This is a genomic window from Pedobacter nyackensis (assembly GCF_032678475.1).
GTDB classification, from domain to species: Bacteria; Bacteroidota; Bacteroidia; order Sphingobacteriales; family Sphingobacteriaceae; genus Pedobacter; species Pedobacter nyackensis_A.
In genome coordinates, this window is the sequence record NZ_JAVTSF010000001.1 from 1 (window position 1) to 57,671 (window position 57,671).

52 protein-coding genes (1 of these 52 running past the window's edge) are annotated in these 57,671 nt (G+C 38.5%); 34 read left to right on the top strand and 18 right to left on the bottom strand.

The window, feature by feature from the left end:
* Nucleotides 1–144: 144 nt before the first annotated feature.
* Nucleotides 145–336 carry an HNH endonuclease domain-containing protein gene (locus tag R2Q84_RS25230; RefSeq protein WP_410478407.1) on the bottom strand — a complete coding sequence of 64 codons (192 nt, stop codon included), beginning with the start codon at nt 334–336 and terminating at the stop codon, nt 145–147.
* A 651-nt stretch (nt 337–987) separates the two neighbouring features.
* On the opposite strand from R2Q84_RS25230, the gene R2Q84_RS00005 reads away from it, so the two are divergent.
* Genes R2Q84_RS00005 through R2Q84_RS00025 form a run of 5 tightly spaced genes read left to right on the top strand, consistent with a single transcriptional unit; the run spans nt 988 to nt 5,195 of the window.
* On the top strand, nt 988–1,314 hold the full coding sequence (locus tag R2Q84_RS00005) for a helix-turn-helix transcriptional regulator (protein ID WP_316814455.1): 327 nt from the start codon (nt 988–990) through the stop codon (nt 1,312–1,314).
* A gap of 5 nt (nt 1,315–1,319) precedes the next feature.
* A complete protein-coding gene (locus tag R2Q84_RS00010; RefSeq protein ID WP_316814456.1) occupies nt 1,320–2,606 on the top strand; it encodes a DNA (cytosine-5-)-methyltransferase in 1,287 nt (428 codons plus the stop codon).
* 1 nt (nt 2,607) lies between these two features.
* On the top strand, nt 2,608–3,930 hold the full coding sequence (locus R2Q84_RS00015) for a hypothetical protein (RefSeq protein WP_316814457.1): 1,323 nt from the start codon (nt 2,608–2,610) through the stop codon (nt 3,928–3,930).
* Entirely contained in the window at nt 3,923–4,495 is a 573-nt protein-coding gene (locus tag R2Q84_RS00020; RefSeq protein ID WP_316814458.1) for a hypothetical protein, read from the top strand. Before R2Q84_RS00015 ends, R2Q84_RS00020 begins: the two co-directional genes overlap by 8 nt.
* 19 nt (nt 4,496–4,514) lie before the next feature.
* Nucleotides 4,515–5,195 carry an FRG domain-containing protein gene (locus tag R2Q84_RS00025; protein WP_316814459.1) on the top strand — a complete coding sequence of 227 codons (681 nt, stop codon included), beginning with the start codon at nt 4,515–4,517 and terminating at the stop codon, nt 5,193–5,195.
* Nucleotides 5,196–5,706: 511 nt separating this feature from the next.
* Here the strand turns inward: R2Q84_RS00025 and R2Q84_RS25235 are convergent.
* Nucleotides 5,707–5,952, bottom strand: coding sequence for a helix-turn-helix domain-containing protein (locus tag R2Q84_RS25235; RefSeq protein WP_410478396.1), 246 nt, complete (start codon nt 5,950–5,952; stop codon nt 5,707–5,709).
* Between the two features lie 45 nt (nt 5,953–5,997).
* The gene (locus R2Q84_RS00030) at nt 5,998–6,249 is read right to left on the bottom strand and encodes a helix-turn-helix transcriptional regulator (protein WP_316814460.1); all 252 of its coding nucleotides are present in this window, start codon (nt 6,247–6,249) and stop codon (nt 5,998–6,000) included.
* Between the two features lie 540 nt (nt 6,250–6,789).
* On the opposite strand from R2Q84_RS00030, the gene R2Q84_RS00035 reads away from it, so the two are divergent.
* The 4 genes from R2Q84_RS00035 to R2Q84_RS00050 all read left to right on the top strand — a co-directional run bounded on the left by R2Q84_RS00035 (nt 6,790) and on the right by R2Q84_RS00050 (nt 12,898).
* Nucleotides 6,790–7,026: a helix-turn-helix transcriptional regulator gene (locus tag R2Q84_RS00035; protein WP_316814461.1), complete on the top strand. Its 237-nt coding sequence runs from the start codon at nt 6,790–6,792 to the stop codon at nt 7,024–7,026.
* A 139-nt stretch (nt 7,027–7,165) separates the two neighbouring features.
* Nucleotides 7,166–10,171: a SusC/RagA family TonB-linked outer membrane protein gene (locus R2Q84_RS00040; RefSeq protein ID WP_316814462.1), complete on the top strand. Its 3,006-nt coding sequence runs from the start codon at nt 7,166–7,168 to the stop codon at nt 10,169–10,171.
* 10 nt (nt 10,172–10,181) lie between these two features.
* On the top strand, nt 10,182–11,579 hold the full coding sequence (locus tag R2Q84_RS00045) for a RagB/SusD family nutrient uptake outer membrane protein (protein WP_316814463.1): 1,398 nt from the start codon (nt 10,182–10,184) through the stop codon (nt 11,577–11,579).
* A 5-nt stretch (nt 11,580–11,584) separates the two neighbouring features.
* Complete coding sequence (locus R2Q84_RS00050; RefSeq protein ID WP_316814464.1) at nt 11,585–12,898, top strand: redoxin domain-containing protein; 1,314 nt, start codon at nt 11,585–11,587, stop codon at nt 12,896–12,898.
* Between the two features lie 57 nt (nt 12,899–12,955).
* Here R2Q84_RS00050 and R2Q84_RS00055 read toward each other — a convergent pair whose 3' ends face one another.
* The 3 genes from R2Q84_RS00055 to R2Q84_RS00065 form a co-directional block, all read right to left on the bottom strand.
* Nucleotides 12,956–13,189 carry a hypothetical protein gene (locus tag R2Q84_RS00055; protein ID WP_316814465.1) on the bottom strand — a complete coding sequence of 78 codons (234 nt, stop codon included), beginning with the start codon at nt 13,187–13,189 and terminating at the stop codon, nt 12,956–12,958.
* 48 nt (nt 13,190–13,237) lie between these two features.
* Entirely contained in the window at nt 13,238–13,699 is a 462-nt protein-coding gene (locus R2Q84_RS00060) for a MauE/DoxX family redox-associated membrane protein (protein WP_316814466.1), read from the bottom strand.
* 110 nt (nt 13,700–13,809) lie between these two features.
* Nucleotides 13,810–14,412 carry a hypothetical protein gene (locus R2Q84_RS00065; RefSeq protein WP_316814467.1) on the bottom strand — a complete coding sequence of 201 codons (603 nt, stop codon included), beginning with the start codon at nt 14,410–14,412 and terminating at the stop codon, nt 13,810–13,812.
* A gap of 179 nt (nt 14,413–14,591) precedes the next feature.
* On the opposite strand from R2Q84_RS00065, the gene R2Q84_RS00070 reads away from it, so the two are divergent.
* The 10 genes from R2Q84_RS00070 (at nt 14,592) to R2Q84_RS00115 (ending at nt 21,523) form a co-directional block, all read left to right on the top strand.
* Nucleotides 14,592–16,070: a GntR family transcriptional regulator gene (locus tag R2Q84_RS00070; RefSeq protein WP_316814468.1), complete on the top strand. Its 1,479-nt coding sequence runs from the start codon at nt 14,592–14,594 to the stop codon at nt 16,068–16,070.
* Between the two features lie 34 nt (nt 16,071–16,104).
* Nucleotides 16,105–16,380 carry a helix-turn-helix domain-containing protein gene (locus R2Q84_RS00075; protein WP_316814469.1) on the top strand — a complete coding sequence of 92 codons (276 nt, stop codon included), beginning with the start codon at nt 16,105–16,107 and terminating at the stop codon, nt 16,378–16,380.
* 106 nt (nt 16,381–16,486) lie between these two features.
* Nucleotides 16,487–16,636, top strand: a complete 150-nt coding sequence (locus R2Q84_RS00080) for a hypothetical protein (protein WP_316814470.1) — start codon at nt 16,487–16,489, stop codon at nt 16,634–16,636.
* A gap of 146 nt (nt 16,637–16,782) precedes the next feature.
* Complete coding sequence (locus tag R2Q84_RS00085; RefSeq protein ID WP_316814471.1) at nt 16,783–17,427, top strand: DUF6266 family protein; 645 nt, start codon at nt 16,783–16,785, stop codon at nt 17,425–17,427.
* Nucleotides 17,424–18,584 (top strand): hypothetical protein, encoded by a 1,161-nt coding sequence (locus R2Q84_RS00090; protein WP_316814472.1) that lies wholly within the window; start codon nt 17,424–17,426, stop codon nt 18,582–18,584. The genes R2Q84_RS00085 and R2Q84_RS00090 overlap by 4 nt, the downstream gene beginning before the upstream one ends.
* Nucleotides 18,568–19,200, top strand: coding sequence for a hypothetical protein (locus R2Q84_RS00095; protein WP_316814473.1), 633 nt, complete (start codon nt 18,568–18,570; stop codon nt 19,198–19,200). Before R2Q84_RS00090 ends, R2Q84_RS00095 begins: the two co-directional genes overlap by 17 nt.
* Before the next feature lie 208 nt (nt 19,201–19,408).
* On the top strand, nt 19,409–20,056 hold the full coding sequence (locus tag R2Q84_RS00100; protein WP_316814474.1) for a DUF6266 family protein: 648 nt from the start codon (nt 19,409–19,411) through the stop codon (nt 20,054–20,056).
* 146 nt (nt 20,057–20,202) lie between these two features.
* A complete protein-coding gene (locus R2Q84_RS00105; RefSeq protein ID WP_316814475.1) occupies nt 20,203–20,610 on the top strand; it encodes a hypothetical protein in 408 nt (135 codons plus the stop codon).
* Nucleotides 20,529–21,095, top strand: a complete 567-nt coding sequence (locus R2Q84_RS00110) for a peptidoglycan-binding protein (protein WP_316814476.1) — start codon at nt 20,529–20,531, stop codon at nt 21,093–21,095. The genes R2Q84_RS00105 and R2Q84_RS00110 overlap by 82 nt, the downstream gene beginning before the upstream one ends.
* Nucleotides 21,096–21,124: 29 nt before the next feature.
* Nucleotides 21,125–21,523 (top strand): hypothetical protein, encoded by a 399-nt coding sequence (locus R2Q84_RS00115; RefSeq protein ID WP_316814477.1) that lies wholly within the window; start codon nt 21,125–21,127, stop codon nt 21,521–21,523.
* Nucleotides 21,524–21,812: 289 nt separating this feature from the next.
* On the opposite strand, the gene R2Q84_RS00120 is transcribed toward R2Q84_RS00115, so the two are convergent.
* The 5 genes from R2Q84_RS00120 to R2Q84_RS00140 all read right to left on the bottom strand — a co-directional run bounded on the left by R2Q84_RS00120 (nt 21,813) and on the right by R2Q84_RS00140 (nt 27,481).
* Nucleotides 21,813–22,673: a hypothetical protein gene (locus tag R2Q84_RS00120; RefSeq protein WP_316814478.1), complete on the bottom strand. Its 861-nt coding sequence runs from the start codon at nt 22,671–22,673 to the stop codon at nt 21,813–21,815.
* 12 nt (nt 22,674–22,685) lie between these two features.
* Complete coding sequence (locus R2Q84_RS00125) at nt 22,686–24,680, bottom strand: hypothetical protein (protein ID WP_316814479.1); 1,995 nt, start codon at nt 24,678–24,680, stop codon at nt 22,686–22,688.
* A gap of 410 nt (nt 24,681–25,090) precedes the next feature.
* Nucleotides 25,091–25,696: a hypothetical protein gene (locus R2Q84_RS00130; protein WP_316814480.1), complete on the bottom strand. Its 606-nt coding sequence runs from the start codon at nt 25,694–25,696 to the stop codon at nt 25,091–25,093.
* 1 nt (nt 25,697) lies between these two features.
* Entirely contained in the window at nt 25,698–26,564 is an 867-nt protein-coding gene (locus tag R2Q84_RS00135; RefSeq protein ID WP_316814481.1) for a hypothetical protein, read from the bottom strand.
* 149 nt (nt 26,565–26,713) lie between these two features.
* Nucleotides 26,714–27,481, bottom strand: a complete 768-nt coding sequence (locus R2Q84_RS00140) for a hypothetical protein (protein ID WP_316814482.1) — start codon at nt 27,479–27,481, stop codon at nt 26,714–26,716.
* Nucleotides 27,482–27,643: 162 nt separating this feature from the next.
* Here R2Q84_RS00140 and R2Q84_RS00145 point away from each other — a divergent pair, with 162 nt between their 5' ends.
* Nucleotides 27,644–28,084 carry a GNAT family N-acetyltransferase gene (locus R2Q84_RS00145; RefSeq protein ID WP_316814483.1) on the top strand — a complete coding sequence of 147 codons (441 nt, stop codon included), beginning with the start codon at nt 27,644–27,646 and terminating at the stop codon, nt 28,082–28,084.
* 59 nt (nt 28,085–28,143) lie between these two features.
* Here the strand turns inward: R2Q84_RS00145 and R2Q84_RS00150 are convergent, their stop codons facing one another.
* The 5 genes from R2Q84_RS00150 to R2Q84_RS00170 form a co-directional block, all read right to left on the bottom strand.
* Nucleotides 28,144–29,040 carry a metallophosphoesterase gene (locus R2Q84_RS00150; RefSeq protein ID WP_316814484.1) on the bottom strand — a complete coding sequence of 299 codons (897 nt, stop codon included), beginning with the start codon at nt 29,038–29,040 and terminating at the stop codon, nt 28,144–28,146.
* A 64-nt stretch (nt 29,041–29,104) separates the two neighbouring features.
* Nucleotides 29,105–30,883, bottom strand: a complete 1,779-nt coding sequence (locus tag R2Q84_RS00155) for a RagB/SusD family nutrient uptake outer membrane protein (protein ID WP_316814485.1) — start codon at nt 30,881–30,883, stop codon at nt 29,105–29,107.
* 18 nt (nt 30,884–30,901) lie between these two features.
* The gene (locus tag R2Q84_RS00160) at nt 30,902–34,315 is read right to left on the bottom strand and encodes a TonB-dependent receptor (RefSeq protein ID WP_316814486.1); all 3,414 of its coding nucleotides are present in this window, start codon (nt 34,313–34,315) and stop codon (nt 30,902–30,904) included.
* Between the two features lie 211 nt (nt 34,316–34,526).
* Entirely contained in the window at nt 34,527–35,663 is a 1,137-nt protein-coding gene (locus tag R2Q84_RS00165) for a FecR family protein (protein WP_316814487.1), read from the bottom strand.
* Nucleotides 35,664–35,812: 149 nt separating this feature from the next.
* Nucleotides 35,813–36,388, bottom strand: coding sequence for an RNA polymerase sigma factor (locus tag R2Q84_RS00170; protein WP_316814488.1), 576 nt, complete (start codon nt 36,386–36,388; stop codon nt 35,813–35,815).
* A gap of 189 nt (nt 36,389–36,577) precedes the next feature.
* Between R2Q84_RS00170 and R2Q84_RS00175 the strand changes: the two genes are divergently transcribed.
* Entirely contained in the window at nt 36,578–37,984 is a 1,407-nt protein-coding gene (locus R2Q84_RS00175) for a phage tail sheath family protein (RefSeq protein ID WP_316814489.1), read from the top strand.
* Nucleotides 37,985–38,102: 118 nt separating this feature from the next.
* Here R2Q84_RS00175 and ccsA read toward each other — a convergent pair whose 3' ends face one another.
* The gene (gene ccsA, locus R2Q84_RS00180) at nt 38,103–41,372 is read right to left on the bottom strand and encodes a cytochrome c biogenesis protein CcsA (protein ID WP_316814490.1); all 3,270 of its coding nucleotides are present in this window, start codon (nt 41,370–41,372) and stop codon (nt 38,103–38,105) included.
* A gap of 218 nt (nt 41,373–41,590) precedes the next feature.
* On the opposite strand from ccsA, the gene R2Q84_RS00185 reads away from it, so the two are divergent.
* The 8 genes from R2Q84_RS00185 to R2Q84_RS00220 all read left to right on the top strand — a co-directional run bounded on the left by R2Q84_RS00185 (nt 41,591) and on the right by R2Q84_RS00220 (nt 50,701).
* On the top strand, nt 41,591–42,148 hold the full coding sequence (locus R2Q84_RS00185; protein WP_316814491.1) for a GNAT family protein: 558 nt from the start codon (nt 41,591–41,593) through the stop codon (nt 42,146–42,148).
* A 9-nt stretch (nt 42,149–42,157) separates the two neighbouring features.
* Entirely contained in the window at nt 42,158–42,448 is a 291-nt protein-coding gene (locus R2Q84_RS00190; RefSeq protein WP_316814492.1) for a hypothetical protein, read from the top strand.
* 28 nt (nt 42,449–42,476) lie between these two features.
* Nucleotides 42,477–42,869, top strand: a complete 393-nt coding sequence (locus R2Q84_RS00195; protein WP_316814493.1) for a DUF1801 domain-containing protein — start codon at nt 42,477–42,479, stop codon at nt 42,867–42,869.
* Between the two features lie 159 nt (nt 42,870–43,028).
* Nucleotides 43,029–43,592 (top strand): RNA polymerase sigma-70 factor, encoded by a 564-nt coding sequence (locus tag R2Q84_RS00200; RefSeq protein ID WP_316814494.1) that lies wholly within the window; start codon nt 43,029–43,031, stop codon nt 43,590–43,592.
* A gap of 77 nt (nt 43,593–43,669) precedes the next feature.
* Nucleotides 43,670–44,833, top strand: coding sequence for a FecR family protein (locus R2Q84_RS00205; RefSeq protein ID WP_316814495.1), 1,164 nt, complete (start codon nt 43,670–43,672; stop codon nt 44,831–44,833).
* A gap of 302 nt (nt 44,834–45,135) precedes the next feature.
* Nucleotides 45,136–48,558, top strand: a complete 3,423-nt coding sequence (locus R2Q84_RS00210; protein WP_316814496.1) for a TonB-dependent receptor — start codon at nt 45,136–45,138, stop codon at nt 48,556–48,558.
* A gap of 28 nt (nt 48,559–48,586) precedes the next feature.
* Complete coding sequence (locus R2Q84_RS00215) at nt 48,587–50,350, top strand: RagB/SusD family nutrient uptake outer membrane protein (protein ID WP_316814497.1); 1,764 nt, start codon at nt 48,587–48,589, stop codon at nt 50,348–50,350.
* A 192-nt stretch (nt 50,351–50,542) separates the two neighbouring features.
* The gene (locus R2Q84_RS00220) at nt 50,543–50,701 is read left to right on the top strand and encodes a hypothetical protein (protein WP_316814498.1); all 159 of its coding nucleotides are present in this window, start codon (nt 50,543–50,545) and stop codon (nt 50,699–50,701) included.
* A gap of 65 nt (nt 50,702–50,766) precedes the next feature.
* Here the strand turns inward: R2Q84_RS00220 and R2Q84_RS00225 are convergent, their stop codons facing one another.
* Nucleotides 50,767–51,096 carry a multidrug efflux SMR transporter gene (locus R2Q84_RS00225; RefSeq protein WP_316814499.1) on the bottom strand — a complete coding sequence of 110 codons (330 nt, stop codon included), beginning with the start codon at nt 51,094–51,096 and terminating at the stop codon, nt 50,767–50,769.
* A gap of 217 nt (nt 51,097–51,313) precedes the next feature.
* On the opposite strand from R2Q84_RS00225, the gene R2Q84_RS00230 reads away from it, so the two are divergent.
* The 5 genes from R2Q84_RS00230 to R2Q84_RS00250 form a co-directional block, all read left to right on the top strand.
* The gene (locus tag R2Q84_RS00230; protein WP_316814500.1) at nt 51,314–52,531 is read left to right on the top strand and encodes a VCBS repeat-containing protein; all 1,218 of its coding nucleotides are present in this window, start codon (nt 51,314–51,316) and stop codon (nt 52,529–52,531) included.
* A gap of 132 nt (nt 52,532–52,663) precedes the next feature.
* Entirely contained in the window at nt 52,664–53,101 is a 438-nt protein-coding gene (locus tag R2Q84_RS00235; RefSeq protein WP_316814501.1) for a PleD family two-component system response regulator, read from the top strand.
* Between the two features lie 229 nt (nt 53,102–53,330).
* A complete protein-coding gene (locus R2Q84_RS00240) occupies nt 53,331–53,876 on the top strand; it encodes an RNA polymerase sigma-70 factor (RefSeq protein WP_316814502.1) in 546 nt (181 codons plus the stop codon).
* Between the two features lie 81 nt (nt 53,877–53,957).
* The gene (locus tag R2Q84_RS00245) at nt 53,958–55,091 is read left to right on the top strand and encodes a FecR family protein (protein ID WP_316814503.1); all 1,134 of its coding nucleotides are present in this window, start codon (nt 53,958–53,960) and stop codon (nt 55,089–55,091) included.
* Between the two features lie 148 nt (nt 55,092–55,239).
* On the top strand, nt 55,240–57,671 hold the 5' portion of the coding sequence (locus R2Q84_RS00250) for a TonB-dependent receptor (RefSeq protein WP_316814504.1). Its footprint extends 985 nt past the window's final position; only the first 2,432 of its 3,417 coding nucleotides appear in the window; it begins with the start codon at nt 55,240–55,242; its stop codon lies beyond the right edge, outside the window.

Consider the following 57,671-nt stretch of genomic DNA (forward strand, 5'->3'; position numbering starts at 1 on the left):
CTATATAACGGAATATCCAGAAAAACAATGTGATTCTCAATTTTACAGATATTAGCATAATGAGTATGATGTATTTTGTGATGATGTTTTCATTTGCGTATTATGGTTTGAGGAGGTTATTATTAGAGTTGTTTAGCGTGCTGATCACAAGATACTGAGGCAGGAGAACTTGTCACACTTACTGCTATTAAAACTTTTATCAGCAAGTATTAGCTTCCAGAGCGGATCATGAGATACAAAAGCGTAAGGGATAAAATGTTCTACCACATAATCACCTATACTAAACTGTTTATTTGTGTAGATGCAATCAACAGGCCCATTGCATTGGATTACAATATCCCAAAAGTCTTTGTACTATTTCTTAATGGAGCCTTAACAAGCTTGTTCGGGATATCAGGAACATTCGGATTACTCTTTTGAAGGTATAAAATGCATTGGTTATCATTCTTGCGAATAGATCCTGTTTTTTATATAATGCTCGCCGAGCTCAACTGCTTCAATAAGTGAAATAAACCAATAAAACTTGTAAGTTGCAGAGGTAATGTTAAAGCAAGAAGCCAAAAGATTTATAGGTAATGACGAATTGGATGGAAGCGGATTCATGAGTTTTCAAACTATAGTATAAAAATACTATAATTTGGACAATCCTTTTGAATTTAGAGTTTACCAAGTTATTTGAATTGTTTAACTCAGTACGAAAATGACTTTTGAAAATTGGTGAATCACAGATTTTTTGGAATCTTTAGGAATTCGCGAACACGTATGCGAAATTTTAGAAGACCGTGATTTTGGCGTTTACTAAAAGGGATGAACAGTATCGCATTTCCAATTAATGATTTTATATTTTACCCCAGCATCCTTTAACTAAATTATATATCTGATTTTGAGTGCTTAATTTTTTTTTAATATTTAATGCTAAAAAATTTGGCATTTCTTTTGTTTTTTTTATATTTTTGACAAAATTGTCAAGGCTAAAAAATCAAGAAAATGAAAGAAACATTTGGAGAATACATCCATAAGCTTCGGATGGAACATAATCTTACATTAACTAAGCTTGCTGCAGCTCTCGATATAGATCAGTCAACACTGTCAAAGATTGAAAACAATAAAAGATCGGTACCAGAAGATATTCTTCCAAAACTAGCAAGAATATTTAAACTCGATAAAAAATCTCTTGATAAGGAGTATTTAAGTGAAAAGATCGCATTTATCATCTATAACAAATCTAACTGCTCTGAGCTCTTTCAATTAGCAGAAGAAAAAGTAAAATATATTCGTCAAAAGTCTATTACTCAAGCTAAATTAAAACTATAATTATTATGTATAACACCTTCGAAAATGATATATTAGAAATACCAATGAATGAAGAATCGTTGCATGTGTCTCTTTATAGTAAAAAATATAAATCCGATCATTCAAAAAAAATATTTAAAGTTGTTTCTCTTTTTAGTGGCTGTGGTGGCTTAGATTTAGGGTTCTCTGGTGGTTTTAACTTTAAGAATCGTCATTTTGAGAAGAATCGATTTAATGTAAAGTTCGCTAATGATATTGATCCAGCGGCAGAATTGGTTTATAATGCTAACACTATTTTTTTTGGAGATCATCAGCTCATTAAAGATGATGTGAAAAATATTTCCAACTCCGATATCCCAGACTTTGATTTTCTAATAGCTGGGTTTCCATGTCAACCTTTTTCTAATGCAGGCTTAAGAAAAGGAATCAATGATGAAAGAGGTAATCTATTCGAAGAATGTGAGAATTTATTAAAACATGCACTCACACGAGAGAACCCACCAATTGGTTTTATTTTTGAAAATGTCAAGGGTATAATGTCATCAAAAATGGAAGATGGTACAAGTATTCCAGACGAAATAGTAAGACGTACGGAAAAACTTGGCTTCAAAACAAATTATAAGCTTCTTAAAACATGTGATTATGGTGTTCCCTCAAATAGGCAGAGGCTGATTATTGTAGGGATTAGAGAAGACTTAGGTTATTTCGATTATAATCTTCTTAATGATGTCGTAAAACTATATGATCTGCCAAATGAAAAAGAAAAACCTTATGAATTATATCTAGGCTCAATTCTTTGTGATATTCCAGAGGATGCTCCCCAAAAGAATGACTATTGGAAGTATTCTCCTGGGGGTCAATATATGGTTGATAAAATAGCACCGTGTTTGGATGGCAAAGAAGCATTGATTAAGTTTAAGAAGAATGTTCCTTTGCAAGATATATCAAATACAATTAGCAAAGGTAAATCTTGGAAGAGTATGGATCCCGCTGATATGTCAGAAAGATTTCTTAAAATATGGAATAATCCTAAAAAATACCATGCACCTAATTTTTATAGAAGATTTGCTCTCGGTGAAATTAATGGGACGATTACTGCTTCTGCACAACCAGAGAATTGTGGTATAACTCATCCTTTTGAAGACAGGAGATTTACAATTAGAGAAATTGCAAGGATCCAGTCATTTCCAGATGATTTCGTATTTCCTTTCAAAACTATTGCTCATGCCTACAAAGTTATCGGTAATGCCGTTCCACCCGTTTTTGGATGGGTTATTGCAAAAGCTCTAAGCAAACACATAGAAAATGCTTAGTATGAATCATATCAAAGCTTATTTACTTGGTCTACTAGTTGGCGGAGGGAAAATTGATGTTAGTACGTTTGTTATCGACTTGCCTTTTAAAAAGTGGGGGATGGATCCGAAGAGAATGAATATCATTGCAGCCGATATCTTGATTAAAATTTGCAGTAATTTCAATTCTACTTATAGTTTCAATGTTACTTATGAAATTGGCAATAACAAATGGTTAATTAAGCCAATTAATGGCGCAGATATCAGTCCTCTAATTGATGATTTAGTTGAATATAATTTACCAACTGGCGGTTTTCTTTTGAACTCTGTCGACTTAACAAAGATTAAAACTCAATTAACAGGCGTTAACGTTGAAAGTTTTTTGTCAGGAATTTTCGATACGCGGGCGAGCTTAACTTTATCACATCGAAGATTTAACGATGATGCGCCAGTTGTATCGGTAGAGATACCGGGGAGCACAAAGAACTTTAAATTTGTTGTTCAGTTATGTGCTTGGTTAACTGATTTGGGCTCTATAACTGATCAAATACTATACAATCATCCGAATCAACATTCTGGATCAGATCCTAATTATACAGGTTGGAAAAAAGGATTTAAGATTCGTTTTCTAATAAAATCTTTTTTGACTCAGCATTCGTTTGCTTTGCAGGCAAAATCGACTGACATTAATCAGATAAAAAAGAAGCAAGTTAAAGAAGAACAATTACCTTGTTATTTAAGGAAGTTGGGGGCCGTTAACCCGATTAGTATTCATAGTCAGCAGGGTTCTGCAGAACTTCCCCCTGAAGTCAGAAATAAGATATTTTTCCACTATCATCATTTCTGCGCGGTGTTGAATTGCCCTCATGCTCCATATTCTGAAATACAAAAATTGGTTAACAATAAAGAGAAATTAATAAATTTCTTCCCGCGACTTTCTAAAGGAGATTCCGATGAATTAGAGCAAGTTTTTTTAAATATGCTTAATTCTTCTTTTCCAAATAAGGAGATTTCATCTTCAAAATATAAAATAGGAACACTAATTGATTCGGAAGCTTTTATTTCGTTTTCAGGAATTGATCAAGGTCTAGCATATCTATTTTCCACTGAGTTAAATGGAAAACGTCATAAAGGTTCGATGGTTCTAATCATACAGGGGAACTTAGAGCAGATTGTTGATGTTATGAGTATAGATAAAGACCTTGATAGCCCCATTTTTGTGTCGAATCCAGTTAATGGAAGAGCGTTTATCTGTTCATCAGTTATTAACAGCTTGAATCAATCCTTGATTAAGAAAAGAGTTAACACATCGGGATTAACTGTTAAATTATTAGAAAATGAATGAGGTAAGTTTTTACGAGGAATTTTCCGAAAAATTTAGTAAATACCTTTCAACTTATCTGGATAAGAGATATAAGATATATTATGCTTGCAATAATACTTTAGATAATCTGATCGATCGTTTAGAGGCAAATAGTGAAATAAAGATTAAACCTGATAACGTTTATGTACCCAAACTCAAACTTGATATAGTATTTGCGATTTGTCAAGAACACAAGCCGGCAAGATTAATTTTGATCGAAGCCAAATTTCTACATCAACTAAGTTTAAAGGACTATTCACAATTAGTTGGATATCTACAAGTAGCTAAAAGTATCAACTTAGGTTTGCTTTTACTTATTCAAAAAGGTGGATCTATAAATAAGCTATCTAATGATTTTCAAGAAATTGTGAGACTTAAAAAATTGCCAATGAAGTGGTTTGTGGAGTTGGAACATTTTAGTGAGAAACATAATTTTAATACTGGTATAATTAGTTATGTTCCAAACAGTGGGATAGAATGGCTGGATACTACTGAAATTAAAGGAGTGTCCTCATTCGAAGAATTGGCTAGCCTATTATCTTTATAGATTTATATTTCGAATATATATGGAAATAAGTTCAATTGACAGCTTTTACGATTTCTTAAAATTATACACAGAAAACACGGGTAACCTAATATTTCGTGGCGTTCGTAACTCTGAACACAAACTGATTCCTTCTGTTGGAAGAATTAAAAGAAAGGATGGAAATAGATTAAAAGTGGAGGATGAGAAGTTTCTTCTAAATATTTTTAGAAATAAAGGCTATCCTTTTATTAAAGATTATAAGGATGATAATTTGGAGCTTTTAGCTATTGGTCAACATCATGGTTTACCAACTAGATTATTGGATTGGACAAAGAACCCATTAATTGCAATATATTTTGCGGTTGAAGAAAGTTTCGAAGATATTGATGTAACTGAATTTTCTAGGATCTACATTCATAAAGCACTGTCAAAGGTGAGACTCAATAGTGTTTTTGATCCATTTGAAATCAACACTGTTGAGCGGTTTGTTCCTAAACACTGGGATAATAGAATCATAGCACAAGGAGGTTTGTTTACGGTGCACAATAAACCATATGAACCATGGGAGCCGGAGGAACTAGATAGTGTCCTTATTCATAAAGATATTCGTAAGGCAATTAAAACAACGCTTAATAGATTTGGAATAAACGCAGGAACTGTTTATCCAGACCTGGATGGATTAACAAAACATATCAAGTGGTTAAGATCAAATATTCATTAATGAAACTTACTGTTGTTCTGTATTTTGAGTTATTTTAACAAACGTATTCCCGTATTTCTATAATTTCCATTTACAGCTTTTTTTTCAATCAATAGAGTAAATGGTATTCGTTCGTGAAAAATCGGAATATTCCTTTTTTAAAAATGGGTATATCACCCTTATTGTTAAACAATCGTTATACGTACATCCATTTTTGTATCACTTCTTTTATACCTTACAAAAAATAGGAGCAAAAAACAGGAATCTAAAATAGGTATTTCCTAAAAATTGATTTTCGTTTAAAATAACAAATTCTACATGTAATATCTTCATAAAGCGCAGAATTATTTAATGCTAGAAATTGTTTTAATTTATGAGAAGGCAATTCAACCATCTAATAGTTGACTAAAAGCCAGATTTTTGTGTGTAATTATACTTTTTTTTTGGATAAAGATATCTATTGAAATGTCTAGAAAATCATTTCTAAGTTTTGAATCCTCTATTTTAGAAAAAAAATCTATTGCCACCGAATTCAGGATTTAAAAAAATTAAGAAAAAACAAAAAGCTCTTCGATACTCCCCCCCCCGAACCGCTTGATAATTGTAATAAACTATATGCCATCGGATTTGATCCTTCAATTTCATATCTGTTAATTACTTGCTTATCTTTAAAACCCATTTTAGTAGCAAGTTCCTGTTGAGTTAGATTAGCCCTTATTCTAAGCGTTTTAATACGATAGCCCAATTTGATTTTAAATTCAGTAGTACTAATATTCATCAGGCAAGCTCACTATCTACATATAGATTTTAATAAAATACACAATTATTTCAGATCCTTACTAAAATCTATTCCAAAATCAATATCAAATAGTTCCTTTGGGTGGATTTTAAGAGCTTGAGCTAATTTAATTATAGTTGTAAGCTGTGGATCTCTTTGGCCAGATTCATATTTAAATATATTACTACTATCTAATTCTGATTGAGCATCAGTCTTTTTCAGTGATAGCTTCTTTTCTTCTCTAATAGCCTTTAGTCTAGCACCAAATAGTTGTTTAATACTTTCTTTGTCATCCATTTCCATCTTACTTATAGTAAAAAATCCTTTGCAAGAAAGATGAGATGATTTAAAGAAAATAAAATGGTCTAATTAGACCATAATTGAAAATAAATTTTTATCTTAGTATTATGAATTAACTAAAATTATTAATGTAATGCTATTTTTGTAATTCTTCTAAAAATATTGGAAGCATTACACTAGAGTCTTGATCTGGAAAACTGGTAATTTACAAGACCCAAGACAACGGTGAAGATGCTCACGCTAAATGGCGTGGGCTCTTTTTGTCGTGGTCAAGGTATACCAGTACCTCCAGAACGATGAATTGAGCTTCACGCCATTTTGCGTATCTTCTTTCTTAGACTCATATTAAATTGTAACTAACCAAATTTATATGAAACTGACCAAGCCATTTACTAACAAGATCTTTGTCCTCATTATCCGACCACCGGAATAAGGTTGTAATCTTGCCAATGGTAAGTTATTGATTACTGATCTATAACACACCTTATTAAACAGGCCATTTACATCCTACTAGCTTACTCAATACTGAATTAACTGATGAAGATCTCTCTGTTACGTACCATCAACCTTACGCCTGCACAAAAAATCGTTGAATTAAGACTTAAACACGATATATCAATATTAGAATTAGCTGCAAAGCTGAGGCTCACAGTTTCCACATATAAAGAATTGGAAAATGGGAATAGTTATCCTACAGAACGAATGATCCGGAAAATCGCTAAGCAATACGGCTTAACTTATGATGAATTTTTAGCAGTAGGAGAAAATAAATAGCTAACCAAACAGAGATCGAACAAAAATATCCACATGGCTTTTCTCACGGCCGTAATAGCAGTTGTGGGTGGTGTAAGCGCTTACACCATCACGCTGCTTAATCTAAACAACCTATCAGCTAACTAAACAACATACAACTATGTTTAAAACGATTCAAACCATCGTAATGGCCGCGCTTTGCCTAAATTTAACGGCCGCAGGGCAATTGCCATCCAAATTACCACTAAAAAATCAGGCCATATTGGGTAAGGTCATTTCTGCCTCAACTGGCGAAGCCTTACCTGGAGCATTGATTAAAACAAGTGCCAACAACCAAACTGTACTAAGTAATGATCGGGGAGAGTTTATGGTGAATCTTGCAAATGGCAGTTACAGCTTGTCTGTTTCTTATTTAAGCTACAAATCCAAAACCATCGATATTCAGGTTCCCTTAACAGATACTTTGATTATTAAATTGGAGGCAGATAATACCAATCTTAACGAGGTAGAGATCAATGCCGGATATTACACAGTAAAAGATAAAGAGCGTACCGGGTCAATCTCAAGAATAACTTCGGAAACGATAGCTAAGCAGCCCGTAACAAATTTACTACAAGCGCTACAAGGCACCATGTCTGGAATCCAGATTCAGCAAACATCTGGAGTTGCTGGTGCTAATATCAATGTCCAGATTCGGGGTAAAAGTAGTATTGATGCTGGTAATAATCCCTTCTATATTATAGATGGTGTTCCTTTCTCATCTCAATCACTCTCTTCCATTCAAACTTCCGATGCTTTGTTTGGATCAGCAGGTTCAAGTCCCTTTAATACTTTAAATCCTGCTGATATTGAAAGCATAGAAGTATTGAAAGATGCCGATGCAACAGCAATCTATGGCAGTCGTGGGGCAAATGGTGTTGTGTTGATCACAACCAAAAAGGGAAAGGCAGGAGCAACCCAGATTAGCGCCAATGTCAATACAGGCATAAGCAACGTGGGCAAGAAAGTAAAGCTGTTAAATACCGAAACCTATCAGGCAATGAGGAATGAAGCCTTTGCTAATGATAACCAGTCGCCAACCGCTACAGATTATGATGTGAACGGCACATGGGACAAGAATAGATATACAGATTGGCAAAAGGAATTAATTGGGGGTAATGCGCGCTATAACAATGCTCAACTTTCACTTACAGGTGGCAATAGCAATACTCAGTTTTTGTTAAGCGGTAATTATCTCCGTCAAACAACTGTTTTTCCGGGTGATTTCTACTACAAACGCTACGCTACACATTTCTCTGCCAACCATACCGGCAAAGATGGAAAGCTAAAAGCAAGTATTACATCAACCTATTCAACAGACGAAAACATGATTTTTTCGGATGATTTAACTTCATTAGCAATTATGCTCCCTCCAAATGCCCCCATGCTTTACAACACGGATGGAAGTCTGAATTGGGAGAATTCCACCTGGATAAATCCACTGCAAGCTCGGGAAAGAAATTTTAAAGCCCAAGGTAGCCTGTTAACAACCAATATGAACATCAGTTACGAACCGGTAAAAGGGTTGTTCCTGAAAACAAGCTTTGGCTTTAACGATAACCGATTAAATGACAGGAATATTACCCCCTCAAGCTACTACGATCCTGCAGAGCATAGAACATCCGCATCTACGGTGTCTAAATTCAACGTAACAAGTATGAAATCATGGATAGCAGAGCCACAAATTAATTGGACAAAAGCTATTGGCGCTGGTACATTTAATTTGATTGTTGGCGCCACTTTTCAAACGCAGAGCCGTGAGCAGCAAACCTTAACGGGAACAGGCTTTCCGGCCGATCATCTGGCTGACGATTTAAACTCCGCAGGCAAGCTAACTTTAACTGGGTTAAACAATTCCACATACAAGTACAGTGCTATCTTTAGCAGGCTTAATTACAACTTCAAAGAGAAGTATATTTTTAATCTAACCGGAAGGAGAGATGGCTCTAGCAGGTTTGGTCCCGGCAGGCAGTTTGCAAACTTTGGAGCACTTGGTGCAGCATGGCTATTTCAGGAGGAATCTTTATTTAAGTCGCTAACTTTTATAAGCTTTGGCAAGCTAAGATTAAGTTACGGATTAAGTGGGAACGACCAGATTGGCGATTATGAATATCTGGATACTTACAGATCTACCATTGGTTATGCTAATGTAAAAGGTTTAAGTCCGAATCGTTTGTTTAATCCCGACTTTGCATGGGAAAAGAATAGAAAATTCGAGATAGGACTTGATTTGGGCTTCTTCGCCAATAGAGTATATCTGACAGCAGGTTATTATCAGAACAAATCATCTAATCAGCTTTTAAAATATCCCCTGGCTTTAACAACGGGGTTTGCTAGTGTAAGAAACAACTTAAATGCAACTGTACTGAATAAAGGCTTTGAACTGGAATTAAGAACAACAAACCTAAGGAATAACGTATTTAACTGGTCATCTTCATTTAACATCACCATTCCCAAAAACAAACTGGTTTCTTTTCCAGGTTTGGCGGGATCAAGCTATGCCAGCAAATACGTTGTTGGGCGACCGTTAAACATTCGCAAACTATACAGCAGCAAGGGGATAAATAAAGAAACCGGGGTATGGGAGTTTCAAGATGTGAATGGTGACCAGTTGATCACAAGAAGTGCTGATCAAAAAGTATTTGAGGTAATGGGCCAACGGTTTTATGGTGGCCTTACCAACGAAGTTAACTATAAGAGTTTCCAATTCAGTTTTCTCTTGCAATTTGTGAAGCAGAAAAGTCTGGACTTTATTTCTTACTGGAATACAACATTCGGAAAAATGTATAATATGCCACAAAGCGCTTACGATGGGCGCTGGATAAACAATGATAGCAACGCCGAAGTACAAAGACTTACAACAGGCGCAAATGCAAAGGTTGCAAGTGCATACAACACCTTTATCGATAGTGATAGATCAATTACAGATGCTTCTTTTATAAGACTTAAGAACATCCAGTTAGCATACAGCCTTAATAAATTACCTGGCAACACTTCAGCCAGATTATATCTGCAGGGACAAAACATTTATACGTTAACCAAATACATTGGACTTGACCCGGAAATTATAGGCATGGGGTTGCCGCCGCTTAGAACGGTAACGATTGGCGCTCAATTCACATTTTAAATCTTAAATCATGAAAAAGTTATCTAATATCTATAAAGTACTTTTAGCTATCTGTGTCACATCGTTAATATCATGTGAAAAGTTTATTGAAGTAGATCCACCTAAAGGTCAAACAACCAAGTCAATTTTGTTTTCAAATGAAACAACAGCAATTTCAGCCATGTCTAATATTTATTTTCTGTGCGCCGGTAATAACTTTGCTTCAGGTGGTGCCAATAGCATTACCAGGGTGGCAGGAATGTTAGCTGATGAATTTGATACTTATAGCACTGCTCAGGATTTAAAGGATATCTACCAGAATACTATTTTGCCGCAAAACGTAATCGTAAATAATATTTGGCAGGAAGCATACCATGTAATTTATCAAAGTAATGCTATAATAGAAGGGTTGAAGCAAAGTACATCCTTAACAGAAAGTTTAAAGCAGCAACTAACAGGTGAAGCATTATTTATGAGAGCTTTTTCTAACTTCTATCTGGCAAATATTTATGGTGATGTCCCGTATATCAACTCCACAGATTACCGGGCGAACACAACTGCCAAAAGGATTGCGTATAGAACCGTACTTAATTATGTTATTGATGATCTAAAACAGGCCAAAGGCTTGCTGCATGAAGATTATCCAATTGATAAAACAGAAAGAATAAGACCTAACAAATGGGCTGCATCGGCATTACTGGCAAGGGTATATCTATATCAGCAAGATTGGGTAAATGCAGAGCTCCAGGCTAATGAGGTTTTAGCCAAAGATGGCATCTACAGACTTACACCACTTGCTGATGTTTTTCTAAAAAACAGTAAAGAGGCAATCTGGCAAATCAAACCTGTAAGTAATAATACTTTAAATACACATGAGGGAGTTAGTTTCATATTGATCGGCAGGCCAATTGCGGTGTATTTAAAAGAAGGGTTTTCAGCATTATTTGAAGTGGGCGATCAGCGTAAAGCGGCATGGGTAGGGAATTTTACCAATGCCGATGGAAGTTGGGATTTTCCCTATAAGTACAAAATTAGGACTGGCGGAGTGCCATTTAACGAATACAGTATGGTACTTAGGTTAGCAGAGCAATTTTTAATCAGGGCAGAAGCCAGAGCGAAGCAAAATAACTTAAGTGGAGCTATAGATGATTTAGACGAAATCAGGCATCGTGCAGGGCTCACTAAAATTAGTGTACTCAATCCAAATATCAGTAAGGATGATTTTTTATTAGTTCTCGAAAAGGAGCGGAGGATGGAACTGTTCTCTGAGTGGGGACATAGGTGGTTTGACTTAAAACGAACGGGGCGAATTGATGCCGTGTTGAAAGAAGTGAAGCCAGCTTGGGTATCAACAGCAGCACTTTTTCCAATCCCTGCTAATGAATGCCTCATAAATGTAAATATGGTTCAAAATCCAGGGTATAACTAATTGTTATGACTAGAGCTATATATTACCTAACACTTTTTATAATCACCTTAAGTATCTTTTATTCAACCACTTTAAGTGCTCAATCTGATTTTAATATTTATCCAAAAATAGGCTCATCCTGTCCGGATTTCACTTTAACTGGATTTATGGATTCAACTACGAAAAAAGTCTCATTGGCCGATTTTAAAGGCAAATGGCTGGTACTGGATTTCTGGACAAGGAGTTGTTCTTCATGTATTTCCTCATTTCCAAAAATGAACGCACTACAAAAAGAATTCAAAGACAGAATCGAGTTTGCACTCGTAGGGAATAATGAGCAACGGTACAATAAAGGGATTGAAGATTTGTACCGCGGCATTAGCAAAAGGCAAGGTCTGGAGCTTACAGCGGTATTTGATTCCGTCTTGTTTAAACGTTTTGGTGTAACCTCAACTCCGCACCTTATTTTAATAGACCCAAGTGGTGTAGTGCGCGCAATTACTTATTCTTCGGAATTGAATTCAAATAGTTTAAAATCCTTTCTTTCAGGTGCCGCCCCTGGTCTTTCGGTAAAACTGAATGTCCTGGAGCAGAAAGCTAAAGACGAGAGAAGAGTAGATCCCTTCGTGCTTTTTCGTAGTCAGTATCGCAATAATCAGCTATCTTCAATGCTTAGTAAATGGACAAGTGATCACCCTGTTTATAATATTGATCAGATTAAAGAAGGAGATAGCATTTATCGCACAACGGCAATGTCGTTAAGAAGATTGTATAATATTGCTTTTCTCGGAAAAACAGACTGGGGCATTAACGATTCGCTATATGGTAAACAATGGCCTGTTCCAGTACTTAAACTGAAAGACACTAGTTTGTTTATCACTAGCATGATAAAGGAACAAGGACTTTATAATTATGGGTTAATGGTTCCGGAAGATAAAACAGATCTGAAGTCCATTCGAAATGCAATGCAGGAAGATCTCAAAAAGCATTTCGGATACAATGTGACGACTGAAAAACAAAACATGCCTTGCTTTTTACTAACCTTAAACGAAGGTCAGCGAAGTGTTTTAACAACTAAAGGAGGTGAGCCAGTCTACCGCTTAGATAAGTTGAATATCGATCTAATAAATACTTCTGTGAATGCAGTAGTACAACTATTATGGGATGCCAGGCTGCATGGATGGCCCATAATTGACAAAACAGGCTTGAACAGCAATATAGATTTATCATTGCATGCAGATATGGGTAATTTTAAGGATCTAGTTGTAGAGCTTGAAAAAAAAGGCTTGTATTTGACTAAAGGAACAGTTGAAATGGATGTTTTAGTAATCAAAGATTAAGGTTAATAAAAGTGGTTGTTTTAACACAACCACTTTTATTGGGCCAAATTACAGGTTTTAGTCTCTTCTCAATTCAAGACAGCTAATACCATTGTCTGGCGTGTAATAATACTGTTTGGTTCCATCTTTACAGAGGGTAATTTCGCCCGGCGTACAGGGAGGTGTTGGTGTCGATGTACCTTCACACGGTACTCCGGCAGGAAAATACTCATTTGCGAAGGTCGTTGAAGCTGCGGCTCCGCCTACAGCCAATAAGACTGCTACTGCGGAAAATAAAAGTGTTCTTTTCATCTGAATGAAAATTTAGGTTAATTGCCTACTCTGTTTCAGGTTTTCGGCTTACCCTGTTCGTTCCAGCAAACGAATGTTTTTATGTAAAAGGAGACCTGTTAAGGCAATTCCTGAGTAAACCAGGTTAAAGACCAGGTGAGCATCCCAACCCATGCTATTGAGCACGCCGCCGCAGGCGCACGGAATGTAAGGGGCATAGTTGATCACATAAATGATGTAAGCGGTAAATACAAGCATCAAAACAAAAGACAGGCAAAAGCCCAGGCGTCTTAGCCGCAGTATAATTAACAGCGCGCAAATTCCTATCTCCGTAACCGGCACCAGCCAGGCCACTATACCGGCAAAGGATTCTAATAACGGGGAATGCTCCAGCTGCGAAACAAAGTCCTGATAAGTCATCAGCTTCATTAAAGCGGCATACAAAAACAATAGAATTAGGAGAGAAGAACATAGTTCTACCAGTATCTTTTTTGTCTTTAGCTTAAGTAAAAAATTAAAACTACACTTCATAATCTGGATGTTAATGATCCAAAATTATAGCAGAAAAGAATTGAAGTATATGTAACGATGCATAGATGTAACATGCATTGCTGCATAAGATTATCAGAATAGCGCTATAACTATTTCAATTTACTAAGCTGATTAAGATATCCCCGTAAACTGAGATTGGCATGCATAGCTTGCACAACCTGGCTGCTGCTATTGATGAACAGTTTGTTTTCCGTATGCAGCTGCTTAACCCTTTCAACAGGCGGCTTGTTCATCATCAGGTTTCTGTTATGGTAATAGCGCTCATTATTAACAGATACCAGTTTGATCTGATTTTCCAATTCAGTGTATTGATCTAAAAGTGCAAGCAACTGAGCATATTTGATGTAAATAACAATACCAGCTTCAAGTATCTCCAGGTAATCAGTACGCTGTTCTCTTTTTAGCAAACAGCTGCTAAAAAGAATAAACTCTCTTTTCGACCAGATCCGTGTGCCTTTTTTAACCAGCTTGTATGGGCAGTAGTAATAACTGTGCACAATAGCATCAATAGAAAACCATACACATCCATCTTCAAAATAGCCCGGCATCTCCAGCTGCTGGTATTTAACCGCATGAACTAAATAGCTGCTCGCAATCAATTGCTCAACAAAACCTTCATTAGTATGCAATACATTACCCAAAGCTGGTATCACGTATTTGATGATTAATGCTCTTTTTTGATGACTTTGCATGATTGGTTACCGCTTAATTTATTTGCCATATGCATTAGTAAAGATCGGTTACAGCGATGAAATAAAGTGGTGTCAATTTGCGCTATACCCCCTGTGGTCAGTTTAATTGACTCGTTTTTTTTTCTTTTAGGCAAAATTTTCTCCTAATTTACGATCTACCAAATATAAAATTTATTCATATGCATAGATTTAACGCCGAAACGTGGACTTTCCCTCAAAGTCCGGGCGCTCCACTCAACAGCGATCAGGTATACCAGATCATCGTAAAGTACATTGAAAACGGTACCATACTGCCGGGATCCAAATTGCCTCCATATCGGTCTGTAGCCGAGTTAAACGACATTTCAAGAACTACCATGTCCCGGATCTATAAACGACTGGAGAACAACGGATGGGTTGTTCCGGTTAAAGGTTCCGGAACTTATGTATCGCAGAGCTTTCCCGGCTACGCCTTTCTGTATCCACTGGATCGCAGTATAGAAAGACTTCCAATTAGGCTGGGTAATGCATCGGGTGCAGAAATGCACAACGATCATCCTCCTTCTGATTTTATCATGATAGGATTCGAGACCCCAAGTCCACATCATTTATCACAGTGGTTACACCATACACAAATTGCTAAGCACGCCCAGGCTTATGTTAATTTTAAACAGATGGACAGAATCAATGCAATGACAAATGTAGAATTTAATGCAGCCATATTGAATTATATGAATGTAAGCCGAAATTTTATGGTGAAAGGGGATTGTTTAGGCGTTGTGTTAGGCAGGATAGAGTCCTTACAGCAGATTTTTAAATTATTGTTAAACCCGCTTGACAAGGTGGTAAATACTTCGCCCAGGGATTTAATGTTAAGAAAGCTTTTAAAAGATTGTGCTGCAGTTTCTCACCATATCAGCTCTTCCAATCCCGGGTTCATCAAAGAACTAAAGAAATTATTGAGACATACAACGATAAAAGCACTGTATATAAAGCCACAATGTAGCCATTTGGAGAGTTACTCTATGTCGGAAAATGATTGCATAGAGCTGTTGGAACTGGCCAGAAAGCACCAGTTTTACATCATTGAAGAAGACGATTACCACGAGCTCTGGTATGAAATGAAACCTTTTAAACCATTAATTTGTAGAAACCATGCCGGACATGTGATTTATTGCGGGGCATTGAGCTTGCTGACCATCTATATGCAGCAAACACGAATTATTGTTGCCCCTGCCGAGTTTATTTCCATGATGCATCGTACCCGCATGTATCAAAGCCCTTTTGAATGTACAAGTACTAAACATGCAATTACTTTGATGTTAAACGACAATAGATTGCTGACTGACATTAAGAAAATGCAAAAGGAAAAAAAGCAACACATGTTTGAAGCAGGGATGCAACTGATAAATGCATTCGGAAAGGCTGTTAATGTGGTTAAACCTTCTGCCGGCCTATGCTACTGGCTTGAATTCCCGGATGCAAAATACCTTCGTGATGCGATCCTCCATCTGCAAAGTAATAATTTAAAAATACCCTTCCATCCTGGAATGAACAAGCCCACCTTTGAAGAACGATACGTATGTTTTGGTTTCGGAACCTGGGATGTTATGGAGGTTGAGCTACCTGCGAAACTAATGTTTGAAAAGTTGAGTTCAAAATACGGACTACTCCAATAACTAAACAATTTTACCGGTATAGCTTAACCTGCCTATGCTGTTACAAATCATCTCTTTATTAAAAGAAATTCTGGCTGTACTGATACAAATCAGAACGGACTTACCCAGATTATGTGCCGTACAGCCTCCCCTTGAAGAGGAACTGCTGGATAACAGCGACGCAAAGCGCATGTTCAAAATTTGCGATAAAACACTGTATCGCTGGCGCAAAAGGAATCTCATCACTTCGCTTATGGTGGGCAAAAAACACTATTATCGTAAGGCCGACCTCATTAAACTAGCCGAAAACACCGGACAAATACGGACTTAACAGGACAAATCCAGACACCCATCCTGGTTTACTAGGATTTCATTATCCCGGATTTTAGATTTGATCATACCATCAGGTATTTAATTCATCTTAAAATCAAATGATTATGAAATGTAAAACAGTTTTAACAACAAACAGAACAGTGTTGCACATGCAGCACCTGGCCCATAGGCGGGCGCTACATTGGCGCAGGCACGGTCTGGTACAAGCAGGTAGGTTGCAGGTACACCAGCCCTACATTGCAGGTACCTCGTAGGTGTAACCCTTTACAAGGTAGGGCTGATCTACGAATGATGTTGGCGCCACCTCCCTTAAATTATTAAATCAGTCTTTTTCTTTCGTGTTGTAGTTCACTGATTATTAAATAGTAACACGTGTTTAATTAATTTTTTATATCATATTATGGCTAGATTACCAAAAGGAATTTTTGGTCCCCTTTATGGGAAATTAGGACCTGTTGTAGGTGCTACGTGGAATGGAATACCTTATATCCGCTCCAAACCAAAAAAGAAAAAAAAGAAAAGAACAGTTAAAACTGAAGCGCAAATTGCTAATGAAGCGAGGTTTAAATTTGTTAACCGGTGGATGATTCCGTTTCATCCTTACATGATGATTGGTTTTGGGAACTTTCCGATAGATAAGCCTCCGGTGAGTATGGCCTTATCGCTAAATTATCGTCAGATAGTGATCGGGTCTTATCCTGATTTCAACATCGATTATTCGAAAGTGGTGCTTAGTGTAGGAGATTTACCAGGGTTAGCACAACCAGTTTGTGTATTTAGTACTCTGGATACATTGGAGTTAACCTGGGCTCAGTCACCAAATGCGAAAGTTGCTTTTGACGATCAGTTAATGCTGGTACTGTACAGCAGGGATTTAGAATTGGCAGACGGCTTTATCGGAGGCGTGAAAAGAGCAAGTGGAAAATGTAGTTTTCAGTTTGTTGAACAAATGATCGGCAAAGCGCTGGATGTGTACATCTCGGTTACTTCGCTGGACAGGAAAGGAATTGCGAACAGTATTTACCTGGGGAGGATAGCACCATGAAAACACATACCACAACTACGCTTCAAAAATTGGTATTGGAGCATATGTCGCCCGGCGGTCCCGGTATGAACAATGCAGAAATTGCTGACTGGATGGAGCGTATACCTAAGATTACCGATGATATGCTTAAAATTATGAGCAGCGCCGTTTTTAGTCTTTTCCCCAATAAACTAACCCACCGTCACTTAAACCAGATCCTTAAAGAATGTACGCTGTTGCTGGATGCCTTGCATGGTTATGGAGAAGATATGGGAAATATGCAAAAGCTGGCGCTAATGGTTCGGGATTGTTTGCTGGAGATTATTGAACTGCTATGGTTGCGCTACAGCAAATATCTGGATGCAGACGTGAAAATGCCGAAGCTGTTGTTTTGTGATGCTGCAAGACAAATAGAGCGTAATGCTGCCCTAATGGTAACAGCCATGACCCGATACCATGCCGACAAGCGCTTGCAGGCAGTGGTACTATGCAAAATGACGGGTTTATTAAAAGATGGGAGTGGCAGCTGGCACAAAATTGAATACCTTGAAAAGTTGCACCGGTGCATTATGGAGCTTTGTACGGGTAGCAATTGCAACATCACTTCTAAATTGCGACAGCTGCTGTTGCGGGCAAATTTTAATACTTCGGGTTTCATTGCTTACTGTAAAGCTGGTATAGATACTGAGCTGGCAGAAAACTATGAAGTAAAAGATCAGTTTCATTGTATGTACGTCTACCAGCGTGAGTTTAGTTGTCCTTCTTACATGCATAAATTCACGCGCTTTGCGCCCCGGGAACCAAAAGTGAAAGAGGTCTTGTTAGCTTATGTGAACTCGGAACTAACGATGATGGAGAAAAAGAACAGGCCGGCGGCAGTGAAAAAGGTCATTGAGCAGCCTGTGGCGGTAGAACGGTATAAGTTACCAATGTCAATTTCGGTTGATGCGATGGTTTATTTTTTCAGGTTACTGTTAACGGCAGGGGTAACCACTGCCACCAAAAATGAGTTGCTGCTTTTCCTATCCAAAAGCTTCCGCACAGTGGAGGCCGGTGATCAGGATATCTCACTGAAAAGCCTGAACAACAAGTGCCGGCAGGTGGTAAAAAACACCGCAATTACGGTGAAGTCGATTTTATTAAACATGTTAAAACAGGTAGATGGAGAATTTGGATAATATGGATAACGTAGAATATACGGAGGCCAGGATTAAGAAACTGGGATATGTTGTCCTGTCTGGGACGTTTTTGGAAGTGGTGATTTCTGCAAAACGGATTGCCCTGGTAAAAGAGCTGAAGTGCATAAAAATGCTGGTTAATCCAACCCATGTAGATGTGGACGTGGATTTAGAGCTGTTGCGGATCCTTGATGAACCGCATTTGAAAATAGCATCTAAGCTCGCAGATTCGATCTTTGAGTTAGTGGAAACTTATGGTTTGGTCCATCTTTTAAGTGCTGAGGAGGTAGAAAACGATAAATGGGCTACCGAGCACGGCTGGAGGTTCTTTTGGCGGCTAATGTTCTTTCGCCAGCATCATCGCAGACTCGACCGCTATGTTAATTTCACAAGGGTTTTACGTAGTGCCCAGCGGGTAATTTATGAATTGCTGAAACTGATGATAACGGGAGCAACCAGGATGGAGGACCGTACTTATCGTACAAACTATAGTCCCGGCAGGGTCAAAGCTTTACTACTCGGGATTACTGATCCGATGTTGTTGAGCCTGGCCGGATTGATAACGCAGGTCAGGGATTCCGAAGCAGAAAGCCGGGTACTGACAGCCAGGTTTTAATTTTTTTTCAGGAAAATGAGGAGGCACTGGCATAGGTTTAAACGCTGTTTTTGAGGGCTTATAGGTGGGGGAGTTCCCAACCCCCGGGAACTGGACAAGGCCTTGTTTTTTTATTCTCTTTGTGTTGTTGTTTGTGACGTTAGCACTGCAGGGCTACTGGGATCAGGCAACTAAAACACAATTTTTTAAACTATTAAATATTTAGATTATGGGAATTATCAGACAGGGAATCCTTGGCGGATTCAGAAACAAAACGGGTAGCGTTGTAGGCGCTGCCTGGCGAAACTTAGATGTGATCAGAGGATTACCGCGTAAAAGCAATAAGCCGGCAACTGAACTGCAAATTGAACAACGCACTAAGTTTGGCCTGGTGACCGAGTTCTTAACAGCAATGACCGAATTCATTGAGGAAGGTTACAAAAAGGGCTCTGGTTCTGCTTCTGCAATGAACGAAGCGGTTGCTTATCACCTGAAAAATGCGGTTACAGGAATTGCACCGAATTTTACGATAGACTACACCAAACTTCAGTTTAGTAAAGGTTCGTTGAGTGTGCCTTCAATATCTACTGTAGATACTGTTACTCCGGCCTCGGTAGACTTTAACTGGAGTCTGGATGGTCCGAATTCCAGGTACAAAGATGATACGGACGTGATTAACGTACTGGCTTTTAACCCGACAAAGAAGCAGTTTGTTGCTTTAAGGGCTGCTGCACCACGTTCGGCACTCAATTATTCTTTGATGCTTCCGTTGGACTTTGTAGGCGATTCGGTACACTGCTTCTTCAGTTTCACTTCTAAAAAGAAGAAAAAACTAAACTCTAAAAGCGTGTACATCGGGTTATTGCCTGTAGCCTAACCTAACCGGTTGTCCGGGACTTGTGTATCCCGTAATAAGGTGGACACCTGTGTGACGCGCTTACACCCACAGGTTCCGGACAACCTTTTAAACGGTCACCTGAAATATAGCTGACTGATCAATGTTGAATTATTAAAATAGATATCATGAATACATTAAAAATTTCAAAGGCAGGTCCTTTAAGGAAGGATACTGTAGGTATGGCGCCTTTTTTAAAAAGAAAGGCAAATTACAAGGGTTATTTGTTAACTGCAATTCTGTTGTTGCTTTGGCCGGTTGCACAGCGATTTGTAATGGATGTAGATCCGACCATAGGGTTTATTGATCCGAATATCTGGTTGTTGATTTTGCTGAGCTTCATTTCTTTTACAGTGCTTATTGGTTTGTGTTGGTGGATTTTACATGGGTTTTGGTTGAGTGTTGGTTTGCCTGGTTTAGGCAATATGGTTTTACAATTTAGAGGTTTATCATTATGGCAGCAGTTAGGTTTTTATTGGGCTTCCTTTGTTTCATTGTTACTGGCAGCTGTTGGGGTGCTGACCGCAATTCTATAAGTGATGGTCGTGCGTATCAGAACCAGATTTATGGAGGGATCGGCAAGGCCGAGCCGGGAAGAAAAAAGATCATCGATATTGCGGAAAAGGAGGTTGGTGTTCGGGAAAGTGGCGAAAATACTGGTCTGCGAGTGGATGAGTATAACGCGTATGTTGGATTCAAGAAAGTGGCTTGGTGTGCAAGTTTTGTGTCCTGGGTTTTTGGGCAAGCTGGGTATCCGCAACCGAGATCGGCTTGGAGTCCCGCAATTTTTCCCGCTCATCGGATTGCCAAAAATCCGGTCGCTGGGATGGTAATGGGGATCTATTTCCCGAAATTAAAACGAATTGCACATTGTGGGATTGTAACGCGTGTTAAAGGCGAACTAATATTTTCTATTGAAGGGAACACCAATTTTAACGGAAGCAGGGAAGGAGATGGTGTTTATCGCAGGATTAGACATGTGAGGAGTATATATCGCTTTGCAGATTGGTGGGAAAAATGAGTGATCTCTTCTTACTAAAAAATACAACTATGAAAAAAACATTCTTAATTATTCTGCTGGGCCTTATGGGCTGTACAGTATTCAGAAAAACAAGTAAAGAAAATAGAATAGCCACCCAATCAACAACTAACCAGCTGGAATCCGCCCAGCTGGTTTTAAAAAACGTTGATAAGGAAACACAGGTTTTTACCTATTGGAATGATAGCGGGTTTTACCAGTATCAACATATCAAAGAGCATATTGATCAAACTAAATTGCGTAAGGTGAAAGTCGAGGAAAAACAACAGGCAAAACACTCTAGTACAATCAAGAAAACCGAACAAGTTGCTACATGGATTTACGCAGCGATGTTGGTAGCATTGTTGGTTGGGTATTGTTTTTTTAGAAGCCCGGTATTCAGAGGTATATCCAATTGGTTGAGTAGGTAATTTGAAAAAGTTACCAGAGTTTGTTTTTGAAGACCTATTATGCGATGGATTTGATACCACTTATCTCCAGAACAGTACGCCTATTTATTCTTTTCGCGTTACAGGTTGTTATTTGATATTATGCAAAGTAATTTCTTATCTTGGGGTAGCTAGCTCACATAGTTGGAAATACAGGGTAATCTGGTGATGGATTAAGGAATAACTGAAACGGATAATTAAAGAAATGTATAATTCGGTAATTACCAAGCCTGAACATTTCTCTGACTTGGTAATATTTATATTAATTATTTTATTTCTTCTGAACTGTATGATTTAAATATTCGTTTTCGTTAACATCGAGCCATTTGTCAAAGGTTATGCTAGTGTCACCTTCTAACTCTTCTGAAATGGGTTGTTTTTTTGCTAGTCTGGCATAAATAACAGGATGTGAAACCTTAAAAGTATATTTTCCGCTTACATCTTTAGTAATAGCCAATGATAGAGAAGCATCGCTAAAAATTTTGCCAGCTACAGTGTTTGCAGGTATTTGTAGCTTACTCTCCAATGCAAGACTATCTTTTTTATCTACCTGAATAGCTACTGATAACCCGTCAATTACGCAATCTGCAACAATGATTACTAAATTGTTATTATCATATGCATTTTTCAAAGGTCCAGAGCTACTTTTAATATAATCTAATATTGGTTTCTTTCTGAGCATCCTAATATACCCTTTTCCGATAGTGACAGTAACTTGGGTTGTTTTATCATTCTTGATTTTACCCGAAAAGCCAATCATATCATATATTTTGGGTAGCAATATATTTAATGCAAACTTCCTCTGATCTTTTTCAGATAAATCTATAGATCCTCCACCACCAACTGCGGCAAATCCGTTCATGTCAAGCCAATTTTCCGACTTACTGTTAATATTATCTACCCCAATGCAATTCCACATATCGCAAATGAAATTTTCTGTCATAGCAGATTTATTGAATGACGTAATCAGACCATAGTTGTCTGTAGGGTAGCTAAAAGTCTGATAACCTTTTAGATCCGTCCCAATCGATTTTTTGATAGCTTTCCCCATGAGCTTATTGTAATTCTGGGCATTTGCCATTTCTCTTCCTTGAAGAAAAAAGCCTAGTAATAATAATAAAAGTTGACGCATTTTTTTTAGGGTTTAAGGATTTTTAAGTAATACTAATTGTTTGAAATTATTTTTGAAATCATTTTTGTCAACTATAGGAATTAACTTGTCATTGATCCATAGATTAATTTTAATCGAATCAATATCTATCGGTCTCCAACACAAAGTCTCCTCAGAAAAAGCATAAAACTTTGATCCTATAACCGTTATGCCGCAAATACCATTATACGGATTACCATTCTTTTCTCCATTCCTTCGTAAAGCAGTCTTTTCAACCCCGTTAAATTCGATAATGCCGGGTTCAAATTTTATTGGGATGATTTGACCATTTTTATCCTCTAAATACCCCGAGCTTATTTGAAGGAGTTTTTTCATGTTCACTATGCCTGCTGAGGCAAACTTCCCGATAAATAAACTATCTAGATCGCTGGAAAGAATCAATCTGATTCTTGATTCATAAGCCGTCATAGACATCCCCGAATGCCTCCAGAAAGCTTTAGCTATATAAAGTTTGGTAGCAACGTCAGGAGTAGCAAAACTCGTCCCAATCTCTTCTGGTTTTATCGTAGTTAAACTATCTCCCCACCCAACTCCCTGTCCCAAAACGGTTATTCTATTTCCGTTACGTGAATGCCAGCCTTTAAATTTACCTGGGCTGACCCGATTTCCAACAGTAATTACAGGAACAGTCGGATAGTTATTGATATAAGAATATAAGGGTTGTTTAGGGGCAATTCTTTCTTTAGTACCTTGTTCCAATTCTAATAAACTTTCGATCTCTCCAGGCTCATTTAGAACGGCTGTGAGTAGACTGGTGTTTGTTTTTCTAGAGTAAATAGGTGATATGTCCCTTTGCGCAGTTATGTAAAATGAGGATGAAATAATATCAGGTCTTAATCTGTAGAAATATTTAAACAAAACATCAAGATATCCTTCGGGAATACATTTTTCGCAATCCTTATATTGTTCTCTTTTAAACTGTTTTAGAAACTTAATTAAGCTAACACCTGGTAGATCCTCTATTGCTGGATTTGTATAAGTTGATTTTGAGATGTTATAATATCGTTCTATCAAGTTAATACTTGACTCAAAATTCTGGAAATAATTAATTGGTATTGGAATTATTCCCCGATTATTTGTGTCCAGTCCGTATTGTCTGAATCGTGTATTGATAACATCTAGAACTTTTTTTCCATGTCCTGTTTTTGAAGGAAAATAGTCAAATACATAATACTTACCAAAACAAGTATCACTTACCGATTTTAGAAGATCAACTATTGATTGGTCAATTTGCACTAGCTTATAATTATAATTGCTTGAATCTGTAGTTGAATTGATGTCATTGATATCGATGATTCCTGAAGGTTGGATTGTTGCAATGGCTTTATTGTTAAGTTTATGGTATAAGGAATCTGATATTAGTTTTACAAACTCTTCCAAATCATCCTTCGATAGTTTATATGCAAAAAATTTAGCTTGATCAAAGAAATCAATTCTCCTTTTATCTTTTGGATCAGTTGGCGTAAAAGTAGCTAATGAAATTGTTGACGATAAAAATGTTTTATTAGAATAAATATCGAAATACTGTGTAAACTCAGCTGTACTTTTTGAAACTGCTTGTACGGGCAATTTTGGTATTAGAAAATTATCCCCGGCCTTAATCATATAGTCAAGACCCAGATTATTCACGTCAGCCATTATATTTAGAATTGCTTCTGTTAAATGGTGCTTTACTTTGTCTTTGACGTTAAAACGGGCTTTGATGATGAGATTTAAATTGTCATTCGGCTTAATTTTATAATCAACTACTGCATTATTTCGATTGGCAAGCTTGCCTAAAGCAAGATATATTTGCGATTTATCTTTTAGTGAGATCTTATGTGGGTCAAAAAAAAGTATTACGGTATCAGAAGTTGTTGAATCTATTTTGCTTTTGATTTCAAAATTGTTTACTGGGAGGTTCAATGAAGTAGCACAACTTTGTCCATAGTGAATGAACATTGCAAGCAATAGAATACATATTTTCATGATGCGTTATTTAACTGTTTATTATATAGTCAATTATAGTAGATGGTGTAATAAATTTAATATTAAAAAACGAACATTCATCAATGATAAATCCATTAACATAACTAATTGTCAATATAAATGTCCAATATGTACAGGATTTGTAAAGTGCAATTTACATTTATCAATTATTAACAATATGTAGCTATATCTCGACCTGTGTTTCAGTCGTATACTACATGGCTTTGTTTAATTGAAGTGCTTATTTTGAAAATAGATTTAATGGCAGACCAGTTGATTATTTCTTTAATAGATTTCAATAAAATAAGGGTTTGTAATTTTATTTTTAATGATTACGATGTTTGCGCATAATTATTAAACGACTTAATTTATACCTAAAGCGCGTGTGTTTATAAGGCGTCTAACACCCGTTATTTAGTTTTAAACGGTTTTTCCTTTGAATTTAAAATAGCTTCAACAATATCTCCAACTTTATATACGAGAGTTCTACTTTTAAATAAACCGTTATGACTATAGCCGAGTAAGTGCATATATTCGTGTGCAAAATGTGCCGCAAGTGCTGCAGTATCATCGCTCATAGCCCATAATTCTAGTCTTTGCGGACATATAGCGAAAATACCATCACCAAGCCCATCAATACCAATAGTTCCAGCTGAACTATTTAATTCACATCTTTTTAACCAGACTTCATGATCCTCATCTTTATTTATGGTTCTTAAGCGAAGATCAACTATACCATCTTCTCCACCCGCGCCTTGTAGTTCATGAGATTGAATAATGGAATTATAAACCTGTTCATTACTAAGACCATTTTTCTTTGTGAATTTTCCGTCCAGTATTTCTGTTTTAAATTCCTCGGAGTTTAAAACAGAATCGAGAAGGGAAGCAGCTTTAGCGGCGAAAGGTTCGAACTGGTTATAACCTTTAATACTATGTATTTTGACTTTTATGCTTCTATTTTGAGAATTACCTATAAATGAATAGAAGGTTAATAGACCTAGCAAAACGTATTTCATATTATTTTTCTTTTATTTTCTCTATACAACCTAGAACCTTCCATGGACTGTTGTTGGAGATTTTATCTGTTCTCGACAATAAGCTAACTCTTGTTTCATTTAAAAGCTTGACAAAATGTTTTTCCACATGTGCCCATTTTTTTATTGTGTTATTAATATATGCACGATCGCAGTTTTTTACTAATTCAACTGAGTTTAAATAGGCTTCTGAATTGTTTTGAATCATTTTGTTTACGAGACGACTTAATGCTTGAGTGATTACAAAACCATAGTAATTTGCACGGACTTCATTTATCGATTGGTCTTCCTTACTCTGATTTAAGAAACGACCGGCATGGTCGTCAATAGAATGTCCAAATTCATGGGCCGAAATAAAATAGAACTTATGTATTAATGCTGTCTCTTTTACGCTAGCTCCGTATATCTTTTCGGCATTGCAAGCAGTTTTATACAGACTAATCTTTTTTAGCTTGTCATCATATTTTCCATGAAGGATATATTGCCCACTTGACATTCTTTCCGGACAGTAAGACCACTTAGTTGATTTGAAAACCATCAACATTTTTCGTTGTACAAAGTCAAGTTCTCTGAATGAACAAAGCGTGTCAATAGCTAGAAGGCTAACAGTTGAAGATATTTTAGAATACCATACAGAATCGGCTTTGCCTGGCTCAGGTATGTTTTTTAGATTGTCTTTAAATATCGAATCATTGTAAATGTCCTTACAAAATTCATACTGATTCTTAACAAAGAACATACTGAGAACTATGTCATCTGGAAGAGGGGCATCATAGCCAGTCGACTGAATTGTCTTGTCAAGACAATCACTAATATCGCCCTGGGCAAACTTTGGACAAATAGCTTCCATACTATTGACTTCTATAATAAGTAGATTGCTATCTATTAACCCTTTTTTCGCAGCTTTACTAACCGACCCAGAGTAACAGTTCCGATTACATCCATTATTTACTATGACGAATATAAATAGTAAACAATAAACAGCAAATCTAAAAAACATCATTTGAAGACACTGTAATCTAAAGCCAATCGAAACTGACCGTCGTTTAAAGTTGGAATATCTTTGCCGGAAACAGCTTTAAAATAAGACAGTTTTATATTTACCCTGTCCTTTACGAAACAGCCCATTTCAAATCTAATTCCTTGTGGAATATCATTTACCGCACTCCCAAAAAACTCTTGTAAGTCCTTTTTTGCCATTCCAAAGAGCGCATATTTTGCTTGTAACCAAAATATTCCTCCATCTTGGTAACCTGTCCCGGGATCCCATGCTCCGGTTTGAAAATAAACTCCTGGATCAGCAAAATAAACAGGTTTAATTAATGACGAATTATCTACACTGTTTCTGCCGGTCAGTAATTTTGCCCCGATTGTACTCGTTAGTTTCACACTCGTTATACTTGTTTCTGAACCCGTTAGTCGGACGTATCCGTTGCCATTTAAATTTAACAATCCACCTGAAGGATTTAAAAGGCTTAAAATTGCGCTTTTATTGAGCTCATCTTTACCAAAATCTCCAGTTGTAGCACCAACCAGTAGGTAAACAGGGATATAAAATTTGTTAGGTTCTCCAATGTGGATTTTAACAGCCTGTGTTGTCGCTTGAAATTGCCCCTCAAATCCATAGTCTAAGAGCCCCTTTCCAAATAGTTCAACATCTTTCTGTTGAGCCGCGCCAAGACGAGGGCTTCCATTGTACACTTCGACAATTTGTGCTTTTAAAGCAGTAGATAATAGTAAGAATGATAAGAGTATAGTTGTTCTCATATTTAAAATGATTAGGATGATTTCTTGTTTAGTAAAATATAGGGTTGTATAACTGGCATTACAGCAATTTCTAGCGTTAGATAAGATTTATAAATAAAAATAGTTAGTAATTAACTTATTAAAAATACCCATTTATAGGTATTTTTAATTTTCAATTATGCTATGATCTTTAGAACCGCTGAACTTTCAGATATTAAACAGATGCAGGTAGTGAGACACCTGGTGAAAGAAAATACCTTAAGCAATCCTGATCTTGTTCCTGACGAGGATGTAGCATATTACATCACCGAGAAAGGGAAGGGCTGGGTTTGCGAGCTAAACGGTAAAGTAGTAGGTTTTTCCATCATAGATCTGCAGGAAAGAAGTGTCTGGGCATTATTTGTAGATCCCGATTTTGCAGAAAAAGGTATTGGAAAGAAATTACACCAACTCATGATCGATTGGTATTTTCAACAAACTAAAGATAAAGTGGTTTTGGGAACAGGACCAAATACACGTGCAGAAAAATTCTATGCGTTTCAAGGCTGGACCCAGGTCGGTAGTTATGCCAACGGTGAGACTAAATTTGAGTTGAGTTACGAACGTTGGATTCATCGTACATGAGGTTGTAACTATCCACTTTATCTGTTTTTCTACAATAAGTTGCTTACTAATATCAATTGCTATTCAATTGGAAATTTGTATGACTTGGTACGCCCAACACCTTTAACTTCAAAACGATCAGCGTAAATCTCCAGGAAACCATAGGCATTTTGGTCTGATGTTTCCACCATTCCTTCTAAGGTGATGCAAGGAATGGATGAGTGATACCCAAAATCACCACTGTGATGGTGGCCTGCAAAAAGCGCTTTAATACAATTGTATTTAGCGATTACATGAAGGATTTCCTGACTGTTTAAGGCTGTAAAGCCTCTCGAAAAATCCAGTGGGTGGTGAGAAAATATCAGTACTTTTTGATGTTGCGACTGGGCTTTCGCCAGCAAACCGTCAAGCCAATTTAATTGCCGGCTACTGATCCCGCCGTTGTATTCTTCAGCATTCACACCTTTAGCCAGTTTAATACTATCTACCATTGTCGTTAATTCTTTCTCCTTCCATGTTCCTGCAACATTGGCATACGAGGCTACTTCATTGGTGTTTAACATGATAAAAAGCCAATCCTTCTGTTTAAATGAATAATATTCTGCTGGCATGTCGAGTTTTTTATATAGAAACTGATTATCCGTTATGCCATGGTAATCATGATTTCCTGTAGTCGTATAAATCGGCTTTTTTAGTCCTTTTAAAATGGATAGAACCGAATCCAGATCCTTCGGGTTTCTATCAATGATATCGCCCAGGTTAAGTGAGAATTGCACTTTTTGTTTATTTAGATCTTCCACGCAGTCCCTCAATTTTTTCAATGAGTTTCTATAATAACGTGTACCTCTTGATGCGACATCAGCATACTGAATATCCGCGATAAGCCCAACACGAAGAATAGGCTTTGATTGTTGAGCTTGAGCGATAAGGCTTCCGGTTAGCAATAATGCTGTGAAAAAATAAACTATTTTATTCATGATGTTAAGTTTTTGATGGTGAAATAGTGGTTAGGTAAGCCTTACCTAACCACATTTATTAGGATTACCAGCCTGGGTTTGGAGCCAGTTTTGGATTTAGTGTAATTTCATTTGTTGGGATACTTTCCAAATAATCACGGTTGGTTTTAAAGCCATATCCATTGGGCAATTGGGTTTGATAGGGGTCAAGAAAACCATCAGCATCAGTTTTATAGTTTATTTTTTTTCCTACCCATTCCGCCGCATCGTAAGGATAGCCTTTTGGCCTTTTATTTAACAAGAGCTTATGTGCACGCCACCTCATTAAATCTGTATAACGAAAGCCTTCGGCACCTAACTCTACAGTCCGTTCCCGGCGGATCTCCTGTAACTCGTCGGATATAGCGTACCCATAATCGGCGTAGGTATTACGTGATGGATCGGGTTGTACGGCGAAACCTGGCATGCCAACACGGTTACGAAGTAGATTTATAGATTTTCCATAGTCAACAGGTTCACCCAATTCATATTTAGCCTCTGCATAATTCAATAAGGCCTCCGAATAACGAAATACGATAGCGCCGGTTGTGCTGTTGGTGTTCCATGAAACGCCGCTTCCTGCTTGTGGATCTTTAGGATCATTGCCTTTTCTGATTTGAAAACCAGTATTGTTTAAAGTTTCACCAGATTGATCAAGGAAAGGCTTGCTGAATACACCTTTCCCAAATCCGTTATCCCACATCACAGCATTTGGCGTCCAGATGGTCTGCGCCAGTCGTGGATCACATTCCTGGCCTATTTTAGTTAAATATGCACTGCCCTTCACTGTCTTGCCGATATTTATAAAGTCGTAGGGGCTACCTGATTTTGATAGATAATGCTGCACCTGCTGAAGCGTAAGCATATTTCCTGCAGTGCGGTCAGATACATAGATTTGAAAAGAATGCCCCAGCTGCAAACCAACGTCATATTTTTTCCAGAGCAAAACTTCTTTGTTATTAGATTGATCGGTCAGAGAAAACAACTTGCAATAATCATCATTTGGCGCACCATTGGAATAGATACCAGTGCTGTATTGCGACTTCATTAATTCTTCTGCAGCATCTACTGCAGCCCTGAAATACTTATTTGGATCGGCTCCTGTAGTTCCGAAAACTGTTCCCATATGGTATTTTTGCCATGAACCTTCAAATAAAGCAACGCGGGATTTGAACAATAATGCAGCTTCTTTACTCAAACGGTTATTGCCTCCAACTGCTGATTTTATTGGATTTAAATATTCAATGGCCTTATCCAGATTCAACAAGATAGAGTCAACTACCACTGTTCTTGAATCGCGCCCTTTGTATAATTCCTCGGAGTTTGTTTTCAACGGATCGCCGAACCAGGGTACATCACCATACGCAACAACTTTTTCAAAATAGAACCATGCTTTAAAAAAATGGGCTTCGCCTAAATAATGTTTATAGGTACTAAAAGGCTCTTTACAGTTTTTGTAGTTCGCAAAAAACACGTTTACACTTTGAATATCTGACCACCACCAGGTAGCCGGTGTTGTTGTGGATGAAGCAGAAGTTGATACGGAACGTGAGCCGTTCCAGGTAGTACTTGGTACAGCGATGATCTGGGTGTCTGAACCACGGGTACCGTCCCATCCGATAAGGCCGGTATAGCTTCCTACAACGCCAAAAGATGGAAAACGGGCATAAAACTGAAGTACATATTTCTCCAGGTCACTGGCTGTTTTCCAGTAGGCATCATTCGACACATTGATTAAAGGTTCTCTGTCCAGATAATCTTTTTTACATGAACCAAGCAAGATCACACATAGCAATCCAACTTGCAAGAGTATATTTTTTTTCATTTCCTGTCTGGTTTATAATTAAAACGAAATATTCAGGCCCATTGCCCAAATGGCTTGTGAGAATATGGACTTCCCATTACCAAATTCACCCACGTTTGCGGTTTCGGGATCAAAGCCCACCGGAATCTTGCTCGATGTCCAGATATTCTCTCCTGAAAAATACAACCTTGCCCTGCTTAGGCCTATCTTGTTGATGACAGTTTTAGGCAAAGTATATCCAACCTGAAGGTTTTTTAGCCTTATATATGCACCATTCTGTAAATAACGGGTTTGAAACTGTTGGTTCTTGACATATGTAGCTGCAGTGCTATAGGGGCGTGGAAAATAGGCATCAGTATTTGGTCCTAAACCTGAATACTTACTCTCTTCCGCATCACGATAATAATCCAGATGATTTGGGAATAAGGAGGTTTGATTCCAGTTGTTGAATCCCCAGAACAGGTTCCCGCTTAACCATAGGTCGCGTTTTGCAGTACCCTGAAGGAAAACGGATATATCCAGGTTCTTGTAGTTTGCAGATAGGTTTAATCCGAACTGATATCGGGGAGTATTGTTTCCGATTACTTTAAGATCTCCGAAGTCATTAACAGTATTTTTTCCGTTATTAATGAAGCCGTCATTGTTCAGGTCTTTATATTCCACATCACCCGTACGCCATACCTGGGCATTGATAAAACTCTGCATTTTGCTTGAATTGATAAAATCTGCCCGTTCCTGCGTTTGGATTAGCCCGACAGTTTCATAACCCCATATTTCACCTACAGTTTTTCCTGAATAATCTGTAGTTAATATACCAGTTGGATTATTGTATTTGGTCACAACACTGGTATAGTCAAAGAGCATTCCTGTTACACTGTAATTAAAATCATCGCCAATCTTATCCCTCCAGGTCAGTGAGGCATCCCAGCCCCGGGTACGCAGTTCAGAATTGTTTTCTCTTGGGACGGTAGCTCCAAGAACAGCGGGTAGGGCCTGCGCTGGTCCAAGACGGTCAAATGTTAACCGCTGATAATAATCAAAAGTAAGCTGTAATTTGTTATTGAAAATAGCCATATCAATTCCAAAATCTACAGTTTTTGAAGATTCCCAGGTTAGGTCCGGGTTGATCAGGTTAGGTGCAGTAGTATAGGCTGGACGTTTAGAATTGAGAATCCAGGCTAAGTTTGTTTGCACGCCAAGCAGTGCCAGGTCCTGGTACGCAGCAACATCCTGGTTACCTAAACTGCCCCATGAGCCTCTTAATTTCAAGGTATTTATATGTTTTGAAATGCTGGCCCAGAATTTCTCGTTCGATACATTCCATCCAACAGAAAAAGAAGGGAACCAACCCCAGCGATGATGTTTTGCAAATTTAGAGGTACCGTCATACCGGGTGTTTACTTCAAGCAGATACTTGTCCTGATAATTGTAATTAAACCTTAGGAAATAACCTTTGGTTGCCCAATGGGTAAGCGTATCAATAACCTGCATTTCTCCCGTAGCCGTGGTTATAGACGGTACTCCAGGGGTGATCAATTCACGTTTAAGTCCCCTCATGTAATCATAATGATTGGATTCCTGCTGGTAACCTCCTAAAAAAGCAAAATGGTGCTGCTCCGCTACATCAAATTTGTAAGAAGAGAACACATTAAGGGACTTGTAGGTTGCATTTGATTTAGATTTTGTGATGTAGGAGGGAACAGTGGAGGCAATTGGTGTGAGAATTCCATCAACCTGATCTTCATAAGCTGTAAGATTTTCTCCTACAAACTGTCTGAATGGAAGGGAAACAGAATAATCTGCATTTATTGACCAGCCTTTTACCGGGGTGATTTCTGTTGCCAGCCTTTGTAAAAGCTCCCGCTTCGTGGTTTTTTCGTTACCTGTTCGCATCAAAGGCACTCGTGATAAAGCCGAATATTGCCCATTAGGGGATTTTAAATATTGGTTAGGGTGGGTACGTAATATATGATGGATCACCATGCCATAATTACCTTCGCCATTGTATACCGGATTTATCCTTTTTTCTTCTGTAATGCGGGTATTTGAAGTTAACTTCCACCAACTGTTCAGATTTAAGTCGATTTTGGAGTTTAGGTTAATGCGGTTATAGTTATCCTCCGCCATTTTTAAGATACCTTTTTCATAAGCATGTCCTGCCGAGATGAAATAGGCCGCATCCTTTCCACCACCTTTTACAGAAATGTTTTCCTGATTCCGGCGCCCGTTCCCAAAATGAATATCAACCCAGTCATTATTGCCGTTTGAAAGCTGGTAAGTGGCCCATTTAGTAGGGTTGCTTGGATCCGGAACAGTTTCTGGTAAGCTGGGATCGTTTTGTCTGGCAATAATCCTGTCTATTGTTCCTTCCGAAAACAACCGCGCCACCCCCTGGTTGTCATGAAATTCATTCATCGCTTTTACAAAGGTGTAGGAATCAACCATTTTTGGTTTATTGATGATCGATGTAATGCTGGAATTAGCTGAAGCTTCCACCTGAATTTTTTGATTCTGTTTTCCGGATTTGGTCGTTATAATTAGGACGCCGTATGGTGCCCGCGCACCATAAATTGCTGATGCAGCAGCATCTTTCAGCACGGATATATTGTCTATATCATTTGGGTCAACAGTATTGATATCGCCGGCCGTTCCGTCGATGATAACATATGGTTTTCCCTGTCCCCGTATTTGCATATTCGGACTTGAGCCGGGCTCAAATCCTCCGTTACCATAACTGAAGTTAACCCCCGATACTGTGCCCTGCAAAGCCTGCGTAACATTATTGGTTGGCCTGTTTTGAAGTTTTGAACCATCTACGACCTGCACCGATCCGGTAAGGTTTGATTTCCGCTGGGTACCGTAACCGACTACAACAACCTGATTAAGACCGGTAATATCCTGTTCCAGTTTCAGTTTCAAATAATCCTGGTTCTTTACAGCGACCAGCAATGTTTTATAGCCTATATAGCTAACCTCAATAATAGCGTTCTCTGCTACACCCTCTATAGAAAACTCACCTTTTTCGTTAGTGGTGGTAACTTTATTGGTTCCTTTTACCTTAACAGAAGCACTCGGGACGGCTTTACCGGTTTCATCCGTAACCTGCCCCTTAATATTGATATCCTTAAATTTCTCAATTGAAGTCTGAGTGACAAGTGTAGGCTTACGGATCAGTATGATCGACTTCTTCTTAATTTCGAAAGTCAGATTTTGATCTTTGAGGATAGCTTTCAAGGCTTCTGTTAGTGGTACTGCATGGAGATTAACATTTACAGTTGCTTTTTTTGTTACAATCTCCGATTTGTAAAGTACAATATATCCTGTTTGCTTCCTTATCTGGTCAAATGCTTGCCGTAAACTTATGTTATTTTCTTTAAGTGTTACCAGTTGAGCGGAAGTGGATGCACTCACTTGTATCAGAAAAGTAGTCATAATGACGATAATTAGCTTCATAATACGCAACATTGAACAATATAGGATATATGGAAAATTGCACCTTATTAGATGAATAAATTTCATAAATTTGTTTGTTTTGGTTGATTTGTGTAGGCCTGATGGTCGTCGAAAATTCTCAGGTATACACGTTATTAAACAGTTAAATCCTAAATAGGATAATGGATCAGAACATTCAGTCAGGTCTCGGCTCCACCCGGGATCTGATTATTTACTTCATCACGAATATCCTCCTTCCTTCAATCTTAAAGTGAATGTTTGTTGTTGATTCCAGCATCTCAAGAACAACAGATACGTTGTTGTAGCGGGATATCCCTCCACCAAGTAGCTGGTCTTTGTCTACTCCATCAGCATATACTACATCTACGTCGTACCATCTGGAAATCCTTCTCATTATACTCGCCAGTGTTTCGTCCTGAAAAAGAAAAATGCCTTCTTTCCACGATATCTCATCTTCGGCATTTACATTTTTAATACTTATGCCACGATCGGTTGAGCTTGATTGTTGGTTTGGATTAAGCACACTTACATGCTGATTATTAGACACTTTTACACTTCCTTCCACTAAAGTTGTTTTTGTATCTGGCTCATCTGCATAGCAATTGATGTTAAAATGGGTGCCTAAAACTTCTACCTGTTGATGATCGGTTTTAACAATAAATGGATGTGCTTTGTCCTTCGCTATTTCAAAATAACCCTCACCACTAAGTCGGACAATTCTTTTACCATTCTCTACCAGGGAGGTACTATAGGTAAGACTCGAAGCAGCATTTAAGTAAACCAACGATCCATCTGGCAAACGCACCTGATAGGTTTCTCCTTTCGCAGTAGATAAAGTGTTAATTTTATTGGGATGAGCATCTGAGCCCTTAATTTCATAAACCAATTTTCCGTCGGAGGATTTACTGATAGTTACGCCTGCTTCTTTTGCCAATTCGCCGTTTACTGCGTCGGACAATTTTATCTTTTTACCATTGGCAAGTGTTAGCGTAGCGCCAACATTTCCGGGAATAACATCCTGTACCGTTAAGTTAGTACCATTTGTACCTGTTTTGCTCTTATAGTTAAAGAAGTAAACACCGAGCGCAATAAAGGCAATTGCCGCCGCCATACCCGCAACACGAAACCACAATTGATTTAAACGTTGTTTTGCAGGTTTAGCGTCGTGTTGTTGCTCGATCACCGCCCACATTTTGTCACTTACTTCCTGCAATTTCTCGTCAGAGTGGTTAAGCACCTTGTTTTGATTAAGCTGAAAAAGCCAAAGCTTTGCAGCCTGCTCTTCTTTAGGACCGAATTTCCCCGTATCAACTTTCTCTAAAATATCTTGTATATTTTTCTTTGCCATATCAGTAAAGAGCTATTATTTCTTTTCAACTGATACTAAGGCGTAGAACGTCCTTTAAAAAATTACTCCGTATGAAGATATTTTTGACAATAAGCGAATATTTTCGTTAACTAATTGATAATTAGAGACAATAAAATTTATACTGATCACTAATTCAGAATGAATAATACATAAAACACTAATCCAAGCTTATTTTTAAGATGTTTTAGACTACGTTGTAAATGCACATTTACAGTATGTTCGGAAATATTCAGTTGTTCAGCAATTTGTGTTGTATCAAGACGTTGTTTATGTTTCAATTCATAAACTTCACGCATACGGGAGGGCATTGTCGCAATTTCCCTGTCTATCATATTTTTGATATCTCTTTCACGAATCAGATAGTCGGTTTCATTGCTGTCTACGTCAATAAAATAATCACCTTTGTCAATATATTTTCGGATGGTTTTTTGATGACGAAAAATATCGAAGACTTTATTCAGTACGGATTTGTACAAGTAACTCGAAAGGGAGGTCTTGAGCAAAATTTTATCTCTGTTATTTAGCATCCAAACAAATACATCCTGTACAACATCCATCGCCTCATTCTCTTCCTCCAGTTTCTTTGCAGCAAAAATATAAAGTAACTTGTTGTACCGGGTGTAGATTTCCTTAAACGCAGTATCATCTCCCGACCGAAATTGTTCGACCAGTTCTGAATCGCTGTATTTATTGTAGCCCGACATTGTTTTCTATGCCAATAAATTTATGAAATAATCGCAATGATAAATAATATTTAGCATATGTGAATACATCTCCATATTAACCTTTTGTAATCATAATACATTATTGTAAAATGGTCAATTAGTTATTCAAAATAATGATCGTTATATTGTATCTATCATTTGTCCTTTAAAACTTAAATAACATTCGTTATGCCAGACTATAAAACTCCGGGGGTTTATATTGAGGAAATTCCACATGTTCCCGCATCAATTGCATCTGTAGAAACAGCTATTCCTGCATTTATTGGTTATACCGAAAAAGCACAATGGAAAGAAAATGATGACCTGAAAAATGTACCATTGAAGATCACATCGATGCTGCAGTACGAACAGTATTTTGGCCATCCTGATCCGGAAAAGAAAAGTCTGTCTGTCGTTTATGAACCCGGTGCTGAGGTAAAGGCCATTGTAGATGAAACAAAAAGGTCTAAATTTTTAATGCATTACTCCTTACAAATGTATTTTGCAAATGGGGGCAGGGCTTGCTGGATCACCTCCGTGGGAAATTATTTGACCAGAGATGGTCGTGTTGAAGTCCAGGATCTTAAAGATGGTTTGACTGAAGTAGCTAAAGTAAATGAAGTGACACTTTTGGTCTTTCCTGATTCTGTTAATCTTGGCACCAAAGAGGAGTATTATGATGTTCATGTACAAGCTATCCGGCAATGCGCCTTTCTTCGCGATCGTTTTACAGTAATGGACGTATACCATACTGCTGCTAATTTATGGGCTGCCGACATAGCTGACTTGCGAACCTGTATAGACCTTACACCTGAGGCGTTGAAATATGCTGCAGTGTATTTCCCTAAATTATACACTGGAGTTGATTATTATTATAAGCTGGCCGAAGATCCTACTAAAGATAACGATGAACTGATCAACATTGCAGGCATACCAGGTGCTTCGAAACTTTCCGACTTAAATAGAGAAAACAACACACACTACTTAATGGCTAAAAATGCAATAACCAATGTACAAATGTTATTGCCGGTTTCGGCAGCAATAGTGGGAGTGTATGCGCAGGTTGATAGCGCAAATGGGGTGTGGAAAGCTCCTGCCAATATCAACATTGTAAATGTGATACGTCCTGAGTTTTTGATTGCCAGGAACGAACAAGATGACCTTAATATAGATGCTGCGACCGGAAAATCTATAAATGTAATCAGGAGTTTTGCCGGGCGGGGAGCTGCAGTTATTTGGGGTGCACGCACATTAGCTGGTAATGATAGTGAATGGCGTTATATACCCATAAGAAGGTTCTTTAGCATGGTAGAAGAATCGGTTAAAAATGCTACAGAACAATTTGTGTTTGAACCCAACGACCGCAACACCTGGACAAAGCTAAGATCTATGGTCGAGAACTATTTGATCCAGCTATGGAAAGCAGGGGCTTTGATGGGGACTTCACCTCAACAAGCTTTTTTTGTTCGTATTGGACTGGGAGAAACAATGACAGGACTCGACATACAGGAGGGAAGAATGATTGTGGAAATTGGTATGGCCGCAGTTCGTCCTGCAGAATTTATCATTCTAAGGTTTACACATAAAATGCAATAAAACAGGCTGTATCATTAATCCGGTCATCATCCTGAATTTATTTCAGGATGACGAAATGCATAAAAATAGCATAATACAGATCAATGATACAGCCTGTAGACCTGGTACAAATTATTAATTACTTACGGCGAAGTTTATATCTTCGGTAAGAGATGAAGGCCAATACAAAAACCACTCCTACGGTTACATACACCCAGGATGGAATCGGAACCGGATCGCCCTGCGCATAAGAATGTAATCCAGTCAGGTAATAATTCACACCAAAATATGTCATGATAATCGTTGAGAAACTCAACAGCGACAATAAGTTAAATAGATATTTAGTTCTTAAACCAGGAATCAGGCGAACGTGCAAAACGAAGGCATAAACAATTACGGAGATAAATGCCCAGGTTTCTTTCGGGTCCCAGCTCCAGTAACGTCCCCAGCTTTCGTTGGCCCAGATACCGCCCAGGAAAGTACCTACAGTAAGTAAAAACAAACCTACAGTTAAAGACATCTCGTTCACAATCGTTAATTCTGTAATGGAAGATTTTACTTTGGCGCTGATCTTATCGTTATCGATAATGTATAAAACTAAGACTACAGTTCCCATCAGCGCACTTAGTCCGAAGAAACCATAACTGGAAGTGATAATCGCTACGTGAATCATCAGCCAGTAAGATTTAAGCACAGGAACCAATGGCGTAATCTGAGGGTTCATCTGCGATCCGCCATGGGCAAAACCCATTAAAATTACAGCGATTAAACACCCTGCAGCAGGGATAAAAGCATTACTGTTTCTATACATTCCCAAACCTGAAAGTACCCCGATCCAACTGATAAACAGTACAGCTTCGTAACCATTACTCCATGGTTCATGACCAGAAATATACCATCTTGTAGCTAAACCGAATCCCTGAAGAAACGCAGCGATACTAATTAAAATCAAGACAACGGTCACCAGCCTATCCAGCATTTTAGAATTCTTAAACAACTTAAAGAATGCCAGTCCAAGAATTACTGCGCCTAACACAGCATAAGTAATCATCAGATTCAGGAAAATGTTCCATGAGTTATAGCTCAGTTCCCAGAATATCTTTGTGTCGGATGGGATCACGTTTTTTCCGAACTTCAATTGAATGGCTTTGATCTGATCTAAAGCCTCATTTGCAGCAGTCCAACTACCAGTCTGCTGACCTTTTTTAATGGCTTCAATATAGCGGTCAATTGGATTTAATTCACGTGGAAGCCTGGATCCTTCGATTGCCGAAGGCATAGCAATCCAGGTATTGTTTTCATCACCTGCAATAGGAAAGATCCGCAAATACTGACCATTGATCAGTGCCTGCATGGCCTGTAACTTATCATTCAGGTCGATAATTTCTTTATCATAGTTGCTTTGCTCAGCAGGTTTCTTTGCAAAAGCTTTTGAATAGTCGTCATTTAATGCAAACTGGAGGCTTCCATCTTCACCTATCTTTAATAGATTGATCATGGAAGTATAACCGCCTTCATCAGCTTTCACAGCTTTTAATAAAGCTGCACCACCTTTTGCACCAATTTTAATGATTGGAACATTTACCCAAATGAAAGGCGAAGTAGAAACGGAAAGGAAGAATTGATTGGCGTTTAAGCTATGAAAACGATCTTTACGGTGTAGTTTTCTCAGAATTTCTAAAGCCATCGTATTAATAGGTTCAACTCTTCCGTCGATATTCTGCACTGGTAAATGGCCGAATTTATCTGCGTGTGCCAGGTCAATTTTAACAGAAGCAGCAAACTGTACAGGATCCACAGATTTCGCGGACAATAACATTTCCAACTCTGCCTTGCTTGGTTGCTGATGGTTGTGTGCCTGAGCAGGAGCGTGGTTGTGTCCATCATCTGCCGAATGATCGTGTCCATCGCCTGGTGTATGGATATGTCCTTCTTCAGCAGTCATTTGAGTCCCGTCTTTGCCATGCATGTCGATTTTCTGACTAAAGGCTGCACCTAAAGGAAGAAATAAAAATGCCAGTAAAAGTGATTTTGATGTCGCTGATTTAGCTATGGTTCTCAATTGCTCATTGAGCTTAGAAAAATGGGTCCCTTTCCAGAATAAAGTGACGAACATACCAAGAAATAATAAAGCATAACCAATATAAGTAACGTTTGTCCCCATTTCATCGTGATTTACGGAAAGCACTGTTCCTTTTTCATCATTATCAAAACTGGCCTGGAATAAACGGTACCCTGCCTTATCCAGCACATGGTTCATATAAATTTTATAAGGTGTTTCTTGTCCGCCATCCTGAATTAATACATCAGAAGAGTAAGACGATGGACTGCTGCTACCCGGATATTTCTCCATTTTGAAGTCAACCAGCTTAATCGAAAACGGGGTTTTGTAGATTTTGGAACCGTAGGCCATAGAGACTAAAACTCCTCCGATTTCACTTTGATGCTGGAAATTAGTAATTCCCCTTCCTCCATAGAAGGAAACGGTATCTACCGCGTTTGCAGTAGTCACTTCCACTTTAACCAGATCCGGATCATGTTCATTTTTGGTTTTATCTCCCTCAAAATAAACGATATCACCTGAAATTGGCGCTTGCGGAATTACAAAAGCCAAATTGCCGAAAGTATATAAGCTTCTTAAATTAAAAGGTTGTGCCAGGCTATCTGCGGCTATAGGTTTCTTTTCCTGGGTGGCCATAATCATATAATCTCCGGCAAAAGGAGAGGCGATTTGTAAAGCGCCATTCGCATCAGAGATGTTAATGGCTCCGGGCGTTTCCTTATTGTAGCTCACCAGCATGTTTGCGATGAGTTGTACGGTTTCTGAAGGAACATATTTATTTACCCGTTGACCATTCTCCAAAACAACCAAATGTAAAGTCGGTTTACCGGTAGCTGTATGGACCAGGGAATCTTGTGCTCTTGCGTAAAAGTCGATCACCCTTACTTTAACACGTTGGCCATAGTAATCATATTCGGCCTTAAAGTTCTTTTTAAATGGTTTTAAGTAAGTTGGAATTCGGTTAGATATTAAAATTGCGGGCTGATCATCATAAGCTAATGCCTGATCATTTTTCCCGATCTGCATTTTGAAAAAAGTTGCATCAGAAATGATTTCATCAGAAGATTCGCCTTCTCTGATATGCATAGAGCCTTCAAAGCTCACATACCGGGTAATGGTTCCGCCAATGAAAATGACGATAAAAGCAAGGTGAAATACCAATAACGGCCATTTTTTACGTTGTGTAAGCTGATACCTGCCAATATTACCTATAAAATTGAGGACCAGGATCACCATGACCAGTTCGAACCACCAGCAGTTGTAAATCAACGCTTTGGCTACCGCCGTCCCATAGTCGTTTTCAACAAAAGTGGCCATGGCCATTGAGAACGCGTATAACAATAACATAGCACCCATTGTTCGGGTGGAAAATAGAATTTTGCCTAACCTTGTAATCATTCGTTTGTTTTTCTTTTGTATCAGTTTACTTACCTGTAAAAGGAGCTTCCTTATCAATCTCAGCAAAGATGCCCCGGGAGAATTAAAAAACTATGACTTAATAATTTTATGGCAAAAAAAAGACGAATCCCTATATTGGTATTAAATTCACTATTAAGCATGACATAATGATAAAAGTTAATGAAGAAATTACGCTTGAACTCATCTCAGAAAAACATGCTGTTGGGTTGTTTAACGCTTTAAATAACAGCCGTGAACATCTGTCTGCATTTTTACCTTGGGTGGGCCGTATGCAGCATATAGATGATTTTAGAAGTTACGCTTCCGACTGTGAATTACTCTATGAACAAGGAAAAGAAGTCAGCTTTGTAATAATAGCAGAGGGAATTTTGGTTGGACGAATTGGGTTACATCATATTGATGCGCAAAATAATACTGCTTCAATTGGTTATTGGCTAACAAAAAGTGCGCAGGGAAAGGGAATTGTCCTTAAATCCTGTATAGCGATGATCAGTTTTGGCTTTGACAAATTGAATTTACACAGAATTGAGTTGAAAGCAGCAGTTAATAATTACCGGAGTCAAGCCATTCCTAAGCAATTAAAGTTTGTTGAAGAAGGCATTTTAAGAGAAGCTGAATTGGTGAATAATCAATACCTGGATTTGATTTTATACGCGATGTTAAAACACGATTGGAAAGAAGGAAGAACTGAGATTATTATGTAAGTTTGAGATATGATTAATCCAATTGATTTCAAACAGTCGGTAATTGACAGGCAAATTCCCGCTGAATTGCCCTTGTATTTGCAGGCGCTATGGCATGATGGCGCAGGTAACTGGGAAACTGCGCACGATTTAATTGACCAGTTAACAGATCAGCGGTCGGCCCATATTCATGCTTACCTGCACCGTAAGGAGGGCGACATTTGGAACGCAGATTATTGGTATAAAAGGGCAGGGAAGACCAGGCCCCTGGTTTCGTTAGACGAAGAATGGGAAATGCTGGTCAGGGAATATTCCCGATGAATAGGATTCAAAAACTAAACCCGATTTTATGAATAAAGATATACAAGCTTATAATGATGCACAATCAGCTACAGAACGTGAAATTTGTAACGTATTATCAGTAGAAATTAATCGCAGCCTACCTGAAGAGGAAAGCAAAATCTGGCATGCGCACCCGGTTTGGTTTATAAATGGAAACCCTATTGCTGGCTATAGTAAACTTAAAGCCGGGATCCGTTTGATGTTCTGGAGTGGTGCTGATTTTGATGAACAGAACCTACAGTTGGGTACAGGTAAATTTAAGGACGCATCTGTAACCTATACTTCGGTTGAACAGATTAGCACAGATGATCTGGCACGCTGGATTGAAAAGTCGAAGAAAATACAGTGGGACTATAAAAACATAGTGAAAATGAAGGGCGTTCTGCGACGTCTAATTTAGTAGATACACAGCTTCAGATTTACCGATCTTCTTATTCTATTTGAAACAATTGAGATATTTTTGATTTTGATATTTTTGACTATAATTGTAATGGTTATTTTACATTCGTAGAAATGGGGTTTCCTTTGAAGTATGGCCAGTTAAAAAGGGGGGTGAATCATGAAAGATTATAATAGTTACAACGAATCTCAACTATTATCGCTGCTACGTGAAGGTGATCATTTGGCATTTACTGAGATTTACAATCGCTATTGGAAGAAACTATTTACAATTGCAGGTCATAAACTTAAATCCTTCGAAGATGCCGAAGAGGTAGTACAGAATATTTTTGTGACACTCTGGAATAGGAGGGCAGATCTTTATTTAACTTCTACGCTTGGCGCTTACCTGGCTGTATCGGTAAAATACAGAGTGATTAAAATGCTGGATAAGCAACATAATCAGCAAAGGTATTTAGATAGCCTTGGAAGTCAGGCACTGGTTGATGATTCTACTGCAGATTGGCTCAACTTTATGGAACTAAAGCAGCGTTTGGAAAAACTGGTAGCTGATCTGCCCGACAAATGTCAGTTGGTCTATAAAATGAGCAGAGAAAGTGGTATGAGCCAAAAACAGATTGCAGCTGAACTTAACATTTCTGAGAAAACAGTAGAAGCACATTTAGGAAAGGCCACAAAAACGCTTAAGGTAGGTTTAAACAACTTCCTGATGAGCTTACTTTAAAAAAAATGAAATATTTTATTTCCCACTAAGGGATTTGTGTTTTACAGGGGACATCTTATTATAAACCCTTACCCTGGATGAATAAATCTAAAGAGCAACTTGAGTATCAGGAATTGGCAGCTAAATGGCTTGATCGAACGATCACAGCTGATGAAGAGCTTAAGTTTGCCAAATGGTATAACGAAGGACAAGAGGAAGCACTCGAAGTTCCAGCGACTTTTGCAAGCGATGAAGAAACTCATAAATCAAGGATATTCAATAAGGTTCAAAGTCAGATTAATTTAAAAAAGACCATCAGGATCTGGCCGGGATTAGTAGCTGCAAGTCTTTTAATTGGAGCATGTTTAACAGGCTTCTTTTTTTACTGGCAAAATCAAAGTGAGGGGCCTGAGCTGGCAGTAAATGCATTGGAAAACAATGACGTTCTTCCTGGAGGAAACAAGGCTGTTCTTACTCTGGCTAATGGAAAAGTATTGTCTTTATCTGATTTAAAGAATGGACAGCTGGCCCAGCAAATGGGTGTTGTTATTACCAAACGGAAGGATGGTCAACTGGTGTATAAAGCCGTTGCAAATGATAAGAAGGGAAGCAATGTTGGCTATAATATCATAAGTACGCCGCGTGGTGGCCAATACGAGATCAATTTGTCGGACGGGACAAGAGTATGGCTAAACGCAGCCTCTTCGCTTAAGTTCCCTACAACTTTTAGTAAGTCTGACAGAAAAGTAGTGTTAAGTGGGGAAGGTTATTTCCAGGTAGCGAAAGATAAACGCAGGCCATTTAAAGTAGAATCAGATCAGCAAACTGTAACAGTTTATGGTACTCATTTTAACATTAATGCGTACAATGACGATAAAAGCAGGGTGACTACCTTAATTGAAGGAAGTGTGGATGTGAATGGCGTTTTCCTGAAACCAAACCAGCAATCGATCATCACCGACCAGAAAGTAAATGTGGTTTCGGCAGACATAGAGAAAGTTATGGCCTGGAAGAACGGTTACTTTAGATTTGATGAAGCGCCATTGGAAGACATCATGAAAAAAATATCGCGCTGGTATGATGTAGATGTAGAATTTGTAGATCCCGAACTTAAAACGCTTGAGTTTGGTGTGGTGGCCAACCGCTTTGCAAATGTTTCTAAAGTACTGAAAATGCTGGAACTCACACATGAGATTAGTTTTATTGTGAAAGACAGAAAAATCATCGTTATGAATAAACAAAAATCAGGTGCTAAAAAATAACACCACAACCTTAAGCACCTTTTTTAATTAACCAGATATCAAACCAAAAAACTAAAATATGAACAAGAGAGCCCCTTGAATTGCCGGGTGTTAGAATAAGATCAGGAGCATGCGACTGCCCCTGATCAGCGTTCCGATATTCACAAAACAATTGAAATCAATTATTTTCTTACCTATTTCTTAAAGTGCTCAAAGCATTCGACCGCTGGTACTTTTAGAATTAACAGAACAATCAAATGTATAAAAATTATACTAAAAATTTTTGTATGCCTCCGGGCTACGCCTATAAATTCCTTTTGGTCATGAAGTTAACAGTTGTCTTGCTCATCACTACCTTTATGCAGGTCAGTGCTATAGGGTTTGCCCAAAAAATTACCTACCAGAAAAAGAACGCTTCGTTAAAAGAGATATTAAACGAGATCAATAAGCAGACAGGTTACAGCATTGTTTGGTCGGCCAAAAAAGTTAAAAATCTTAAAATGTTAGATGTCGATTTTAAGAACGCCAGTCTTGATGAGGTACTGGAGACCTGTTTAAAAAATCAGGCGCTAACCTATGCCATTGAAGATAACGTACTGGTTATCCGGGCAAAGGAAAAGTCTATATGGGAAAATTTATTCAATGTGATGAACTTTATCGATCTCAAAGGAAAAGTGGTTGATGAAAATGGTTTACCACTTCCGGGGGCAAACGTAAAGGTTAAAGGCGGAACCAATGGTGCGGTAACAGATGCCAGTGGATCATTTACGTTAAAAGGTGTGAGCCAGGGAAACATTATTCAGGTTTCTTTTTTAGGATATGTATCGCAGGAAGTAGAAGTGAAGGGGAACAACAATATTGTTGTCCGACTGGTAGCACTGGAGACTAAGCTGGATGATGTAGTTGTAGTGGCTTATGGAAGTCAGAAGAAAACAAGATTAACCGGCGCTGTGGCACAGATTAGTGGAAAGGACTTACAGGACAGGCCGGTGGCACGGCTAAGTCAGGCCCTTCAAGGTCAGGTTGCCAACCTGAATATCACTCAGGGTACAATGGGAGGAGCTCCGAATTCCACTCAAAGTTTAAATATTCGTGGTTATACGGGCTTTAATACTGCGGGTGGTCCTTTAATTGTAGTAGATGGAATTCAGGGTGGTGACATCAATAGTATCAATCCTGATGATGTAGAGAGTATCAGCGTATTGAAAGATGCTGCTTCTGCTGCAATTTATGGGTCAAGCGCGCCTTATGGGGTGATTTTAATCGTGACAAAGAAAGGTAGCAAGGATAAAGCACCAACCATCTCCTATAACAACAACATTTCGATGGGAGAGATCATTAATTTACCGGAAATGGTAAATTCTCTTGATTTTGCCAACATATATAATGAAGCCTTTATAAATGCACAAAGAGCGCCTTTTTACAGCGAAGCTACTATTCAGAGGATTAAGGACTATCAATCTGGCGTACTGACTACCGAAACGATTAAGAATCCAGATCCGGCAAGAAATGAGTACTTGTCGTGGAATTCAGGAAATGCCAATAACGACTGGTTTAAAGTTTATTATAAAGACCGCGCATACAGCCAGCAACATAATATGAGTGTAGCCGGAGGTTCGGCATCCTCTTCTTATTTTATCGGGGCAGGTTACAATGGCAGAGCTGGAATGTACAATTATGGAGATGATAAATACAAGCGTTATAACCTTAGGGCCAATTTGAGTTCTGACGTAACCCCTTGGCTTACATTTAATTTAAGAGGAACGTTTTCCCGCCAGTTATTTAACTCACCTAATCTTTATGCCGGACAAACCGGTGGAGGTGATCAGGCTTACATGCACCAGATTGCGCGTAAATTCCCTACTGTTGCTGTGCGAAACCCTGATGGCCGTTTCTCTAATGAAAGCAATATTTTACTTCATGAAGAAGGAGGAAGGAATGATCAGACTACAGATCAGGGTTTATTAAGCGGTGAACTTAATTTTAAATTGGCTAAAGGATGGACAGCATCGGCTAACTATACTTTTGATGCCCGCTATTATGACCAGACATCCCACCTAAAAACTTTATTTACTTTCTTGCCAGACGGTTCTCAGGCAACTATTGGTGGCACAACACCAAATTCATTTGGACGGTACAATGAAAGAACTCAGCATGAAGTTGTGAATGTTTTCTCCCAATATGAAAAACAACTGGACGACCACTATTTTAGTATACTTGGTGGTTATGTAAGTGACTATCTTGGTTTCCAGTCTTATTCTGCAAGTAACAGCAACCTGTATTCCGACAATATCCCATCACTTTCCACTTCTTATGGAACGACGCCGTCTTTGTCTGATTTGGTTCGGAAAATAAGCTCGCAGGGCGCTTTTGGAAGATTCAATTACAATTACAAGGAAAAATACTTATTGGAACTGAATGCACGATATGATGGAACTTCACGATTTTTAGAAGATGTACGCTGGAAAGTTTACCCGGGCGTATCTGCTGGATGGAATGTGGATAAAGAATCATTTTTTGAACCCGTTAAAAAGTATATCAATAGTTTAAAATTCCGTGGCTCTTACGGAGAACTGGGTGATCAGGTTTTTCTTGATGCAAACGCTCCCAACTATTATCCGTTTTATCCAAATTTAGGTACGGCAAGGGCAACCAGCAACAGTTGGTTATTTGGCGGAGCGCAACAGGCTTCAGTAAGTTTGCCTGGACTGATAAATGAGCAGTTAACCTGGATTACCAGTTCAACTTTGAATCTTGGGGTAGATGCAGCGTTTTTAAACAACAGGTTAAACGGTTCATTTGACTGGTACATTAGAAAAGCTACAGATTTTGCAGGTCCTTCTGCAGCATTGCCTGCCCTTTTGGGAACCAATCCGCCGACAGTGAACAATTCGGCCATTAAAACCAAAGGCTGGGAACTTACACTGTCCTGGAGAGATAAGATTGGTGAAGTTAATTATGGAGTAAAAGCGTTGTTAAGTGATTATACCGGAAAGGTAACCCGTTATCCAAATCCAACAGGTCTTTTAAATACATTCTATGAGGGATTAGACATGAATGAGATCTGGGGCTATTCAACTGTAGGTTTGTTTCAGTCTGCTGAGGAAGTAACAGGCGCACCCTCTCAATCACTGATATCTACCGAACAATGGAAACCAGGTGATGTGCGCTATGCTGATTTGAATGGTGATGGTAAGATTGGGCCGGGAGCATCTACTTTAGCAGATCCGGGTGATCGTAAGGTTATCGGAAACTCAACACCAAGATATAGCTACGGGCTAACTGCTGATGCCAATTGGAATGGTTTTGATATGTTGGTATTCGTACAGGGTGTGGGTAAACGTGATGCAGCAATAGGAGGTAATTATTTCTGGGGAATTGTTGGGGATGAGTGGCAAAGTTCTTTGTTCACAACGCACCTGGACCGTTGGACGCCGGAGACACCTAATGGATATTACCCTAAATTCTACATGGACTCGGAAAACAACAAAAATACCCAGACACAGACCCGCTATCTTCAAAATGCAGCGTACTTAAGGGTTAAGAATGTTCAGTTGGGCTATACCCTTAATAAGAATCTTGTAGATAGGATTAAGTTAGGTAAGGTTCGGTTTTATTTCAGCATAGAAAACCTGGCAACGTTTACCAAATTCACAAAAGCACTGGATCCGGAATTAACGATGTCTAGTGGAAAGGTATATCCTTTACAGAGAAGTTATTCAGCAGGGTTAAATGTTACATTTTAGATGACGAGCAAAGTTAAAATATACGATTATGCAAAATAGAATATATTTAATGATCCTTACAGTAGCCATATCCTTCGCTGCCTGTAAAAAGGGTTTTTTAGACAGGACACCCGAAACAAGTATCAGTGAAGCTGAGTTTTGGAAAACTACAAGTGACTTACAGTTGTATGTCAATAATTTCTATACCGCCTTTCCATCAACAATCGGTGGATTTGGAACTATTGGTCCTTATGGCTTGGATGCGGATGACGGTAGCGACAACATGATTTCAATGGGCGTGAATGGTATAATGAACGGAAATCGTGTGGTACCAAGTTCCGGTGGAGGCTGGGCTTACGCCGATTGGAACACCCTGAGGAATATCAATTACTTTATGGTAAATTACAATAAGGTGAATGCCAGCTGGGACAATAAAAAAGCTTATGTAGGAGAAGCCTTATTTTTCCGTGCCTGGTTTTACTTTAGCAAGGTGAAACAGTTTGGTGATGTTCCATGGGTGAACAAACCACTGGATATTACTTCAGGAGAGCTAAAGCTGGCAAGGTTGTCGAGAGCTGTGATTGTGGATTCCATTATGAATGACCTGGACAAAGCGGTTCAGTACTTACCTTCTAAAACATCGGCTAGCCCTTCAAGGGTAAATAAACAAATAGCTCAATTGTTCCAAGCCAGAATTGCTCTTTCTGAAGGAACATGGGAAAAATATCATGCAAATACTCCTTTTGGTGTTACCGGATCGGATGGCACTAAATTTCTTCAAAAGGCAGCTTCGGTCTCTGCTGATCTGATTGCCAATTCTGGTGGTTATGCGCTTGCAGCAACACCCGGATCGGATGGCTACTGGAAATTGTTTAACCAAACGAACTACAGTGCCAATACTGAAGTGATGTTATGGAGACAATATGATTTAAATACCACTGGAGGACACTACTGGCACAGATATACGAATAGTGGAGCCGGACGCGGGATTACAAAAAATCTGGTTGATTATTATCTATGTACCGATGGCAAGCCGATTACCGGCAATGCACTTTATCAGGGGGATGCTACGCTGCTTAACGTTGTTAAAAACCGTGACCCGAGAATGGCGCAAACCATTTACATCAATGATGGAAACCATATTGTAACCAATAACAGACCAAATGGTGCTGCAACTTCTTTTTTCGACGTGCCGACATTTGGTGCTGCAAATGAGCAGAAACCAGCTACGGGTTATCAGGTTTACAAAGGTCATAACCCGGATTACAATCAGCAACAGGATAGAGGAACAACCGGCTATATTATTTTTCGCTTTGCGGAGGCCTTGTTAATTCATGCGGAAGCTAAAGCTGAGCTGGGAACAATTACACAGGCTGACCTTGACCTTACGATTAATAAGTTGAGAAATAGGGTAGGTATGCCAAATTTAAACGTTGCTGCAATTACAAATGATCCTAAATGGGAATTTCCAACGCTCAGTCCTGTGATTAATGAAGTAAGAAGAGAACGCAGGGTGGAACTGGCTTGTGAGGGGTATCGCAGAGATGATATTTTCCGCTGGGCTGCCGCCGATGAACTGATTGTAGGATGGAAACCTAAGGGGGCGGTATTGAGTCAGTGGGTAGGATTGGTTCCGGCTGAGAACCTGGCCACCTATCCTGTGGATGCTAACGGATATATTGAACTGTTTAAAAACCAGGCTTCTTTAAGTACCGGTTACAAATTCAATATTGGAAGAGATTATCTTTCTCCCATCCCAACAGATCAGATGGTGATTAATCCTGATATTAAACCAAATCCGGGTTGGCAATAATTCTGGATTGAATGTTATTATTATGGTTTGCAGGTGCATTGTTTTTTGTACCTGCAAACCATTCTAAATAAATACCTGTTTATTAACAGGAACTACAACTGATTTTAAAACAATCTAATCACGCATCCTGTTCATATAAATGAGGAGTTATGGAACATGAATACATAATTCTGCTAATTAAAAAATGTGATTATGGAAAGCAATAGTATAGTTGAAGGCGTAGTAGTTGTTCTGGTTATACTGCTGATCATTTTTCTCATCAGCAGAAATAAAAAAGATCGAAAAAAAATGGACGAAGAAATCACAAAGTCAGAAATTGATCCGGCTAAACATAATCGCAAACATGTTTAACCGGATCAGACTTTAAGTGTAAATGTCATTTAGCCTGAATGCAGGCTAGGCGTCAAACCTCTTTTTTAATGAGACGAAACCATTTTAAGCCCTATAATTGAACCAATTAACGTAGCTATAAAAAACAGTCTTAAAAAAGTAGCGGGTTCCTTGAACACAAAAATACCTATGAGTACTGTGCCCACAGCACCAATACCTGTCCATACAGCATAGGCAGTTCCTAATGGTAATGTTTGGGTAGCTTTTAAGAGAAGATACATACTGATGAAAAGACAGGCTATAAAACCGGCATACCAGGAGTACATAGCGCTGCCAACAGCTTCCTTCGCTTTACCAAGGCATAAAGTAAAGCCAACTTCGAAAAATCCTCCCAGAATTAATATTATCCAATTCATAATTATATCTTATTTTTTGGCGCAAAAGTAACGATTTAACTTGTAGTCGAATTTTACATATGTTAAATAATATAAAGAAATATGGTATCATGATTGGGCTACCTGATAATTGCTTTTTTCAATAAAAAACAATTTTAATAACCTGTGGTTTTATAAGAGTATCTGCAACTTATCTTGTAGGCTGGTTCGCGTTTCAAAGCCATTAAACCTTAAAATTATGCAATTTTATCTATTTGGAAAATCTTATATGATTACGGTACTGTTAAGTTTAGTTGTTGCCAGTAACGTTTTTTCACAAAGTATTGAAACTAAATATTTCAAAGACGTGACAACAACTCATTTACCTATAGATGCAGAAGCACATGCGTTGGATGTGGTATTGGCCGATGTGAACGGCGATGGACATTTAGATGCTATATTGGCTTTAGAAAAATTACCCAATAGGTTGTACCTGAACGACGGCACAGGTAAATTCAGCTGGAAGAAAGGTGTCTTTTCAGAAGAATCACATGATACGGAACACGTACGTATAGGAGATTTTGATAAAGATGGAAACTTAGATGTTATTTTCGTCGCTGAAGACGACCGTAATCATGAGTTTTATTTAGGTAAAGGAAACGGGACTTTTAGAAATGTAAGCGAACGATTGCCCGCAAAAAGTGAAGGGAATGGTCTCGATATTGGGGATGTAAACGGAGATGGATTACTGGATGTTATAGTTGGAAATACAGGGGCTATACCACAGAATTTTTTATGGATCAACAACCCGGAAAATCCAGGATACTTTATCGACTATACCAACAAAGGCTTACCCGCACTACGTTGGGAAACACAATCAGTTAAATTGGCTGATTTAAATGGCGATGGAGTTTTAGATTTAATTACCGGAAATGAGGTTCCTCCAAATCGTTTATTATTTAATGATGGAAAAGGACATTTCACTGAACAACCGGAAAAGCTGGAACTACCTGTTCCTTTACATACCAGAGAAGTTTTAGTGTTTGATGCAAATGGAGATAAACATCCGGATATTCTATTTCTTAACTTAACAAGCAATGGTGGTGCATTTGAGAAAGATCCAACAGCCCGCTTGCTGATTAATGATGGTAAAGGAAATTTTAGAGACGAAACGACGAAAAGAATTCCTAAGCAGGAGTATTCTACTTATGCGGGAGTTATTTTCGACTTCAACCACGACAAACATCCGGACATTATCTTAAGTGCACTCAAAATTCCTCCTTTCCAGGCTATGCAAGTTCAGGCATTGCAAAACGATGGCAAAGGGAATTTTAAAACGGTGACCAGCGAAGTGATCCCGGAATCTACTGTAGGCAGGAGTTGGGGAATTGCAGTTGGCGATGTAAACGGAGATGGCAAACAGGATCTTTTTATCGGTCAATGGGGAACACAGGCAAGATTGCTTTTGGGGAAATAAAAATAGTATACCACTGGGCCATAGCTATCTAGTGTAAATATTTGTTTGTTTTTTAAATTTTTCTGTTATTTTTACTGTAGATATCGTTTAGGTAGTTTATTAATTTCAGTCTGACTCAATGTTTACTTGCCTATGAAAAACATGCTCTACACTGGTTTTACTGATATCGGACTTAGTCTGATTTCCCCGGTAAAAAAAATGAAAAGAATTCTTGTAGTTGAGGATGATGAAATTTTAATTGAATTCCTGAACATTATTTTTACTCGTTCTGGCTATGTTTATAAGGCTTACCGATATACGGAAAATATTATCCCTCTAATTGAAGAATTTGAACCAGATCTTGTGTTACTGGACTATACTTTGCCCTTGTTAAATGGTGAAATATTGTGTAACCAGATTAAGCATTGCCCAAAAACCAGAATGCTGCCGGTGATTATTTTCTCGGCTCATAGCAATATGTTTTTGTCGGTCGGTAAATATGGCTGCGATTCCTTTATTGGTAAACCTTTCGAACCAAAATATTTAATTCAAAAGATCGAGATGCATTTAATTAGAGCACAGGTGCATTAAAAAGTTTAGTTATTAAATACTTTTAATTCGGTGGAAGTATTTATTGTTTCGCTGCTCCCTGCCTATGCAGGGTCCTTTGTACCCGGAATTATCGCATCCTTAAAAATATCATAGTTTTTTTAGAATCTCGGCTTTTTGATAAATGAATTTAATTTTATATCATTGTTTTAAGAATACAGACTTAGACCACAGACCAATAAAATTAATTTTCTTATAAAGATTCAAAAAAGTGACTCCGTCATTTAGAAACACTGAAATTCAGGTATTGTTTGAACAATACTATGTGGCACTCGTAGAGTTCTCCTGGAGAATTGTAAAGTGTGATGAAGCAGCGCGCGATATTGTACAAGATGTGTTTGTCAGACTTTTAGAGAAAAACTATCAGCTTCAGGATAATGAAAGTGCTCAAAAGAGCTATCTTTATATGACTGTAAAAAATGCTTCTCTAAACTACCTGCGTAGAGAAGGGATTGCTGGTAAATATCTTGAAGTAAATGATTTTACTGAGTACGAAGATAAGTTGTTATTAGATGCTTTAATTTATGCCGAGTTAATTGGTCAGTTACATAAGGCTATAGATTCACTACCTGAAGTCTGTCAACATATTTGTAAATTATCTTATTTTGATGAAAAGTCGAATATGGAGATTGCAGAAGACTGTGATGTATCTATAAATACAGTAAAAACACATAAACAGCGCGCCATTAAACTATTGAGACAGCGTTTGATTCCCGCTTATAAAACTGCTAAAATTATTTTTCCTTTCTTTTTTTAAAATTCCTTTCATCCTTTTCTTCAACTTGTGTGTCTTAGTAACAAGATGAGGAATTAAACAGGATAAGACAGAATTTTACATATGGATCCGAAACATTTTAGAGTAGCCAGACTGATTTCCCTTTTTGTACAAAAGCAGATTACTGAAGCTGAACTTCAGGAACTGAAAGCTATGGTCAACGATTTTCCTGAGTTGGAAGATTGGTTAAATGATAGTGGCGTAAAAATGGAAGAGGTCAACGAACGGTTAGCCTATTATCATAGTTTGGATACCAAAGCTGAGTGGGGAACTGTACTGAATAAGTTGAAAGAAAAGGAACCTAAAAGAAACCAGGTAAAGACCTGGTGGGCAATTGCAGCTTCTATTCTACTAATTGCAGCTATTGGAGGTCTTTTCTTCAGATCTGAAATGCAGCGTCAGGCTACCACGGAAATTGCTCCTGGTAAGAACATGGCTGTTTTGACCCTATCTGATGGAAGTAAAGTGTTACTGGACGAACATTCTCCGCAGAGCATAGCAGATGGGAAGACATCACTCGAAATTCATGATAATCTGCTCGACTACTCAAGCAGTTCTACTGAAGAGGTAAACATCCATAAGCTGGAAGTACCAAGAGGAGGAACCTATCAGATTCAATTGGAAGATGGAACAAAAGTATGGCTTAATGCAGAATCAGAGCTCGAATTCCCCTCAGCTTTTATAGGGGAGGAAAGAGATGTAAGTATAAAGGGAGAAGCTTATTTCGAAGTTGCAAAAGACCCTGCTCATCCATTTAAGGTTAAGGTGAATGGTACCGAAGTACAGGCATTGGGGACAGCCTTCAACATCAACTCACACCTGCATGGACAAAAAGTAAAAACCATATTGACAGAAGGCCGTATTAAAGTCAGCGAGAGCGGGCAGCATAAAATAATCAATGCCGGGTATGAAACCATTAGCGGACAAGGTGATATTCAGGTAAAGGTAGCCGACCTGGATGAAGCTACATCATGGAGAGACGGCTATTTCTATTTTAATAGCAAAAGTCTGAATGATATTCTTGGTGAAGTATCCAGATGGTATAAGGTGGATATAGATCTGCAAGTACCGCCTGCAAAGGACAGTTACCGGGGCGGCATTCGTAGAAGCGAATCTATTGCAGCTGTCTGCAAGGTATTATCGGACCTGACAGGATATCGGTTTGTGATTGAAAAGAATAAACTAATAGTGAAATAATTCCATTAACCAAATCAATATAAACTATGAACCAGTCTGAAAGATATGGATAGAACCTCTACTACCCAATAATTAGGTCCTGCAGGCCTTTGAACAAAACCTAAGTTTTTAAACCAACCAATATAAACCATAAACCAGTCTAAAAGATATGGATAGAATTTCTACTGCCCAATATAGGAGGCTGATGGTCTTACTTATGTTCCTGGTCGTGTTGTGCACTTCCAAAATAAGTTTGGCCCAGACCGTAAATCTCGACCTGAAAAATGCGACACTTGAAACCGCTTTTTCTGCCATTCAAAAAACTACCAGTTATCGTTTTATTTATAAGGAAGCAACACTCAAACAGGCTAAACCCATCAGTATTTCGCTAAAGAACGAACCATTGTCGTCTGCCCTGGATAAACTGCTGCTTAATCAGGGCATTACTTATCAGATCCATGATGGTACCGTTGTGATCAAGCCAGCTCCGGTACCAGTACCGGCAAAACCTGCGAAGAACCAAAAAGAGGTACAGGAGGCGCAGATTTCAGGTAAAGTGACTAGTGAAACCGGAGAGCCTCTTCCTAATATATCTGTGAGGGTAAAAGCTAATGCCCTGTTTGGTACGGTGACCAATGCTGAGGGCCTATTTAGTATGAGTAATGTCCCTGACAAAGCTATTCTCGTTTTTTCCTCCGTAGGTTACCTGGAGCAGAGTATTGAAATAGCATCAATGACTGAGTATGACCTTAGGCAGCTGAAGGTGGTCATGAAAAAAGGCGACAGCGAACTGGATGAAGTAGTCGTGGTTGCACATGGTGTACAAAAGAAAGTTAGCGTTGTGGGCGCCATCACAACTGTTGATCCGAAAGAACTTGTCGGTCCCGGCCGTTCGCTAACCAATCAATTGGCTGGGAGGGTAGCCGGTGTTTCTTTTAGTCAAAGCTCAGGTCAGCCCGGTAAAGACGGTGCCAACTTCATCATACGGGGGATCAATTCCGTAAGAGGTAGTGCGGAACCGTTAATACTCATTGATGGATTGAGACGAAATATCGACGATGTCGATCCAAGTGATATTGAGAGTTTTTCTATTCTAAAGGATGCTTCAGCAACAGCGGTTTATGGTCTTGAAGGCGCAAATGGTATTATTGTAATTACGACTAAGACCGGAAAGATCTCAGAGAAGCCGAATGTAAACATGACCATGTCTTCGTCAGTCAACAACGCAACTTATAAACCAGATTGGATTGATGCGGTACAATATGCGAAGATTAGAAATGAAGCATTTGCAGTCCGGGGTAAGAACGTTCCGTATTCCGACGAGGTGATTGCAAAATTTGGAGACAATGATATGGACTTTTATCCTAATGTGAATTGGTATGATGCCTTGATAAAACCCAATAATCTCGCTCATAAAGGCAATTTCAATATCGGAGGTGGCGGTAATGTGGTAACATATTACATGTCTGGCGGATATTATACTGAAGATGGGATGTTTCGCGGAAATCTCGAATCTTACAATTCTAATGCTAAGTATAACCAGTTCAATTTCAGGTCTAATTTAAGGGCCGACATCAGTCCTACAACGACATTAGGTTTGGGTTTTGATGGGAGGTACAATACGACAACAGAACCAGGACAGGGAACTGGAAACATTATGAATATCATTAATGAGATCAATCCCACACTTTTCCCAACACAATATTCGAATGGAACGGCCCCGGAAGAAACGGACGGCGCTGTTAATCCCTTCTCTTTGTTGAATAAAACCGGTTTTATCCGGAACTATTCAAACGTGATGTCTACGAACCTAAACGTTACACAGAAGCTTGATTTTGTGTTAAAGGGGCTATTTTTTAATGGTATAGCTTCCTTTTCCAAAGTAAATAACTATACCCACAAGTATATCAAAGGCTATCAGCAGCATCGGCCTGACTTTGCCAACAGTTATATGGGAACAGGACGAGATGAGCAAGGTAACCTGGTCACGATCAATGCTACTCCTAATCTGGACGATAAAATGAAATTTGAAGCCCAGCCATCAACCGGAAACCGGGTAGTGGAAGGCCAGGGAAGTCTTAATTACGCTCATAACTTTGGTGAAAATTTCTCTACTACCGCACTTGTTCTGTACAAACAAAGAGAGTATATGGCCGATGTGCCAGGAGGGACAGGTGGCGAGTTGTTAATCAATGCACTTCCATTGCGGGAGCAATCCATCGCTGGTCGGATTACTGGTGGTTATAAAAACAGATATTTTGTTGATATCAATTTCGGTGCTTCCGGGTCACAAATGTTTACACCGGACAAACGTTGGTCTACATTTCCCTCTGTTGGAGCGGGCTGGATGATTTCGGAAGAAAAATTTTGGACAGGTATCAGTCATGTAGTTAACCAACTTAAATTTAGGGGCTCTTATGGTGTAGTGGGCGCCACAGGAGGAGCATCTAGGTTTGGGTATCTGGCCTCAACAGCACCACGTCCGGGATATACCTTTGGTTTTGGAGGTACAGCCTATAGTGGTCAGAACATTCCTGGAATTGGCGAATCAAGATTGGAACAGCTCGGATTGACCTGGGAGAAAAACAAAAAGATGAACCT

Bases quoted from the DNA above. Each gene is read 5' to 3' on its own strand.
- R2Q84_RS00010 (WP_316814456.1), top strand. From the start codon at position 1,320: ATGTATAACACCTTCGAAAATGATATATTAGAAATACCAATGAATGAA.
- R2Q84_RS00115 (WP_316814477.1), top strand. From the start codon at position 21,125: ATGAAAAAAACATTCTTAATTATTCTGCTGGGCCTTATGGGCTGTACA.
- R2Q84_RS00185 (WP_316814491.1), top strand. From the start codon at position 41,591: ATGATAAAAGTTAATGAAGAAATTACGCTTGAACTCATCTCAGAAAAA.
- R2Q84_RS00135 (WP_316814481.1), bottom strand. From the start codon at position 26,564: ATGGAAGCTATTTGTCCAAAGTTTGCCCAGGGCGATATTAGTGATTGT.
- R2Q84_RS00195 (WP_316814493.1), top strand. From the start codon at position 42,477: ATGAATAAAGATATACAAGCTTATAATGATGCACAATCAGCTACAGAA.
- R2Q84_RS00215 (WP_316814497.1), top strand. From the start codon at position 48,587: ATGCAAAATAGAATATATTTAATGATCCTTACAGTAGCCATATCCTTC.
- R2Q84_RS00170 (WP_316814488.1), bottom strand. From the start codon at position 36,388: ATGTCGGGCTACAATAAATACAGCGATTCAGAACTGGTCGAACAATTT.
- R2Q84_RS00095 (WP_316814473.1), top strand. From the start codon at position 18,568: ATGGAGAATTTGGATAATATGGATAACGTAGAATATACGGAGGCCAGG.
- R2Q84_RS00075 (WP_316814469.1), top strand. From the start codon at position 16,105: ATGCTGTTACAAATCATCTCTTTATTAAAAGAAATTCTGGCTGTACTG.
- R2Q84_RS25235 (WP_410478396.1), bottom strand. From the start codon at position 5,952: ATGAATATTAGTACTACTGAATTTAAAATCAAATTGGGCTATCGTATT.
- R2Q84_RS00205 (WP_316814495.1), top strand. From the start codon at position 43,670: ATGAATAAATCTAAAGAGCAACTTGAGTATCAGGAATTGGCAGCTAAA.
- R2Q84_RS00105 (WP_316814475.1), top strand. From the start codon at position 20,203: ATGAATACATTAAAAATTTCAAAGGCAGGTCCTTTAAGGAAGGATACT.
- R2Q84_RS00160 (WP_316814486.1), bottom strand. From the start codon at position 34,315: ATGAAGCTAATTATCGTCATTATGACTACTTTTCTGATACAAGTGAGT.
- R2Q84_RS00005 (WP_316814455.1), top strand. From the start codon at position 988: ATGAAAGAAACATTTGGAGAATACATCCATAAGCTTCGGATGGAACAT.
- R2Q84_RS00070 (WP_316814468.1), top strand. From the start codon at position 14,592: ATGCATAGATTTAACGCCGAAACGTGGACTTTCCCTCAAAGTCCGGGC.
- R2Q84_RS00230 (WP_316814500.1), top strand. From the start codon at position 51,314: ATGCAATTTTATCTATTTGGAAAATCTTATATGATTACGGTACTGTTA.
- R2Q84_RS00060 (WP_316814466.1), bottom strand. From the start codon at position 13,699: ATGAAGTGTAGTTTTAATTTTTTACTTAAGCTAAAGACAAAAAAGATA.
- R2Q84_RS00110 (WP_316814476.1), top strand. From the start codon at position 20,529: ATGGCAGCAGTTAGGTTTTTATTGGGCTTCCTTTGTTTCATTGTTACT.
- R2Q84_RS00235 (WP_316814501.1), top strand. From the start codon at position 52,664: ATGAAAAACATGCTCTACACTGGTTTTACTGATATCGGACTTAGTCTG.
- R2Q84_RS00100 (WP_316814474.1), top strand. From the start codon at position 19,409: ATGGGAATTATCAGACAGGGAATCCTTGGCGGATTCAGAAACAAAACG.
- R2Q84_RS00175 (WP_316814489.1), top strand. From the start codon at position 36,578: ATGCCAGACTATAAAACTCCGGGGGTTTATATTGAGGAAATTCCACAT.
- R2Q84_RS00130 (WP_316814480.1), bottom strand. From the start codon at position 25,696: ATGAAATACGTTTTGCTAGGTCTATTAACCTTCTATTCATTTATAGGT.
- R2Q84_RS00065 (WP_316814467.1), bottom strand. From the start codon at position 14,412: ATGCAAAGTCATCAAAAAAGAGCATTAATCATCAAATACGTGATACCA.
- R2Q84_RS00245 (WP_316814503.1), top strand. From the start codon at position 53,958: ATGGATCCGAAACATTTTAGAGTAGCCAGACTGATTTCCCTTTTTGTA.
- R2Q84_RS00050 (WP_316814464.1), top strand. From the start codon at position 11,585: ATGACTAGAGCTATATATTACCTAACACTTTTTATAATCACCTTAAGT.
- R2Q84_RS00225 (WP_316814499.1), bottom strand. From the start codon at position 51,096: ATGAATTGGATAATATTAATTCTGGGAGGATTTTTCGAAGTTGGCTTT.
- R2Q84_RS00080 (WP_316814470.1), top strand. From the start codon at position 16,487: ATGAAATGTAAAACAGTTTTAACAACAAACAGAACAGTGTTGCACATG.
- R2Q84_RS00015 (WP_316814457.1), top strand. From the start codon at position 2,608: ATGAATCATATCAAAGCTTATTTACTTGGTCTACTAGTTGGCGGAGGG.
- R2Q84_RS00085 (WP_316814471.1), top strand. From the start codon at position 16,783: ATGGCTAGATTACCAAAAGGAATTTTTGGTCCCCTTTATGGGAAATTA.
- R2Q84_RS00035 (WP_316814461.1), top strand. From the start codon at position 6,790: ATGAAGATCTCTCTGTTACGTACCATCAACCTTACGCCTGCACAAAAA.
- R2Q84_RS00140 (WP_316814482.1), bottom strand. From the start codon at position 27,481: ATGAGAACAACTATACTCTTATCATTCTTACTATTATCTACTGCTTTA.
- R2Q84_RS00210 (WP_316814496.1), top strand. From the start codon at position 45,136: ATGAAGTTAACAGTTGTCTTGCTCATCACTACCTTTATGCAGGTCAGT.
- R2Q84_RS00025 (WP_316814459.1), top strand. From the start codon at position 4,515: ATGGAAATAAGTTCAATTGACAGCTTTTACGATTTCTTAAAATTATAC.
- R2Q84_RS00165 (WP_316814487.1), bottom strand. From the start codon at position 35,663: ATGGCAAAGAAAAATATACAAGATATTTTAGAGAAAGTTGATACGGGG.
- R2Q84_RS00155 (WP_316814485.1), bottom strand. From the start codon at position 30,883: ATGAAAAAAAATATACTCTTGCAAGTTGGATTGCTATGTGTGATCTTG.
- R2Q84_RS00090 (WP_316814472.1), top strand. From the start codon at position 17,424: ATGAAAACACATACCACAACTACGCTTCAAAAATTGGTATTGGAGCAT.
- R2Q84_RS00045 (WP_316814463.1), top strand. From the start codon at position 10,182: ATGAAAAAGTTATCTAATATCTATAAAGTACTTTTAGCTATCTGTGTC.
- R2Q84_RS00040 (WP_316814462.1), top strand. From the start codon at position 7,166: ATGTTTAAAACGATTCAAACCATCGTAATGGCCGCGCTTTGCCTAAAT.
- R2Q84_RS00020 (WP_316814458.1), top strand. From the start codon at position 3,923: ATGAATGAGGTAAGTTTTTACGAGGAATTTTCCGAAAAATTTAGTAAA.
- R2Q84_RS00145 (WP_316814483.1), top strand. From the start codon at position 27,644: ATGATCTTTAGAACCGCTGAACTTTCAGATATTAAACAGATGCAGGTA.
- R2Q84_RS00120 (WP_316814478.1), bottom strand. From the start codon at position 22,673: ATGCGTCAACTTTTATTATTATTACTAGGCTTTTTTCTTCAAGGAAGA.
- R2Q84_RS00220 (WP_316814498.1), top strand. From the start codon at position 50,543: ATGGAAAGCAATAGTATAGTTGAAGGCGTAGTAGTTGTTCTGGTTATA.
- R2Q84_RS00055 (WP_316814465.1), bottom strand. From the start codon at position 13,189: ATGAAAAGAACACTTTTATTTTCCGCAGTAGCAGTCTTATTGGCTGTA.
- R2Q84_RS00200 (WP_316814494.1), top strand. From the start codon at position 43,029: ATGAAAGATTATAATAGTTACAACGAATCTCAACTATTATCGCTGCTA.
- R2Q84_RS00030 (WP_316814460.1), bottom strand. From the start codon at position 6,249: ATGGATGACAAAGAAAGTATTAAACAACTATTTGGTGCTAGACTAAAG.
- R2Q84_RS00125 (WP_316814479.1), bottom strand. From the start codon at position 24,680: ATGAAAATATGTATTCTATTGCTTGCAATGTTCATTCACTATGGACAA.
- R2Q84_RS00190 (WP_316814492.1), top strand. From the start codon at position 42,158: ATGATTAATCCAATTGATTTCAAACAGTCGGTAATTGACAGGCAAATT.
- R2Q84_RS00150 (WP_316814484.1), bottom strand. From the start codon at position 29,040: ATGAATAAAATAGTTTATTTTTTCACAGCATTATTGCTAACCGGAAGC.
- ccsA (WP_316814490.1), bottom strand. From the start codon at position 41,372: ATGTTATTGTTATACGCGTTCTCAATGGCCATGGCCACTTTTGTTGAA.